Source organism: Bacteroidia bacterium (assembly GCA_016218155.1).
Classification (GTDB): domain Bacteria; phylum Bacteroidota; class Bacteroidia; order Bacteroidales; family GWA2-32-17; genus GWA2-32-17.
Window position 1 is genome coordinate 1 of the sequence record JACREQ010000002.1, and the last position, 57,671, is coordinate 57,671.

57 protein-coding genes and 1 other RNA gene (1 of these 58 running past the window's edge) are annotated in these 57,671 nt (G+C 31.0%); 28 read left to right on the top strand and 30 right to left on the bottom strand.

Going from position 1 to position 57,671, the window contains the following annotated elements:
- Positions 1–1,703, bottom strand: a 1,703-nt coding sequence (locus tag HY951_00030) for a hypothetical protein (GenBank protein ID MBI5538419.1), incomplete at its 3' end; no start/stop codon positions are given.
- 532 nt (positions 1,704–2,235) lie between these two features.
- Here HY951_00030 and HY951_00035 point away from each other — a divergent pair.
- On the top strand, positions 2,236–3,393 hold the full coding sequence (locus HY951_00035) for a methionine aminotransferase (protein MBI5538420.1): 1,158 nt from the start codon (positions 2,236–2,238) through the stop codon (positions 3,391–3,393).
- Here HY951_00035 and HY951_00040 read toward each other — a convergent pair.
- From HY951_00040 to cysC, 4 genes are all read right to left on the bottom strand, one after another.
- Positions 3,390–4,631, bottom strand: a complete 1,242-nt coding sequence (locus tag HY951_00040) for a 50S ribosome-binding GTPase (protein ID MBI5538421.1) — start codon at positions 4,629–4,631, stop codon at positions 3,390–3,392. The genes HY951_00035 and HY951_00040 overlap by 4 nt on opposite strands.
- 87 nt (positions 4,632–4,718) lie before the next feature.
- A complete protein-coding gene (locus HY951_00045; GenBank protein ID MBI5538422.1) occupies positions 4,719–5,078 on the bottom strand; it encodes a four helix bundle protein in 360 nt (119 codons plus the stop codon).
- Between the two features lie 122 nt (positions 5,079–5,200).
- The gene (gene cysD / locus HY951_00050; GenBank protein ID MBI5538423.1) at positions 5,201–6,106 is read right to left on the bottom strand and encodes a sulfate adenylyltransferase subunit CysD; all 906 of its coding nucleotides are present in this window, start codon (positions 6,104–6,106) and stop codon (positions 5,201–5,203) included.
- A gap of 4 nt (positions 6,107–6,110) precedes the next feature.
- Complete coding sequence (gene cysC, locus HY951_00055; GenBank protein MBI5538424.1) at positions 6,111–6,677, bottom strand: adenylyl-sulfate kinase; 567 nt, start codon at positions 6,675–6,677, stop codon at positions 6,111–6,113.
- Between the two features lie 252 nt (positions 6,678–6,929).
- Here cysC and ruvX point away from each other — a divergent pair, with 252 nt between their 5' ends.
- The 5 genes from ruvX to HY951_00080 are packed head-to-tail and all read left to right on the top strand — an operon-like array spanning position 6,930 to position 10,881.
- A complete protein-coding gene (gene ruvX, locus HY951_00060) occupies positions 6,930–7,355 on the top strand; it encodes a Holliday junction resolvase RuvX (GenBank protein ID MBI5538425.1) in 426 nt (141 codons plus the stop codon).
- Positions 7,352–7,912: a peptide deformylase gene (locus HY951_00065; protein MBI5538426.1), complete on the top strand. Its 561-nt coding sequence runs from the start codon at positions 7,352–7,354 to the stop codon at positions 7,910–7,912. The genes ruvX and HY951_00065 overlap by 4 nt, the downstream gene beginning before the upstream one ends.
- A 2-nt stretch (positions 7,913–7,914) precedes the next feature.
- Entirely contained in the window at positions 7,915–8,466 is a 552-nt protein-coding gene (locus HY951_00070) for a hypothetical protein (GenBank protein MBI5538427.1), read from the top strand.
- A 6-nt stretch (positions 8,467–8,472) separates the two neighbouring features.
- On the top strand, positions 8,473–8,721 hold the full coding sequence (locus HY951_00075) for a hypothetical protein (GenBank protein ID MBI5538428.1): 249 nt from the start codon (positions 8,473–8,475) through the stop codon (positions 8,719–8,721).
- Positions 8,722–8,745: 24 nt separating this feature from the next.
- A complete protein-coding gene (locus tag HY951_00080; protein MBI5538429.1) occupies positions 8,746–10,881 on the top strand; it encodes a ComEC family competence protein in 2,136 nt (711 codons plus the stop codon).
- Positions 10,882–10,884: 3 nt separating this feature from the next.
- Here the strand turns inward: HY951_00080 and HY951_00085 are convergent, their stop codons facing one another.
- The 3 genes from HY951_00085 to hemW are packed head-to-tail and all read right to left on the bottom strand — an operon-like array spanning position 10,885 to position 13,471.
- Positions 10,885–11,835: a DUF1566 domain-containing protein gene (locus HY951_00085; GenBank protein MBI5538430.1), complete on the bottom strand. Its 951-nt coding sequence runs from the start codon at positions 11,833–11,835 to the stop codon at positions 10,885–10,887.
- Between the two features lie 58 nt (positions 11,836–11,893).
- Complete coding sequence (locus HY951_00090; GenBank protein ID MBI5538431.1) at positions 11,894–12,331, bottom strand: GNAT family N-acetyltransferase; 438 nt, start codon at positions 12,329–12,331, stop codon at positions 11,894–11,896.
- Between the two features lie 9 nt (positions 12,332–12,340).
- The gene (gene hemW / locus HY951_00095) at positions 12,341–13,471 is read right to left on the bottom strand and encodes a radical SAM family heme chaperone HemW (protein ID MBI5538432.1); all 1,131 of its coding nucleotides are present in this window, start codon (positions 13,469–13,471) and stop codon (positions 12,341–12,343) included.
- 52 nt (positions 13,472–13,523) lie between these two features.
- Between hemW and vanZ the strand changes: the two genes are divergently transcribed.
- From vanZ to HY951_00155, 12 genes are all read left to right on the top strand, one after another.
- Positions 13,524–13,910, top strand: coding sequence for a VanZ family protein (gene vanZ, locus HY951_00100; protein ID MBI5538433.1), 387 nt, complete (start codon positions 13,524–13,526; stop codon positions 13,908–13,910).
- Between the two features lie 59 nt (positions 13,911–13,969).
- Positions 13,970–15,367: a C1 family peptidase gene (locus HY951_00105; GenBank protein ID MBI5538434.1), complete on the top strand. Its 1,398-nt coding sequence runs from the start codon at positions 13,970–13,972 to the stop codon at positions 15,365–15,367.
- 145 nt (positions 15,368–15,512) lie between these two features.
- Complete coding sequence (gene asnB, locus HY951_00110; GenBank protein MBI5538435.1) at positions 15,513–17,375, top strand: asparagine synthase (glutamine-hydrolyzing); 1,863 nt, start codon at positions 15,513–15,515, stop codon at positions 17,373–17,375.
- An 87-nt stretch (positions 17,376–17,462) separates the two neighbouring features.
- Positions 17,463–18,662, top strand: coding sequence for a glycosyltransferase (locus HY951_00115; GenBank protein ID MBI5538436.1), 1,200 nt, complete (start codon positions 17,463–17,465; stop codon positions 18,660–18,662).
- Positions 18,663–18,739: 77 nt separating this feature from the next.
- Positions 18,740–19,498, top strand: a complete 759-nt coding sequence (locus tag HY951_00120) for a polysaccharide biosynthesis/export family protein (GenBank protein MBI5538437.1) — start codon at positions 18,740–18,742, stop codon at positions 19,496–19,498.
- 4 nt (positions 19,499–19,502) lie between these two features.
- Positions 19,503–21,929, top strand: coding sequence for a polysaccharide biosynthesis tyrosine autokinase (locus HY951_00125; protein ID MBI5538438.1), 2,427 nt, complete (start codon positions 19,503–19,505; stop codon positions 21,927–21,929).
- A 2-nt stretch (positions 21,930–21,931) separates the two neighbouring features.
- Positions 21,932–23,011 (top strand): undecaprenyl/decaprenyl-phosphate alpha-N-acetylglucosaminyl 1-phosphate transferase, encoded by a 1,080-nt coding sequence (locus HY951_00130; protein ID MBI5538439.1) that lies wholly within the window; start codon positions 21,932–21,934, stop codon positions 23,009–23,011.
- A gap of 70 nt (positions 23,012–23,081) precedes the next feature.
- Positions 23,082–24,038, top strand: coding sequence for a lytic transglycosylase domain-containing protein (locus HY951_00135; GenBank protein ID MBI5538440.1), 957 nt, complete (start codon positions 23,082–23,084; stop codon positions 24,036–24,038).
- 14 nt (positions 24,039–24,052) lie between these two features.
- The gene (gene uvrA, locus HY951_00140; GenBank protein ID MBI5538441.1) at positions 24,053–26,938 is read left to right on the top strand and encodes an excinuclease ABC subunit UvrA; all 2,886 of its coding nucleotides are present in this window, start codon (positions 24,053–24,055) and stop codon (positions 26,936–26,938) included.
- Entirely contained in the window at positions 26,935–27,645 is a 711-nt protein-coding gene (locus HY951_00145; protein ID MBI5538442.1) for a TIGR00730 family Rossman fold protein, read from the top strand. The genes uvrA and HY951_00145 overlap by 4 nt, the downstream gene beginning before the upstream one ends.
- 162 nt (positions 27,646–27,807) lie before the next feature.
- Positions 27,808–29,181, top strand: a complete 1,374-nt coding sequence (locus HY951_00150; protein ID MBI5538443.1) for a hypothetical protein — start codon at positions 27,808–27,810, stop codon at positions 29,179–29,181.
- 101 nt (positions 29,182–29,282) lie between these two features.
- Positions 29,283–30,626, top strand: a complete 1,344-nt coding sequence (locus tag HY951_00155) for a hypothetical protein (GenBank protein MBI5538444.1) — start codon at positions 29,283–29,285, stop codon at positions 30,624–30,626.
- A 6-nt stretch (positions 30,627–30,632) separates the two neighbouring features.
- On the opposite strand, the gene smpB is transcribed toward HY951_00155, so the two are convergent.
- The gene (gene smpB, locus HY951_00160; GenBank protein MBI5538445.1) at positions 30,633–31,082 is read right to left on the bottom strand and encodes an SsrA-binding protein SmpB; all 450 of its coding nucleotides are present in this window, start codon (positions 31,080–31,082) and stop codon (positions 30,633–30,635) included.
- 5 nt (positions 31,083–31,087) lie between these two features.
- The gene (locus HY951_00165; protein MBI5538446.1) at positions 31,088–31,687 is read right to left on the bottom strand and encodes a YIP1 family protein; all 600 of its coding nucleotides are present in this window, start codon (positions 31,685–31,687) and stop codon (positions 31,088–31,090) included.
- Positions 31,688–31,784: 97 nt separating this feature from the next.
- On the opposite strand from HY951_00165, the gene miaA reads away from it, so the two are divergent.
- Complete coding sequence (gene miaA, locus HY951_00170; protein MBI5538447.1) at positions 31,785–32,714, top strand: tRNA (adenosine(37)-N6)-dimethylallyltransferase MiaA; 930 nt, start codon at positions 31,785–31,787, stop codon at positions 32,712–32,714.
- On the opposite strand, the gene HY951_00175 is transcribed toward miaA, so the two are convergent.
- Complete coding sequence (locus tag HY951_00175) at positions 32,704–34,089, bottom strand: HD domain-containing protein (GenBank protein ID MBI5538448.1); 1,386 nt, start codon at positions 34,087–34,089, stop codon at positions 32,704–32,706. The genes miaA and HY951_00175 overlap by 11 nt on opposite strands.
- Before the next feature lie 151 nt (positions 34,090–34,240).
- Between HY951_00175 and HY951_00180 the strand changes: the two genes are divergently transcribed.
- The 3 genes from HY951_00180 (at position 34,241) to HY951_00190 (ending at position 35,706) form a co-directional block, all read left to right on the top strand.
- Positions 34,241–34,516, top strand: a complete 276-nt coding sequence (locus HY951_00180; GenBank protein MBI5538449.1) for a hypothetical protein — start codon at positions 34,241–34,243, stop codon at positions 34,514–34,516.
- A 135-nt stretch (positions 34,517–34,651) separates the two neighbouring features.
- Positions 34,652–34,984 carry a hypothetical protein gene (locus HY951_00185; protein ID MBI5538450.1) on the top strand — a complete coding sequence of 111 codons (333 nt, stop codon included), beginning with the start codon at positions 34,652–34,654 and terminating at the stop codon, positions 34,982–34,984.
- 77 nt (positions 34,985–35,061) lie between these two features.
- The gene (locus tag HY951_00190; protein MBI5538451.1) at positions 35,062–35,706 is read left to right on the top strand and encodes a superoxide dismutase; all 645 of its coding nucleotides are present in this window, start codon (positions 35,062–35,064) and stop codon (positions 35,704–35,706) included.
- A gap of 212 nt (positions 35,707–35,918) precedes the next feature.
- Here HY951_00190 and queG read toward each other — a convergent pair whose 3' ends face one another.
- Complete coding sequence (gene queG / locus HY951_00195; GenBank protein ID MBI5538452.1) at positions 35,919–36,842, bottom strand: tRNA epoxyqueuosine(34) reductase QueG; 924 nt, start codon at positions 36,840–36,842, stop codon at positions 35,919–35,921.
- A 121-nt stretch (positions 36,843–36,963) separates the two neighbouring features.
- Positions 36,964–37,063: signal recognition particle sRNA small type (gene ffs, locus HY951_00200), an RNA gene on the bottom strand.
- A 94-nt stretch (positions 37,064–37,157) separates the two neighbouring features.
- Here ffs and HY951_00205 point away from each other — a divergent pair.
- The 3 genes from HY951_00205 (at position 37,158) to HY951_00215 (ending at position 41,600) form a co-directional block, all read left to right on the top strand.
- Positions 37,158–37,721, top strand: coding sequence for a DUF4199 domain-containing protein (locus HY951_00205; GenBank protein MBI5538453.1), 564 nt, complete (start codon positions 37,158–37,160; stop codon positions 37,719–37,721).
- 1 nt (position 37,722) lies between these two features.
- On the top strand, positions 37,723–38,673 hold the full coding sequence (locus tag HY951_00210) for a glycosyltransferase family 2 protein (protein ID MBI5538454.1): 951 nt from the start codon (positions 37,723–37,725) through the stop codon (positions 38,671–38,673).
- Between the two features lie 110 nt (positions 38,674–38,783).
- Positions 38,784–41,600 (top strand): insulinase family protein, encoded by a 2,817-nt coding sequence (locus tag HY951_00215; protein MBI5538455.1) that lies wholly within the window; start codon positions 38,784–38,786, stop codon positions 41,598–41,600.
- A gap of 85 nt (positions 41,601–41,685) precedes the next feature.
- On the opposite strand, the gene HY951_00220 is transcribed toward HY951_00215, so the two are convergent.
- Both HY951_00220 and HY951_00225 read right to left on the bottom strand, forming a co-directional pair.
- Positions 41,686–43,332 carry an NAD+ synthase gene (locus tag HY951_00220; protein ID MBI5538456.1) on the bottom strand — a complete coding sequence of 549 codons (1,647 nt, stop codon included), beginning with the start codon at positions 43,330–43,332 and terminating at the stop codon, positions 41,686–41,688.
- Between the two features lie 57 nt (positions 43,333–43,389).
- The gene (locus HY951_00225) at positions 43,390–44,073 is read right to left on the bottom strand and encodes a PorT family protein (protein ID MBI5538457.1); all 684 of its coding nucleotides are present in this window, start codon (positions 44,071–44,073) and stop codon (positions 43,390–43,392) included.
- Positions 44,074–44,130: 57 nt separating this feature from the next.
- Here HY951_00225 and HY951_00230 point away from each other — a divergent pair, with 57 nt between their 5' ends.
- From HY951_00230 to HY951_00240, 3 genes are all read left to right on the top strand, one after another.
- Complete coding sequence (locus tag HY951_00230) at positions 44,131–45,156, top strand: hypothetical protein (GenBank protein MBI5538458.1); 1,026 nt, start codon at positions 44,131–44,133, stop codon at positions 45,154–45,156.
- A gap of 159 nt (positions 45,157–45,315) precedes the next feature.
- Entirely contained in the window at positions 45,316–46,296 is a 981-nt protein-coding gene (locus tag HY951_00235; GenBank protein MBI5538459.1) for a 3-hydroxyacyl-CoA dehydrogenase family protein, read from the top strand.
- 35 nt (positions 46,297–46,331) lie between these two features.
- Complete coding sequence (locus HY951_00240; GenBank protein ID MBI5538460.1) at positions 46,332–47,528, top strand: acetate kinase; 1,197 nt, start codon at positions 46,332–46,334, stop codon at positions 47,526–47,528.
- Positions 47,529–47,622: 94 nt separating this feature from the next.
- On the opposite strand, the gene mdh is transcribed toward HY951_00240, so the two are convergent.
- From mdh to HY951_00315, 15 genes are all read right to left on the bottom strand, one after another.
- Positions 47,623–48,561, bottom strand: coding sequence for a malate dehydrogenase (gene mdh, locus HY951_00245; protein ID MBI5538461.1), 939 nt, complete (start codon positions 48,559–48,561; stop codon positions 47,623–47,625).
- A gap of 32 nt (positions 48,562–48,593) precedes the next feature.
- Positions 48,594–49,883: a citrate (Si)-synthase gene (locus tag HY951_00250; GenBank protein MBI5538462.1), complete on the bottom strand. Its 1,290-nt coding sequence runs from the start codon at positions 49,881–49,883 to the stop codon at positions 48,594–48,596.
- 404 nt (positions 49,884–50,287) lie between these two features.
- Positions 50,288–50,755, bottom strand: coding sequence for a hypothetical protein (locus HY951_00255; protein MBI5538463.1), 468 nt, complete (start codon positions 50,753–50,755; stop codon positions 50,288–50,290).
- Positions 50,756–50,765: 10 nt separating this feature from the next.
- On the bottom strand, positions 50,766–51,404 hold the full coding sequence (locus HY951_00260; protein ID MBI5538464.1) for an O-methyltransferase: 639 nt from the start codon (positions 51,402–51,404) through the stop codon (positions 50,766–50,768).
- Positions 51,401–52,621 (bottom strand): insulinase family protein, encoded by a 1,221-nt coding sequence (locus tag HY951_00265; GenBank protein ID MBI5538465.1) that lies wholly within the window; start codon positions 52,619–52,621, stop codon positions 51,401–51,403. Before HY951_00265 ends, HY951_00260 begins: the two co-directional genes overlap by 4 nt.
- A gap of 153 nt (positions 52,622–52,774) precedes the next feature.
- The gene (locus HY951_00270; GenBank protein MBI5538466.1) at positions 52,775–53,491 is read right to left on the bottom strand and encodes a thioredoxin fold domain-containing protein; all 717 of its coding nucleotides are present in this window, start codon (positions 53,489–53,491) and stop codon (positions 52,775–52,777) included.
- A gap of 6 nt (positions 53,492–53,497) precedes the next feature.
- A complete protein-coding gene (gene trxA / locus HY951_00275; protein ID MBI5538467.1) occupies positions 53,498–53,791 on the bottom strand; it encodes a thioredoxin in 294 nt (97 codons plus the stop codon).
- Positions 53,792–53,796: 5 nt separating this feature from the next.
- Positions 53,797–54,039, bottom strand: a complete 243-nt coding sequence (locus HY951_00280) for a hypothetical protein (protein MBI5538468.1) — start codon at positions 54,037–54,039, stop codon at positions 53,797–53,799.
- The gene (locus HY951_00285; protein ID MBI5538469.1) at positions 54,039–54,356 is read right to left on the bottom strand and encodes a rhodanese-like domain-containing protein; all 318 of its coding nucleotides are present in this window, start codon (positions 54,354–54,356) and stop codon (positions 54,039–54,041) included. The genes HY951_00280 and HY951_00285 overlap by 1 nt, the downstream gene beginning before the upstream one ends.
- Positions 54,357–54,359: 3 nt before the next feature.
- Positions 54,360–54,644, bottom strand: coding sequence for a rhodanese-like domain-containing protein (locus HY951_00290; GenBank protein MBI5538470.1), 285 nt, complete (start codon positions 54,642–54,644; stop codon positions 54,360–54,362).
- Positions 54,641–54,856 (bottom strand): hypothetical protein, encoded by a 216-nt coding sequence (locus HY951_00295; GenBank protein ID MBI5538471.1) that lies wholly within the window; start codon positions 54,854–54,856, stop codon positions 54,641–54,643. The genes HY951_00290 and HY951_00295 overlap by 4 nt, the downstream gene beginning before the upstream one ends.
- The gene (locus HY951_00300; protein MBI5538472.1) at positions 54,843–56,546 is read right to left on the bottom strand and encodes an FAD-dependent oxidoreductase; all 1,704 of its coding nucleotides are present in this window, start codon (positions 56,544–56,546) and stop codon (positions 54,843–54,845) included. The genes HY951_00295 and HY951_00300 overlap by 14 nt, the downstream gene beginning before the upstream one ends.
- Positions 56,543–56,767: a DUF2892 domain-containing protein gene (locus tag HY951_00305; GenBank protein MBI5538473.1), complete on the bottom strand. Its 225-nt coding sequence runs from the start codon at positions 56,765–56,767 to the stop codon at positions 56,543–56,545. The genes HY951_00300 and HY951_00305 overlap by 4 nt, the downstream gene beginning before the upstream one ends.
- A gap of 76 nt (positions 56,768–56,843) precedes the next feature.
- Positions 56,844–57,455: a Crp/Fnr family transcriptional regulator gene (locus tag HY951_00310; protein ID MBI5538474.1), complete on the bottom strand. Its 612-nt coding sequence runs from the start codon at positions 57,453–57,455 to the stop codon at positions 56,844–56,846.
- Between the two features lie 35 nt (positions 57,456–57,490).
- Positions 57,491–57,671, bottom strand: the end of a protein-coding gene (locus tag HY951_00315; protein ID MBI5538475.1) for a phosphodiester glycosidase family protein. 692 nt of this gene lie beyond the right edge of the window; 181 of the gene's 873 nt are visible here — the last part of the coding sequence; its start codon lies beyond the right edge, outside the window — the gene reads right to left on this strand; its stop codon occupies positions 57,491–57,493.

Genomic DNA, 57,671 nt, shown 5'->3' on the forward strand with positions numbered 1-57,671 from the left:
ATTCCGTTAGGTCCACCAGTAAGTGTTAAAGGTTTGCCAACGCAAACAGGACTATTACTAGTTGCAGTAGCTACTGGGTTTGCATTTATAGTTACATTTGTAGTAGCAGTCGATGTACACCCATTAGCATTTGTTACCGTTATAGTATATATACCAGCCATTCCTGCTGTCGCTGAAGCGGAAACTGTAGGACTTTGCGTATTGTTAGAATAAGCTAATGGTCCGCTCCAGGAATAAGTAGTCATTCCATTGGGACCACCTGTTAATGTTAAAGGTTGACCGATACAAACAGGACTATTACTTGCTGCTGTGGCAACTGGATTTGCATTTACAACAACAGTTGTAGTTGCTGTTGATGTACATCCGCCGGCATTTGTTACTGTAATAGTATAAGTACCTGCCATCCCAGCAGTAGCTGAAGCCGAAACCGTAGGACTTTGCGTGTTGTTAGAATATGCTAATGGACCGCTCCATGAATAAGAAGTCATTCCATTGGGACCACCTGTTAATGTTAAAGGTTGACCGATACAGACAGGACTATTGCTTGTTGCTGTAGCTAAAGGACCAGCATTTACGATTACATTAGTAGTTGCTGTTGATGTACATCCATTTACATTTGTTACAGTAATTGTATAAATGCCTGACATTCCAACTGTAGCAGAAGCTGAAACTGTGGGGCTTTGTGTATTACTAGAAAATCCTAATGGTCCACTCCATGAGTAGGAAACCATACCATTAATTCCACCAGTTAATGTTAATAGTTTTCCTTCACAAACAGGTCCGTTATTAGTTGCAGTGGCATTTGGTAAAGCGTTTACTACTACTGTTGTGGTTGCAACTCCAGTACAACCAGTAGCATCAGTAACGGTTACAGAATACAATCCTCCCATCGCAAGAGTAGCACCTGCTCTGGTAGGATTTTGTAAAATGCTGTTAAATCCTCCAGGTCCTGACCATACATAAGAAGAATAAGCATCAACATTTAATTGAATTAAATCTCCTACACAGTAAGGACCTGTATTAGATGCGACTGGAGCAAGTGGAGGTGGTGCAGTAATTGTAAATGTTGAGTCAATTGAACAACTGTTTGCATCTGTAATTGTAACAATATATGTTCCTGCACATAAGTTGCCAATACTGTCAAGAATGGAAGTTGTAGACCATAAATAATCAACAGGAAATGCTGCATTAATTACAGAATTAATTTTAACACTACCATCACATCTACCTGGACAGGTTTCATTTATTTGAGTAGAAAGGTCAATTGTTATAGGACCAGGAGCAACTACCCATACCTGAGGAGACCATTGTATTGCATTTGAAGCATCTCTTACCCTAACCTGATATGGTAAAACTGAACCACACAGATTAGTTATTGTGAATGGGAAATCTATTGCATTAAGATTATTGTAATTTTGTGTGCCGCCAATATCTGCAGGCAATGTCAATCTTAAATCAACAGGAAATGTAGGAGCGCCATTTAAAGTTACAGTAATTGTGCCATCACATAAACCATAACAAGTAACATTAGTTGATGTAACAGAAACTGTATAAATTCCTTTTGGATTTGTTTGAAAATCAATTGTTGTATCGGAATGTTCAATTGCATAATCTGTACTCTTTACTGTCTTTTGTGCCAAAAGTGAAAGATTTAAAAATAGCGCAAAAAACAGGAATATTATATGAATTAATCTAGGCTTCATTATTATTTTTAATAAGATATTTGGTTTATACGTGATCTTATTGGCTTTGTTTCATTAATTGTTTAAAAGTAAATCTTTACTAAAACCTTATATTTTTAAGACATACAAACATCTAAAATGGTTGCCAAAAATAATTAAAATTTTTGTTTGACCAATAATTATTAAATTCAAATAAAGCTATAATTTTATTAAAGTTAGAAGATTAAGATTGAAAACATTATCTACTAGCTTTATAACAGTAATATAATCAGTTATATAACGTTTGAAGGAGTACTTGCAATTAAGTAAAAATAAGGAAAGTAATTCATTAATATTTTTAAGATTAACTTTGTTTTTTTTATTTTTAATGTGATGAAAGTTATTTTTAAAATATTTATTTGGATTTTGATAATATTATTTTTTCCTCTTTCATTAATTTTTGTAGCTTATTATAAACAACAGAAGGCTAAAAAAGCATATTATAGAACAAAGAAAACTTAGCTGACTATTCTACAGATATTATTATTTTTGATGCTTAAAAAAAAGATTAGTTATGATATTAAATAGACCAACAATAAAAACAAAACTACCTAAAGTAGGAACAACAATATTTACGGTAATGTCTTCATTGGCAACAGAATGCAATGCAATTAATTTATCACAGGGGTTTCCGAATTTTCCGGTTTCAGAAGAATTGATTTCACTTGTAAATAAATATATGAAACTTGGTTTTAATCAATATGCTCCTATGATGGGTGTAAAAGAGCTAAGAGAGGCAATTTCAGAAAAAACATTTAAGCTTTATAATGTAAATTACGATCCAGATTCTGAGATAACTGTAACATCAGGTGGTACAGAAGCCCTTTTTTCAGCAATTTCAGCAGTAGTAAAAACCGGCGATGAAGTGATTGTTTTTGAACCAGCATATGACAGTTATATTCCGGCAATTGAATTAAATGGTGGTATTCCGGTTTGTATTTCTTTAAAATATCCAGATTATAATATTGATTGGGCTGAAGTAAGGAATAAAATATCTTCAAAAACAAAGTTGATAATTATTAATACTCCTCATAATCCCACAGGAGCGGTATTATGTGAAACAGATTTAAATGAATTATGTAACATTGTTCAGAATACAAATATCTTTTTAATTGGAGATGAGGTATACGAGCATATAATTTTTGATGGATTAAAACATAATTCATTAATGTCTCTACCTGAATTGCAACAACGTAGTTTTATTATAAGTTCTTTTGGTAAAACATTTCATGTTACAGGTTGGAAAACAGGATATTGTGTTGCACCTAAGGATTTAACAACAGAATTCAGAAAAATTCATCAGTTTTTAACATTTAGCACATTTACACCTTTACAATATGCACTTGCCGAATTTTTAAAAAATCCGGGAAATTATAATGGAGTTCCATTATTTTATGAAAAAAAGAGAAATACTTTTCTTGAGGCGATAAAAGATTCAAGATTTACATTTATTCCATCTAAAGGATCATACTTTCAAAATCTTTGTTATTCAGAAATAACTGATGAGCCGGATACAGAATTAGCTATAAGATTAACAAAAGAAATAGGCGTTGCATCAGTTCCTATTTCAGTTTTTTATCAAAACTTAAAAGATGAAAAAATTCTTCGCTTTTGTTTTGCAAAAGACGATGAAACTTTATTTAGGGCAGGGGAAAAACTTTCTAAACTTTAAACAATCATACCTGCACAAACAGTTTCATTTGTTGCTTCATCAACAAGAATAACGCTACCTGTAATTCTGTTTTTACGGTAAGAATCGAAGAAAATTGGTTTTTGAGTACGAATAGAAATGCGTCCGATTTCATTCATAGTAACTGTTTTATCTTCGGTATTTCTTTCCATTGTGTTAATGTCAACCTTATATTTAACTTCGTTGATAACACATTTAACTTCGTTTGAGGTATGACGTAATACATAGCGACCTTTTAATTGTAATGGTTTTGGATTAAACCAGCAGAACATCATGTCCACATCCTGCGAAATTGTTGGCACGTTGTTTTCTTTAACTATCATATCGCCACGGCTAACATCAACGTCATCTTCAAGAGTAATTGTTACAGATTGTGACGAAGTAGCAACTTCCAAAGATTTTTCAAATGTGTCGATAGATTTAATTGTTGAGACAAATCCACTTGGTAAAACTTTTACCTTATCGCCTTTTCTGAAAATGCCACCGGCAATTCTTCCGGCATATCCACGATAATCGTGGAATTCATCATTTTGTGGTCTGATAATGTATTGTACTGGTAATCTTGAATCGATGTGATTCTGGTCGCTACTTATATAAATAGTATCAAGTAACCATAGTAAAGTTGGACCATCATACCAATCCATTTTTGTACTACGTTTAACTACGTTATCACCATTTAATGCAGAAATTGGAACAAAGCGAATATCTTTTATGTCAAATTTTGCAGCAAATTCTAAAAATTTACTTGTAATTTCAGCAAATCTCTCTTCACTGTAATCAACTAAATCCATTTTGTTAATACAAATAATAACATGAGGAATTTGTAACAAACTTGCAAGAAAAGAATGTCTTATAGTTTGTTCCACAACACCATGACGGGCATCTACCAAAATAACTGCAAGATTAGCAGTAGAGGCACCTGTTACCATATTTCTGGTGTACTGAATATGACCGGGAGTATCGGCAATAATAAATTTTCTGCGAGGTGTTGCGAAATAACGATATGCAACGTCAATTGTAATTCCTTGTTCACGTTCAGCACGAAGTCCGTCTGTTAACAAAGCTAAGTTTACTCTTTCTTCACCTCTTCCAAGACTAGCTCTTTCGATAGCTTCCATCTGATCTTCGAAAATTGCTTTACTGTCATATAACAATCTTCCTATTAAAGTGCTTTTTCCATCGTCAACACTTCCTGCAGTTGTGAAACGAAGAAGTTCCATGTTTAAATATGCGTCAAAATTGTTATCGTCCATATATATTATTTAGAATTTAGGATTTACGAATAAGGATTTATATTGAAATTAAGATTAAATATTTTTTGATTTAATTGTTTTAATTGAAGCTGAGAAAATTGAAACTAATTCATTTGCTTCTTTAATTAATTTAATTAGTTCTTCATTATCGCATTTTAATTTTAATTCATCAATTAATTCAAGCCAGAATAAGCTTTCGTCTGCTTCTTCATCTACAACTTTTAATTTATGTAAAAAATCTGCAGTAGATTTTCCTCTACATGTTGCACGATAATTTGCAGCGACAGAGGATGCTGATTTTAGTAGTTGATAAGAAATCACGTCAATTTCTTTACCTTTTTCTACAGTTAAAATAAATTTAAATACTCTAACAGCAAACTTTTTTGTTCTATTTTTTAACTCTTCTTTTTCCATTATTTTACTAAGGAGTTATGATTAAGGAATTAGGATTTATTTGGTACTAGTTCTAAAATATTTCAAATTGTTAATAATGATAATTATTTTCAAATCCTAAATCGTAATTCCCAAATCCTAAATTAGAAATAACCTTCTTTTTTGCGATCTTCCATTGCTGTTTCGCTACGTTTATCGTCATAACGACCACCTCTTTCAGTAACGCGTGTTGCAGCAATTTCGCGAATAATTTCTTCAAGAGTTGTTGCTTTTGATAAAGTTAATCCGGTACATGAAATATCACCAATTGTTCTGCAACGAACATCCATCATTTCTGGTTTCTCATCAGGTTTCAACTCCATGAAGGGTGCGGTTGCAAGTATCATCCCATCACGTTTAAATACTTCTCTTTTGTGATTAAAATACAAGCTGGGAATAGGAATATTTTCGAGTAAAATATATTGCCATACGTCCATTTCAGTCCAGTTACTAATTGGAAAAACTCTGAAATGTTCACCCATACGTTTTTTCCCATTAAATATATTCCATAATTCAGGGCGTTGATTTTTTGGGTCCCATTGTCCAAATTCATCACGGTGTGAGAAAAAACGTTCTTTAGCACGGGCTTTTTCTTCATCGCGGCGACCACCTCCCATTGCACAATCAAATTTAAATTCTTCTATAGCATCAAGAAGTGTAACTGTTTGTAATTTGTTACGACTGGCGTTAATTCCTTTTTCTTCAACTACACGACCTTTATCAATTGAATCCTGAACCAAACGAGCTATGCATGTTGATCCGGTTTCTTTCATTAAATTATCACGGTAGTCGAGCGTTTCCTGAAAGTTATGACCTGTATCAACGTGTAACAATGGAAAAGGAACTTTTGCAGGCCAGAATGCTTTTCGTGCAAGGTAAAACATAACAATAGAATCTTTTCCGCCTGAAAAAAGCATGGTAGGTTTTTCAAATTGCGCAACAACTTCACGAATAACATAAATAGATTCGTTTTCGAGTTCGCGAAGATGAGTGATTTTATAATTTTTCATTTTTTTATTTGTATTCTATTATTGGTAAGAATTTGCTTAGTAGTTTATTCACGCATGTTTTTACGTCCGATTCTGATGTATTTATTTCAAGAAATGCATTCATTGGTTCATCAAAAGGTGCACTTATTCCTGTGAAATCCGGAATTTCTCCTTTTCTTGCCTTTGCATAAAGACCTTTTACATCGCGTTTTTCGCAAACAGTTAATGAAGCATTTACATAAACTAAATAGTAATTTGAAGAACCTACAATTTCTTTAACTAAATCGCGTAAATTATTTGTAGGGCTAACAAATGAGTTAATTGTTATAATGCCATTTTCGATAAATAATTTATTTATTTCAGCAATTCGGCGAATATTTTCGTTACGATCTTCTTCTGAAAATCCCAAATTTTTATTTATTCCGGTTCTAACATTGTCGCCATCAATAAGTTTAACGAGAAATCCTCTGTTGTGAAGTTCTTTTTCGAATTCAATAGCTAATGTACTTTTACCGCTTCCTGATAATCCTGTAAACCATATGCAGATGCTTTGCTGAGAAAGAAGTGCTTCTTTATCCTTGCGTGTCAGCATTTTATCGAAAACTGGAGTTATGTTTTTAGCTGTGTGCGTCACTTAGTCTATAAAATTAATGGGGTAAAAATACTACTATAAAATGAATATGACAAATAATACATATGTAGTAAACATTTTTTAAGAAAAGGCGATGTAAAAAAAATCATATTAAAAGAGCACAATATCAGATAAGTAAACAATTTATTGAATTAATATTATTGCCTTTTACACATTTTTAATGTAGGTTTGCACTACTAAATAATTTTTATTGTGGGTAGAATATTAGCAATTGATTATGGTCAGAAACGTGTTGGTCTTGCAGTAACAGACACTTTAAAAATTATTGCAACTAATTTAACAACTGTTCACTCGAGTGAAATATTTGATTTTCTTAAAAATTATTTTCAGAAAGAGGAGGTAGAATTAATTGTTGTAGGTTTAGCTAAAAAGCTTGACAATACCGAATCTTCATCAATGCAATTTATTAAACCATTTGCAGAAAAACTTAAAACCACTTTTCCTCTTATTCCGGTTGATATGTACGATGAGAGATTTACATCTAAAATGGCGTTTCAGGCTATGATTGATGGTGGGCTTGGAAAAAAAGACAGAAAAAACAAGGCATTAATTGATTCGGTTAGTGCGACAATCTTATTACAGAATTATTTAGAATATTTAAATTTTAAAAAGAGATGATATTGCCTATCTATGGATATGGAAATGCAGTGCTTCGTGATGTAGCAAAAGATATTTCAAAGGATTATCCCGGCTTGAAAGAGTTTGTAGCAAATATGTTTGAAACGATGTATGAAGCTGAAGGAGTTGGCCTTGCGGCACCCCAGGTTGGAAAATCAATCAGGTTATTTGTGATTGATGCTGAGCCAATGGAAGAAGACCATAAAGAATTGGTTGGCTTCAAAAAAGTTTTTATTAATGCACATATAATAAATGAAGAAGGTGAATCATGGATATATAATGAAGGTTGTTTAAGTTTACCCGGAATCCGTGAAGATGTTCGTCGCAAGCCTGTAATTACTGTAAAATATTTGGATGAAAATTTTGAACAACATGAGGAAGTTTATGATGGTATTAAAGCGAGAATTTTTCAGCATGAATATGATCACCTTGATGGGATATTAATTCCTGACAGAATTTCGCAAATCAGAAGAGCACTAATTAAGAAAAAGCTTAATAATATTATTACAGGAATAGTAAAAGTAAGTTATAAAATGAAATTTGCAACTAAGAAATAAAAATGAAAAACTACACGTTGTTATTGTTTATGTTATTGGGGTTGTTTTCATGCACTGAAACAACAAATAAAAATACTGATGAAAAAAATAAATTGCTTTTAGAAATTCAGCAAACAGAAAAGCAATTGTATTCAGATACAGTTATGACTCTCGACGTTAGTGTTGCAAATAATGCTATAATTTTATATTCAAAATATGCTACTCAAAATCCTGATGATACTGCAACAGCCGAATATCTACTAAGAGCAGCAGAAATTTGCAAAGCGTTAAATAAAGGAAAACTTGCATTGTCATATTACGAGAGAATCGAGAATGATTATTCTTCATTTCCCAAAATGCCAATTTGCATTTTTATGCAAGGGTATATAAATGAAAATTTACTTTTAGATTTGGACAAAGCAAAATATCATTATGAGAGGTTTATTGATAAATATCCAAACCATCCTTTGGCAAAAGACACAAAAGTAATAATACAAAATTTGGGTAAAAGCCCCGAAGAACTTATAAAATCATTTCAAGAAAAGGAAAAAAACAATATCTCACCTAACACCTGATAAAAAATGAAAAACCTTATTTTAATTATTACAATTATTAGTGCAGTTGTCTTTATGTCATGTGAGAAACTTGCAGAAGAAGAAACGCCAATATGTAAAGATTGTTATAAAATAAAGTATCGTAACTCTAACAATTTACCAAAAGACACTTTAGATTTTAAGCGACTTTGTGGTGGAGATGTATTATTATGGGATAGTTTTGCAGATAGTATTGTTGCTGCAGATACTTCAACAATTAAATATTTTTGTAAATAGCATTGTTAAATTATTATCTTACAAATGCAGGCAAAAGTTTCGACTTTTTCTAACATCCCATTTGTAAGATTAGTTTTACCATTTATCTTAGGCATTGTTTTTTGTCGGTATTTTCCTAATCTTCCTATATTTTGGATTATTTTAGGGGTTACTTTGTTGTTTTTATTGTTATTTGTTTTTCAAGTTATTCCTGCAATTAGAGCTAAATATTCAATTGCATCATTTTGGGGAATAACACTAAATGTTGCTTTATTTCTTTCTGCTTATACCTTAACTTCACAACGTGCAGTAAAAAAAGATTTTTTTGTAGGACAGAAATCCGGATACCTTTTAGGTGAGATAATAGAGCAGCCTGCAGAGAAGGAAAAATCAATAAAAACAGTTCTCGAAATTCAGGCAATTCGTTCAAATAATGAATGGTTAAGTACTGATGGAAAAGTAATATTATATTTTCAAAAAGACAAAAAATCGTCTGCCTTAAAAAATGGTGACAGAATAATATTTGAACCCTCTTTACAGGAAATAGAAAATGCGGGGAATCCTAAGGAGTTTGATTATAAACAATATCTGGCATTTCATTTAATAACACATCAGGCATATTTGAAATCAGCAAGCTGGCATTTAATAAGCTCAAAGGCTGATGGTGGAATATTATTATTTGCAGATAACTTAAGAAATGAAATTCTTTCTGTATTGACAAAATATGGGTTCAAAGGTGATGCTTATAGTGTTACATCTGCAATAACTTTAGGCTATACAAATGATCTTGATGCTGAGGTAAAACAATCGTATATTTCTTCTGGAGCAATGCATGTGTTATCTGTTAGCGGATTGCATGTGGGAGTTGTTTTTATTGTGCTTGATTTTTTATTATTTTTTCTTTCAAAGAAGAAACGATTAAGAATTATAAAGGCTGTGTTAATTGTTCTTTTTCTATGGGGTTATGCTTTAATTACAGGATTATCACCTTCTGTTCTCAGAGCTGCAACAATGTTCAGCTTTGTTGTTATAGGTAGAGCTTTTGATAGGCAAACGAATATTTATAACTCGCTTTTTTCGTCTGCAATGCTTCTTTTAATTATTAATCCTTTAATGTTATTTGATGTTGGCTTTCAACTAAGCTATCTTGCAGTTTTTGGAATCGTATACTATCAGCCAATGGTGTATAGAGTATTTTACATTCGATATAAAATAATAGATAAGTTGTGGGCATTAACTTCTGTTGGAATTGCAGCACAGTTGGTTACTTTTCCTTTAAGTTTATATTATTTTCATCAGTTTCCTAATTATTTTTTAATTACAGGGCTTATTGTTATACCATTATCCTCGTTAATAATATACCTGACGATGTTTTTATTTGCTATTTCTGCATGGGAATGGGGATCTGGATGGGTAGCAAAAGGACTTATAAAACTTGTCGATCTAATGAATTGGTCATGTCAGTATATTGAAAATTTGCCTGGTGCAGTTGCAAAGGATATTCCATTTAATATGCCATTGATGTTTTTGTTTTATTTAGCTTTAGTCTTCGTAACATTATTCATTGTTTATAAGCATATAAGTTATTTAAGATTTTTTCTGGTTTCAATAATCTTTATTATTTGTTTGAGTATTTACGAGAAAATTACTTCGCTTAATCAAAGAAAATTATATGTATATAATATAAAAGGGGTATCGTCTTTAAATTTTATTGATGGGTATAATAATGTATTATTTAGTGATATAATACCTGAAAAGACAAATATTTTAAATTCACTAAAAGGTAATTGGTTAACGCTGGGAGTTGGCGCAGAAAAAATAATCCCCTTTTCGAAATTAAATGATCAGTTTTTATTTACAAATATTTTAACAACAGATAATGAAAATTTATTTTTCAAAAAAAACTTTTTTGATTTTTATAATTGCAGAATATTTGTATTAAGAGAAAAATTTAAATTGCCACAACAAATTACAAAAAAAATTAATGTAAATTATATAATACTTTCAAATAACGTATATATGAGTATTTCTGATATATTACAAGTTATAAATCCTTGTCAGATAATTATTGATTCTTCTAATTCAAAATGGCGAATAAATAAGTGGAAAGAAGAGGCTAAAATTCTAAATGTAAAATGCTTTGCCGTTACTGAAAGTGGAGCATTTATGGCAGATATTTAATTTTTAAAAATCTCTAATTGCACGAACATAAATGGGTGTGCAAAGCTTATCATTTCCAATAACTGCTCCTGTAACAAAGTCAAATGCCCAGGCACTTAAACTGCTGCATTCAGTTGAAGACCAGTATGAGTGCTTAGATAATGGAATTGTAGCGGGATTACCATCAGTGTCAATAGCTTTATCAAGTTGGTATTTAGCATGAAAAATTAAACTTAATTGGTCTATTGCAGGCAAGTACCAATCTGAGTAAATGCCACTACCATAATTGGGATTAGTATAATTATCACAGGCATCAGCTGTACTTGCAGCTGAGCTTTGTAGTATAATAGCATTTGAATTTGCTTGGCCATTCCAGTCGCTTTGTGCTGTTGCTCCAATTAATGTTGTTGGAAAATCGCTCCAGGTCATAGCAGAGTTTATATCGGTCAGACTGCATATTAAACCGTGATTTCCTGTGTAGTCAACATAAAAAATTATTCCTCCTTCAAAAAATTCTCCTACATAATGTTTTGGTGGGGTAGAGCCACTGTATTCGGCATAAAAAGCATAAGGGACACTTACTAACTGATTTGTACTTACAAGTGTGTAATTTGTAAAGCCGGTAGGGTCAGTTTCAATTTTTATAAAATATGGACCATTACCCCAGTTAATAGCGGCAAAGGTTCCAATCTGTGGAGTTCCGGCACCAATATTTATATTCACTACTCCATATGAATTTGATAATGGATTTGGCGAATATGTTTCTCGGTAAATAATAATACCGGATGAAGAGCCTTGTAAAATGCTTACACGCATTCCTAAACTGGTATTTGGTAAAACATCACCAGTTACATTTCTAATAACTGCCTGATAATTGATTTTTTGTGGTGATTGAGAAAAGGCAGTAAAACCAATTGCTTGTAGCACTATGGTTGTTAATAATAAAACCCAAAGTGTATATTTCTTTATTTCCATACAATATTATTTTCGTATGTAAATGTACGAAGTTTTCAAATGAAAACCTTTTTTAAAATTAAAAAAGATCATCAAACCATTGCATTGACAAATGTTCTATTCCTGCCTCAAAAAAAGGCAGACCTACAGGACTAAAGCCATTTCTTAAATAAAAGTTTACTGCTGATTTTTGTGCGTGTAAATAAATTGTTTTATTCAATGTTCTTGCATCAAATAATGCTGCATCTAATAGCGCTTGTCCAATTTTTTTATTTCTATATCCATGTAATACTGCAAATCTTTCGAATTTAATACCTTCTTCTGTAATTCTCCATCGAGCAGTTCCTACTGCTAAATCATGATAATATGCAAGATAATGCTGTGCTGTATCTTCCAGATTATCTTGTTCGAGTGCCTTATCAACACCTTGCTCTTTAACAAATACTTCTCTGCGAATTGTAAGTGCATAATGTAATTTCTCAGTGTCCTGTATGTCGAATTTTATTACTTTAATCATAATACTAATTTAAATTATACATAATTCTGAAATTATATTGTCAGAAACAAACCACTTTTCCTCAGAAATATTGTATATGTTGTTATTTGCTGATTTAACAATATTATTTTTTGTTAAAGATAATATAGATTTTTTAAAACTTTCGGCATAATTATTTCCAAATAATGCTGAAATATCTTCCAAGTTAATTCCCTTATTCGTTCTTAAACGAGTTAATAAAAACTCATTATATTTCTGATTTAAACTTAGGTTTTCTTTAGTGAAATATTTTTTCTCTGTTGTAATTCTGGTAATATATTTACCAATTTCCGATACATTCCATTGTCGTGAATCGCCATTAAATGAATGTGCTGACGGACCAATACCAACATATTTCTTCCCTTGCCAGTAGCTACTATTATGTTTTGAATTAAATTCAGGTAACGAAAAGTTCGAAATTTCATAGTGTTCGAAACATTTACTTCTTAATTTTTCGCATAAAAGAGAATATTGATCAGCACTTTCTTCATCTTGAAGGGCAAATATTTTTTTAGTCTCTAGTTGTTTGTGAATTTTAGTTCCTCTTTCAAAACTCAGATGATATGCCGAAATATGTTGAATGTTTAAATCTAAGGCAATGTCAATTGTTTTTCCCCATTCTTCAATATTCAGATTAGGAATACCGTAAATTAAATCGATACTAATATTGTTAAAACCGGTTTGTTTTAAAACGTCTATTGATTCTATTGCTTGTTCAGAATTATGTCTTCGATTCAAAAAGTTTAAGATACTATCATTAAAAGATTGGGTTCCCATGCTAATTCTGTTGATACCAAAAGAAGCAAATGATTTTGCCTTTTCAGTTTTTATATCATCGGGATTAACTTCAATTGTGATTTCAGGGGAATCACAAACCTTATAATTCTTGTAAACAGCATTTAATAATTGTTCAATATTTTTCTCTGCTATAAATGAAGGTGTTCCACCTCCAAAGTAAATGGTTTCTACAGTTTCGTCGCCGATATAATTTTTCTTAATATCTAGTTCTTTAATTTCTGCTGCAATAATTTTGGTAATATCTGCTTCAGAGACAGAAGAAAAAAAATCACAATAGCTGCAACGGGTTTTACAAAACGGGATATGAAAATATATGCCTGCCATCGACAACAAACCTACGTTGAATTTTATACTTTTACAAGTTGAAATTAATAAAATGAATAGTTCATTTATAAAAGCAATAATATGGGCTGTGCTAATCTTTATTGGTAGTGCAATTTCAGGTGATAACTTAAATAGTGTTAACCTGATTGAGATTCCGGGGGCAGATAAATTAATTCATTTTATATGGTACTTTGTTTTATGCCTTTTTATTATGGCAGGTACTATTAAACAAAGAAAAAAATTATCTGTTGAAAGTATTATTGTTATCTTGGTTTCTTGTTTTTTATACGGTGGATTGCTGGAAGTTTTACAAGGAACAGTATTTAATAAACGCTCACAGGATATTTTTGATTTTATAGCAAATTGTTCAGGTGCTTTAATTGCCTCAATTTCTTTTTTGTGGTTGTATAAAAGAAGATTTTGGAGAAATGTGTTATAGTATTTAGTTGAAAATTAAATATAACTTCAATTTATATATATTTGTAAAAATTATCTCTTATGAAAAGAATTGTAGTTTTTATTTTTCTAATAATTATGGCTAAAGCAGGATTTTCACAAAATAATTCTACTTCAATTTCAACTGAAGTATTACAACAAATTGAAAAATCTTTTGTTGCCTCACCAAATGATAAAGCGATACAAAATGCGGTTTCTGCAAATGATGTAAAAAAGCTTACTGTAAATAGAGATAATTTCGGAAAAACAGATTTCTTTTTCAAATATAAAGTTGATGTTACCGGAATTACCGACCAAAAGAGTTCAGGTCGCTGCTGGATGTTTACAGGATTAAATATTTTAAGACCAAAAGTGATTAAACATTATAATTTAAGTTCATTTGAGTTTAGTACTAACTATTTATATTTTTATGATTTGCTCGAGAAAGCTAATCTGTTTTTAGAAGGAATTATTCTTTCATCCGACAAGCCAATGGACGATAAAACTGTTGAGTGGTTTTTTAAAAATCCGATTGGTGATGGTGGTGTGTGGAATTCATTAACAAACTTAGTTGAAAAATATGGTTTAGTTCCAAAAGAAGTGATGCCCGAAACAAACTCGAGTGAAAATACTTCAGCACTTCAACGTGTTTTAACCACAAAATTAAGAGAATGTGGTCTGGAGATAAGAAAAATGAAAGAAAACAAATCTACAGAGGATAAAATAAGAACTAGAAAAATAGAAATGTTAAGTGATGTTTATAGAATACTTATTATTAATTTAGGCAAACCACCAAAAGAATTTACATGGAGGTACCAGTCAAAAGATGCGACAATAAGTCCAATAAAAACTTATACTCCAAAATCTTTTTTTGCAGAATCTCTGCCTGATGTTAATTTTAACGATTATGTTCTTTTAATGAATGATCCATCACGACCATATTTTAAACTTTATGAAATTGAATATGACAGAAATGTTATAGAAGGTCGTAATTGGCTTTATATAAATTTGCCTGTTGATGAAATTAAGAAATTTGCAATTACATCTATAAAAAGTAACGAAGCAATGTACTTCTCGTGTGATGTAGGCAAACAATTAAATACTGATGCTGGATTGCTTTCGCTTGATAATTATGATTATCAATCTCTGTATGGTGTTAAGTTTGGTATGGATAAAAAAGACAGAATAATAACATTTGAAAGTGGTTCTTCGCATGGAATGGCACTTGTAGCTGCAGACGTTGATGCAAACGAAAAACCCACGAAATGGCTAGTCGAGAATAGTTGGGGCGCTTCATCTGGCCATAGCGGATACCTTGCAATAACAGATGGATGGTTTAACGAATATATGTTTAGAGTTGTAGTTTTAAAGAAATTTATTGATGAGAAAACATTGGAAATATTGAAACAGACTCCAACAAAATTACCACCTTGGGATCCAATGTTTCTTGGAGATAACTAGAAAATAACAAATGGTTTAAACAAAAGACATTTAACGTAAATCAATTGACATATAACAATAAATATGTAACGATGATCATAGAACTTTTTTAACTATTTACTTAATAACTTTTAAAACCCCAAACAAATAACAATAAACATTCTACATGTGCGGAATTTGCGGAATATTTGATTTTAACGAAAATGCTGAAAGGTGGACAGGTTCTTTAAGGCAGAGCATTTCTTTGCTTAAAAACAGAGGTCCAAATAGCGATGGAATATTCTTTCACAAGAATGTAGGTTTAGGTCATACCCGACTTTCAGTTATTGATACTTCAGATGCTGCAAATCAGCCATTAACTGATAGTACTGGAAGATATACAATCATTTTTAATGGCGAATTTTATAATTATCCCTATCATCGAAAAAGATTGTTAGAAAAAGGTTTTGTTTTTAAAACCCTCTCTGATACTGAAGTGTTATTAAATCTTTATATTGAGAAGGGCGAAAGTTTTTTAAATGAAATAAATGGGTGCTTTGCAATTGCAATTTATGATAACAAAGAGCAAACTGTATTTATCGCTCGTGACAGATATGGTATTAAGCCATTAGTATTTTATAAAGATAATAAGAAAATCATTTTTGCTTCAGAAATAAAAGCTTTATTGTGCTTTGATATAACAAAGACACTAAACAATGAGGCTATGGGATTATATTTTCAACTAAACTATATTCCTGCACCTTTAACAATATTTGAGAATGTTTACAAGCTTTTACCCGGACACTTTATTAAAATTAAAGAGAAAAATGTTGAGGTAAAACAGTATTATTCAATAAATCAATCTTTAAATTCGAAAATTTCATTTAATGAAGCAGTCGAAGAATTTAGGCAACTTCAGGAGGAATCTGTAAAAAGAAGATTAATGTCTGACGTTCCGCTTGGAACGTTTTTAAGTGGCGGTCTCGATTCAAGTATTGTAACAGCTATTGCTGCACAAAATGTTTCAAAATTAAATACGTTTTCAGTTGGTTTTAAAGAAGATGCATTTTATGATGAAACTTCATCTGCACAAATAATTGCAAATAAATTTGATACAAATCATACTGTTTTTTCGTTATCAAGAAATGATCTTTTAGATGAAATCACTCATGTTTTAGATTATTTAGATGAACCCTTTGCAGATAGTTCTGCTATAGCAGTTTCAGCTTTAAGTAGGTTAACAAAGCAGAATGTTACAGTTGCGCTGTCTGGAGATGGTGCTGATGAATTGCATGCAGGGTATAATAAACATTATGCACATTATAAGGCATTAAATGGAGGTCTGTTTAATGTTGCGGTAAAAATATCTTTACCATTTGTTAAGATTTTGCCAAAATCGCGAAACTCCTCTTTCTCAAATAAAGTTAGGCAGGTGCAGCGATATGGAAAAGGATTAATTAAAAACGATAAGGATCGTTATTGGTATTGGAGCAGTTTTGCTGGAGAAAAATATATAGAAAAATTATTAGTAAATAATTTAAGTATAGCAAATCAACAAACAGTGATTCTTAAAAACGTAAATTCAGATTTTAACTCATTGCTTTATACTGACATGAATCTGGTTTTGCCAAATGATATGCTTTTTAAAGTTGATATGATGTCTATGTCTCATGGCTTAGAAGTTCGTGTTCCTATGCTCGACCATACTATTGTTGATTTTATGTTTACACTTCCATCTGAATTTAAAATTGATAGTAATTCAAGAAAAAAACTTTTACGATCTGCATTTGCTGATATTTTGCCAACAGAAATTTTATCAAAACCTAAACATGGTTTCGAGGTTCCACTTTTACCTTGGTTGCAAAATGAATTAAATCCAATGTTGAATGAATTACTAAGCGAATCAGCAATTAACAAACAAGGAATATTTAATTTCTCGAAAATTCAAAATCAAAAAAATAAATTACATTCTGTTAATCCTTCAGAAAGTCCAGTTCATCTATGGAGTCTTTTAGTTTTTCAGTATTGGTGGAACAAATTCTTTAATTAATCCTTTATTTTTTATAACCTATAATAATTAATCAACGTAAAAACACCTGTTTTACGTATTAAGTACATATCATACTGAACCATTAAAATGAAAAGAATTTTACGTATTGTAAATAGATTTAATTTAGGAGGACCAACATACAACGCAGCTTACTTAACAAAATATTTAAGTCCTGAATATGAAACAATGTTAATTGGAGGGATTAAGAATGATGATGAGGATAGTTCAGAGTATATTCTTGATCAGTTAGGCATTAACTCAGTTATAATTCCCGAGATGCGTAGATCAATTAACGCATTTCAGGATGTAGCTGCTTACAATAAAATTAAGAAAATAATTAAAGAATTTAAACCAGATATTGTTCATACACATGCTTCAAAATCAGGAATGTTAGGCAGAAGAGCAGCATTTAGTATGAAAGTTCCTGTTGTAGTTCATACATTTCATGGACATGTCTTTCATTCATATTTCAACTTGCTGAAAACTAAAACTTTTATAACTATTGAGAGAAGGTTGGCTAAAAAATCTTCTGGAATTATCGCGATTAGCGATATTCAAAAAGAAGAGCTTTCAAAAATTTATAATATAGCCGAACAATCAAAAATTACAGTTATACCTTTAGGATTCGATCTATTAAGGTTTCATGAGAACCAAGAAGAAAAACGAAAAATATTCAGAGCTGAAAATCATTTAGATAATGATGAAATTGCAGTAGGAATTGTAGGCAGACTTGTTCCAATAAAGAATCATTCCCTTTTTGTCGAAGCTATTGCAAATGTAAAAAAGAGTACAGGGAAAAAAATACGAGGTTTTATTATTGGTGATGGCGAATGTCGTACCGAAATTGAAGATTTAGCACATAATTTAAATTTGGTTATAAGTCCAAATGGAACAACTACTTTAAAACCTGATATTCGTTTCTCAAGTTGGATGCGAAAAGTTGATTATGCATATGCAGGACTTGATATTGTCGCACTTACGTCTAATAATGAGGGAACTCCTGTTAGTTTAATTGAAGCTCAGGCATCAGGACGACCAATTGTATCAACTAATGTGGGTGGAATTTCAAATATTGTAATTCCTGGAAAAACCGCATTGTTATCTGAAACAGGTGATAATCAAACATTTTATAAAAATTTAGAGACTTTGATTCAAAATCCGGAACTAAGAAATTCTATGTCTGAAAAAGGATGGGATTTTGTTAAAAGTAAGTTTCATTATTCAAGATTAGTTGAAGATACTGCCAAATACTATGAAAAACTTTTATTCGAAAAATCAAGATATTAGCATTCTTAAATCGTTAATATTTTTAAAATTTGTATTTTTGGCAGCAAATAAGCGAAAGAATTAATTAAAACTACCTTGTGAAAATACTGCAAAGAAATAAAATATTACAAATTATTGTTCTGTTTGTTGTTTGTATTTCAGCATTTTCGTGTCGTACTATTAACTCAAACGAAATGTTTAAAACAGATCCTGAATTTAAATATTCAGAATTTAAACCTTCAGAAAAAGAATACAAAATTCAGCCTTTTGATAAATTAGATGTTAAAGTTTTTGCAAATGATGGCTTTAAACTGGTTGATGTTTCGCAAACAACAGCTCAATTACAAACCAGTATGTCGTATTCGGTTGAATACGATGGGCTTGTAAAATTGCCAACTATTGGAAGAGTTCAGATTGCCGGACAAACTATTCGCGAGGCTGAAAAATTGTTGGAAAACAAGTATAAAGAATTTTTTGTTGACCCATTTATTTTAATTTCAGTTACAAATAAAAGAATCATAGTTTTTTCAGGAGGTTCGGCAGCAGGAAAAGTATTACCTTTAAATAACGAGAATTATACTCTTATTGAAGCTATTGCAGAGTCAGGTGGTATTACAGATTTTTCAAAATCACATAAAATTAAATTATTACGAGGCGATTTAAATAATCCTGAAGTATTTCTATTTAGTGTCAGAGATTTAAAAGATATGAAAAGTGCAAATTTTCTTCTTCAGGCAAACGATATAATTTATGTTGAATCGAGACCAAAATATGCATCAAGAGTTATTTCAGAAATTTCTCCATATATTGGCTTGTTAACAAGTGCTTTATTTATTTACGGATTATTCTTAAAATAGAAAAATGGAGCACAAAAACATACCGATACTTAACGAGAAGTTCGACTTTAATATTTTTGTACAGGTTTTTAAAAGAAGTATTTTACTTTCTATTTTAGTTTTTATTGCTGCGGGTTTTGGAGCATTTGCTTATCTAAGGTACACTCAACCAATCTATAAATCTTCTTCTATTATTCAGTTGAAAAATGAGAATACAACTGCAAATAAAGTTTTAAACCTTACAAGTGCTGTTGAAGAAATTAACAGTATGCAAACTATTGAACTTGTAAGGTCGAAAGAATTTTTAAAAAGAACATTTAACAAGCTACCTTTAGGTATTAGTTATTATTCTCAGGGTACATTTTTAGAAAACGAGCTTTATAGGGCAACCCCATTTACCGTTGATTTTCGTGTTGCTAAAGGTAATTTATATAATGTGCCGATTTATATCTCTTTTAACTCAAAAGGGATTGCTTTGCTAAAATACACAATTAATGATAAATCAGTAGAAAAAGAGGTTAATCCTAATACATGGAGCGATATTGGAGGCTTTGAAATAAACCTGCATATAAGTGACTTAGCTGCAATTAATGCTCAAACTGAAAAAGTAAAATCCGAATCATTTTATTTTACAATAAATGATACGGAATCAGTATTTAAAAAATATAGCAGTCAGCTTGAAGTTACTTTACTTAATGCAGAAGCAAATACTATTCAGATTTCTTTTACTGATAACAATGCTCAAAAAACAAGTGAGATGGTTAATACCATTGCCGAGGAATTTATTAAATACGATGTAGAGAAAAAGAAAGAAAGTTCACAGAAAATATTAGATTTTATTGAAGTTCAGAATGATATTATTTATCACCAACTTGATAGTATTGAAGGATTATTAATGCAATTTGGTGTTAAGAATCAAGTAAGAAGTGATAAAGATGGTGCTGTGTCGGGTGTTGATAGGTATGCAACACTTTTGTCAAGAATTGAGGAAGAAATTGATAATGTAGAGGTAGAAATATCTTCATTAAAACAAGTTTTAGATGAAATTGCAAAAGCTCCAAATATTAAAGTTTATGATTTAATTTCATTATTACCTTCAAACAGCGATGGTATATTAATTAGTTTATTAAATCAGATGCAAACTCTTATTTCGCAAAGAGATATTTATTTAAACAATCAGACTCAAAATAGTTTTCAAATTAAAGTAATTGAGAAGCAGATTGAAACCCAAAAACAAACTTTAATTGATCTAATAAAATCAAACTATAACAGAGCAATCGACAAAAGATTAACACTTACAAAAAAGCTTACAGAGTATGAAATAAAAGTATATGGAAATACTTCTGCAATGGATCTTGATTTTTTAAAAATAAAAAGACTTTACACCATAAATGAAGAATTTTATAATAAGCTTTTAGAAAAAAAGGCTGAATATTTAATATCTCAGGCCGGTTCAATAAGTCAGAATACTATTTTAGAAAATTCTGTTGTTCCTTCAACACCAATTGCACCGTTAAGAAACTCAATAATTATTCTTTTTATGGTAGTTGCATTGGTTTTAAATGCAAGTATTATTATTTTAAGATATTTACTTTATAACGAGATAACATCACCTGAAGATATTAGATCTTACTCTGAAGTACCTGTTGTTGGCGTTGTGCCGTTATATAAAACTAAACTCCCTGTTTCACAGCTTCTGGTTGACGTTAAGCCAAATTCAGTTTTTTCAGAATCATTCAGGTCAATTCGATCAAGCCTGGATTTTCTAAAAAACATTGAAGGATCTAAAACAATTGCAGTTTCGTCAACAATTAGTGGCGAAGGAAAAACATTTATAGCACTAAATCTTGCAGGAATTTTTGCAATTCAGGGCAAAAAAGTAATATTACTAGACTTAGACTTAAGAAAGCCTCGTTTTCATTTATGCTTTAATACTGATAATAGTAAAGGATTAAGCACAATTCTTATTAAGAAAAATACAATTGAAGATTGTGTAAAAAGATCTAAAATAGCTAATCTGGATTATATAACTGCAGGACCAATACCTCCAAACCCTTCCGAGTTAACAGCAAGTAACGATATTGCTGTTCTGATAGAGACATTAAAGCAAAAATATGATGTGATTATAATAGATACTCCACCTCTTGGACTTGTTACCGATGCTCTTGATATTTTTAAAACATGTGATTTCCCGATATATGTTATTAAAGCAAATTATTCTAAGCGGGCATTCTTATATAATCTAAACCATCTTTTAGAAGAAAAACATATTTTAAATCTCTCTGTTGTAGTAAATGGTATTGATTTGGAAAAATCAAGATACGGAGGATATAACTATGGTTATGGATATGGTTACGGTTATGGCAACACAGATTACCATACAGATTATTATGACGATTCTGAAAAGAAAAAGAAAAAGGGATTTGTTGCTAAAATTATTTCCAAGTTATAATCATGATTTTACAATTTAATCACATATTGCTTGCTATTTATTTTTTTGTATTACTTGTTGTTACATTTTTGATACATCAGTTTTTATTTAAAAAATCAACAAAGTACAATATAAGAAAAGCAAACCTTAATGGTATTAGATGGAGTAGCCAAACAAAACCAGTCTCTGGAGGAATTACATTTTTTGTCTCCCTTTTAATTTCTGCAATAGCTTATTTGCTTTATCAGGATAATATTTTATCTATCGAACCCAAATATATTTATATTGGAATTGTACTAGCTATTTCATTTTTAATGGGACTGGCTGATGATATGATTAGTACTTCACCCTTACTAAAACTTGCTATTCAGGTTGCATGTGCTGTAATACTAATAAGAGGTGGAGTATTTATAGAAATATCTTCCAATTTTTATTTTAATATATTTTTTACAATTTTTTGGATTACAAGCATTATGAATTCAATAAATATGCTTGATAATATGGATGCAATAACTTCTACAATTTCTATTACTGTAATAATTGGTCTTATTTGTCAGAATATTTTGATTGGAGGAAGAGAACTTGACCTGATAATTTTCTTAGCATTATTCGCTTCATTATTAACATTTATGAAATTTAACTGGCACCCTGCAAAGATGTATATGGGAGATAGTGGCAGTCAAATGCTCGGGGCTTTTTTAGGAACTTTTAGTATAATTTATTTTTGGAATAGTCCTGTTAATATTAATATTCATCCTTCTGTTTTTCATGTATTTGTTATTTTTCTGATTTTCTTAATTCCTATTATTGATACATCTACTGTAACTATAAATAGACTTTTAAAAAAGAAATCTCCATTTGTTGGAGGCAGAGATCATACTACGCATTTTCTAAGTTATAGAGGAATTTCGGAACCAAAGATTGCAAGGTTGTATTTTTTAATAAATATTATTTCTGTTGGCTTATCAATACTTATATTAAATACAAACGAACAAATTTCATTTTGGTTATGTGTATTTTCGTTAATCTATGGTATCTTTGCGCTCTTTATTTTATATGTAAATACTCGTATCACAAAACCTGTTGAAATTGAAAAAGATTGATAATAATCGCTTAAAGCAATTCTGGATTAAATTAGCCTCAACATTTACTGCACTTTGTTTATTATGGTTAATGATAAGTCTGTTTAGTTTTTCTGGACAAAAAACTGAATCTCCTGAAGACAAAAAATATGTGGAGGAATTTAATAGTAAGTATGCTGTTTTTGCTATAGAATTTCCTGATAATTTAACATTTGCTGGCGAGAAGGTACCTCTAGAATATTTTGATGTTTATGAAAATCTAGATCGTGAGTTTTTAATTAATACATATTGGCATTCTCAAGCATTTCTTTTTATTAAACGTGCATATAGATATTTTCCTATTATAGAACCTATTCTTAAAAAGAATGGAGTACCTGACGATTTTAAGTATTTGTGTGTTGCAGAAAGTGGATTGTCTAATGTTGTAAGTCCTGCCGGAGCAACCGGATTTTGGCAATTTATAAAATCAACCGGACAAAAATATGGGCTAGAAATTACAGATGAAATTGATGAGCGCTATAATTTAGAAAAATCTACTCAGGCTGCATGTAAATATCTTAATGATTGTTATGTCTATTATAAAGATTGGGCATTGGTTGCAGCCTCTTATAATGCCGGAATGGGAGGGGTAGATAACCAAATAAAAAAACAAAAAGTTACTTCATATTATGATTTAATGCTTAATGAAGAAACGTCGCGTTATGTTTTTCGAATTATTGCAATTAAAACAATAATGGCAAATCCTAAAAATTATGGATTCCATTATAGAAAAAAAGATCTTTATCCTCCCATACCTACTGATAAATTAATAATTGATACTTCTATTACCGATTTAGCAAATTTTGCATTGCTAAAAGAAGTTAATTATAAAATGTTGAAATATTTTAACCCTTGGCTACGTCAAAATACACTAACTGTAACACAAGGCAAAAAGTATATTCTACAGTTACCAAAATCTGGCTATCGCGATTTAAATAAAATTTGGGAAGACTCCGGATTGCTTAACGAAGAAGTTGTCGATACTTCAACAATTAAAAAACCTGAATAAATTCTGATAAAGTGATGATTGATAAGCTTGCTGTTAGAAGGCAGGAAAATATTGAAGTTTCAGGAGCAAGAGTTCATAATCTGAAAAATATAAGCCTTGTAATTCCTCGTAACAAATTAACTGTTATTACAGGTTTAAGTGGAAGTGGAAAATCTTCTTTGGCTTTTGATACAATATATGCCGAAGGTCAGAGAAGGTATATTGAAACATTTTCTGCCTATGCAAGAAATTTTCTAGGAAACCTTGAACGACCTGATGTTGATAAAATATCAGGACTTAGTCCGGTTATAGCAATTGAACAAAAAACAATAAGCAAAAATCCAAGATCAACGGTTGGTACTACAACAGAAATTTATGATTTTCTTAGATTACTATATGCTCGTGCATCTGAAGCATATTCATATGTAACCGAAGAAAAAATGGTAAAATATTCCGAAGTTCAGATTAATGCTCTAATTAACGAACAATTTACAGGAGAAAATATTACTATTTTAGCCCCGTTGGTAAAAGGGCGTAAAGGTCATTATCAGGAGTTGTTTGATCGTTTAAGACGTAAAGGTTTTTTGTATGCAAGAATTGATGATGAAATAAAAGAACTTAAGTTTGGTTTAAAAGTAGATCGCTATAAAGTTCATAACATTGAACTTGTAATTGATAGAATTAAAGTTTCCGAAGAATCAGAAAAACGTTTACGCGAGTCGGTGCAAATGGCAATGAAGCAGGGTAATGGCGTATGTATGATTCTAACAAAGGAAACTGAAAAAGTCAGATATTTTAGTCGCTCATTTATGTGTCCAACTAGTGGAATTTCATATAATGAACCTGCACCTCACACTTTCTCATTTAACTCACCTCAAGGTGCTTGCCCTCATTGTGGTGGATTGGGTCGTTTTTCAAGAGTTGATTTAAATAAGATAATTCCTGATAAAACTCTTTCTATTGCCAGAGGTGCTTTTGCTCCTTTGGGTAAATACAGAAGTTCGTTAATTTTCTGGCAACTTGAAGCTATTGCTGCAAAATATGATTTTTCTTTAAAAACTCCAATTAGTGATATTCCCGAAAATGCTTTAAATGTTGTATTGTATGGTTCAGGTGAGACTTTCAGGTTGCAAGGTAATTATCCGGGAATATCTTCAAATTATATTATAAATTGGGAAGGTCTGGTAAATTATATATTGAATCAGCATCATGAATCTACTTCGCAAAAAGCAAAACAATGGTCAGATGATTTTGTAGTAAATGAAGTTTGTCCCGATTGCAATGGCGCTAGGCTAAAAAAAGAATCTCTTTATTTCAGAATTGATGGGAAAAATATTTCTGAATTATCCCAGATGAATTTATCCGATTTATATGAATGGCTTAACAATATAGAAGATAGAATTTCTCAGAAACAGTCAATAATTGCCCGCGATATTTTAAAAGAAATTCGCAACAGATTAAAATTTATTCTTGATGTTGGGATTGATTATTTAAACCTTAACCGCCCTGCTGCTTCCTTGTCTGGTGGCGAAAGTCAGAGAATCAGACTTGCAACACAAATTGGTAGCAGGCTTGTAAATGTACTGTACATTCTGGACGAACCAAGTATTGGTTTGCATCAAAGAGATAATGAAAGATTGATAGAGTCTTTAAAACAATTAAGGGATGCCGGTAATACCATTATAGTTGTTGAGCACGACAAGCAAATGATAATGTCTGCTGATCATGTTATTGATATGGGACCTAACGCAGGAATAAATGGTGGAGAGATTGTTGCTGAAGGAACGCCTGAAGAAATATTAACTCAGGGTGGTTTGACTGCTGACTATTTAAGTATGAGAAAATTTATTTGCGTTCCAAATCCAAGACGCAAAGGAAATGGACATTCAATTATTTTATCTGGTGCAACAGGTAACAATTTAAAAAATGTTGAAATTAAAATTCCTTTAGGAAAATTAATTTGTGTGACAGGGGTTTCTGGTAGCGGAAAATCAAGTTTGATAAAAGAAACTTTACAACCTATATTATCCAAACATTTTTTCAGAGCTTTAAAGAACCCATTACCATATAACAATATAAAAGGATTAGAAAATATTGATAAGGTAATTGAAGTAGATCAGTCACCAATAGGAAGAACTCCACGTTCTAACCCGGTAACATACACTCAGATTTTTTCTGATATAAGAAAGTTGTTTGAACAGATGCCTGCCTCAAAAATTCGTGGATATAATGCCGGAAGATTCTCATTTAATGTTAAAGGAGGTCGTTGTGAAGGTTGTGGAGGTGCCGGTGTTAAAACAATAGAAATGAATTTTTTGCCTGATGTGTATGTTTTATGTACTGATTGTAATGGAAAAAGATATAATCGTGAAACATTAGAAGTTAGATACAGAGGTAAATCAATTAGTGATATACTTGAGCTTAGTGTTAAACAAGCAGTTGAATTTTTTGAAAATATTCCTGCAATTCATAATAAATTAAAAGCACTTAATGATGTAGGCTTAGGTTATATAACATTAGGACAACCATCCACAACACTTAGTGGGGGTGAGGCTCAAAGAATTAAACTTGCTTCAGAATTTACAAAAAAGGATACTGGTAAAACTTTATATATTCTTGATGAACCAACAACAGGACTTCATTTTGAAGATGTAAGAATATTAATGAATGTATTAAATAAACTAGCAGATAAAGGAAATACAGTAATTGTAATAGAACATAATTTAGATGTAATAAAACAGGCAGATTATATAATAGACATGGGACCGGAAGGTGGAACAAGGGGAGGACAAATTGTTGCAGTAGGAACACCTGAGGAGATTGCAAAAAATGAAATTGGATTTACTGCACGATTTATAAAAGAAGAACTTAACCTTCATAAAAAATTAACGTATCAAAAAAATAAATGTTTTGAACTATGAGTACAAGTGAAGAAAAAATTATCAGAGCTTTTGAAAATAAAGACTGGAACGAAATTAAAACACATGATTCCTGGCAAATATTTAAAATATTGTCGGAATTTGTACAGGGATTTGAAAAGCTTTCTAAAATTGGACCCTGTGTTTCAATTTTTGGATCTGCACGAACAAAACCTGATAATAAATATTACAAATTAGCTGAAGAAATAGCATACAAATTAACCCAAATGGGTTATGGTGTTATAACTGGTGGCGGACCTGGTATTATGGAAGCCGGAAATAAAGGTGCAAAATTAGGAGGAGGCAATTCTGTTGGTGTTAATATTGTATTAGAATTCGAACAACATCCAAATCCTTACATTGACTTAGATAAATTAATTCACTTTGATTATTTCTTTGTCAGAAAAGTAATGTTTATGAAATATGCTCAGGGGTTTGTTGCGCTACCAGGTGGTTTTGGTACTTTTGACGAGCTTTTTGAAGCTATTACTCTTATTCAGACAGATAAAATAGCCCGTTTCCCAATTGTTCTTGTTGGAAAAGATTATTGGCAAGGCTTAATAGATTGGGTTAAAAAATCTGTTTTAAACGAAGAACATAATATTGGGATTGCCGATTTAGATTTATTTCATCTGGTAGATACTGCTGATGAGGCAGTTGAGCATATTCATAATTTTTACAAGAAATACGTACATAAGCCCAATTTTTAAATTATTAACATCTGTTGATAACATTTTAGCTTTTGCTGCGTAAAAAATTCAGAAGTTTTGAACAAATTTTATTAACAATTGTTGATAATTATTTACAAATCTTGTAAAATTTCAACTTTAATGCTTACATTTGAGCAGTTTAGTTGAACAAAGAACTAATTTATGATTAAGTATCTTATTCTGCTTCTGAATTTTATTGGTTTTCTGCTCGTTAATTTATTTTTAGGTGACGTAGTAGTTTCAGTAAATGCGCCTAATGAAGTGTCTCCCGGAGATAGTTTTACAGTTGAATTAACGATTACCAAAACTGATTTGGCAAGTTTTGCAAGATATCAGCAAGATCTTCCAATTGGATATACAGCAACGGCATTAAATTCATTTAATGGCGATTTTACTTTTAAGGATCAGAAAGTAAAGATTATATGGCTAAAACTTCCAACAGATAGCGTTTTTACATTAACATATAAAATTAAAGTTGATTCAACTGCTGAAGGTCCTTTAGTATTAGGCGGTGATTTTAGCTATATATATGATAATGAGCGCAAAACAATGGCGATTTCTTCAAAAACAATAATAGTTAAATCACAGGGTGCTCTTGCAAATAATAACCAAAATAATAACACGAATAATTCTAATCAGGTTCTTAATAACACTCTAACACAGAATTTTCCAGCGAATGAAATATATTGTTACCGTCAGATTGTAAGAGATATTGATGGAATAACAGTTAATTTACTAATAAACACAGCCAATCTCTCGAAAGATAAATTTGCAAAAATTCAGGAAAAAATTCCAACTGGGTTTTCTGCTACGAACATTGAAAGTAAAGATGGTATTTTTTCTTTTAAGGATAATACTGTGAAATTTTTGTGGATGTCTCTTCCTGCCGATAATCAGTTTCAGGTAAGTTATAGACTTATTTCAGGAACGCCTACTTCTGACATGCCAGACATTACAGGTACTCTTTCATATATAGAAAATGAGGGTACAAAAATTAAATCGATAGAGAATAAAGAATTTCTTGGTACTGGTTTGATGGCAAATAATACCAATCAACAGAATAATCAAAATAACCAAACTAATAATCAGACTAACGTAAATAACGTCGATACAAATAATCAAAACCAGAATAATTTAACAAATAACCAAACTAATAATAATTTAAATAATCAGACAAAGAATAACAACCAAAATCAAAACAACCTGAATAATAATCAGATTGTAAATAATCAAACGGTTGTTAGTCCCGAGAATGGTGTTAATTATAAAGTACAGATTGGTGCATATCGAAAAAATTTAAATGTATCATACTTTAAGAGAATGCAGGTAAACGAACAGGTGTCAATTGAGATTAATAATGGTCTGAATAAATATATTATTGGTTCGCATTCAGAATATAAAGAAGCTCGTGATCACAGAGTAAAGATTTGGGAAACCACCCCAATACGCGATGCTTTTGTTTCTGCATATAATAATGGTAGCAGAATTACAGTTCAGGAAGCAATTATGATTGCTAATCAGAAATGGTATCAATAACAAACATTTTTTTATTATTTTCGTAAAAAAAGCACAAAGTTTACCGAATGTCGGCAAAGTGTCTATTAATCTGCGTTATAATTTTTTTACCCCGATTCGTTTTGAGTCAGGTTCAGCTTGTTGATACAACAAAAAGTACAACCCCTGCTGAACATGGACCATATGAATATTTATTATTAGATACAACTTTAAAGGCAGAAAACCCCGTTTATAAACCTGTAGTTGGATTTGGCCGAGGAGTTTTTACTTTCTTTGGAGATGTTAGAGATAATTATAGTTCAAATCCTTTGGTTGGAAGACATGCATGGATTGGGACAGTATCCAGAAACTTAAATTCGTTTTTAAAATTAAATTTTCAGGTTACATTTGGCAAACTTACTGGAAATGCTCATCTTCCTTCTAAAAATATAAACTTTCAATCAGAAGTTCTTGCTGGTGGTATTAATTTGAGCTATAACTTTAAACATTTGATTAAAAAGCCAAGTGTTGTTATGCCTTTCTTGTCCCTAGGAATAGAATCTTTTGAGTTTAATTCAAAGGCTGATATGTACGATGCCAATGGAGTTCTTTATAATTACTGGTCAGATGGAACAATAAGAAATATTCCGGAATCTCAGGGAACCGAATTAAATAGTGTGGTATTGCAGCGTGATTATAAATATGAAACAGATCTCCGTGAACTTAATCTTGATGGTTTAGGAAAATATCCACAGGTAGCTTTTGCTGTTCCAATTGACTTCGGTTTTGAATATACTTATTCAAATAGATTGTCGGTAAGATTAGGTGCAACCTATCATTTTAATTTTAATAATAATGTAGATAATGTTAGCGATGCAGGAACAGGAAGCAGGCAAGGAAAAAAACATGGAGATAAATTTATTGTAACTTATGTTACTTTACATTATGATTTATTTTCACCACCAAAACTTACTGCACTTGAAGCACATTATGGTGATGTGTTATTTTCTTCATTAGATGCAGAGGATGAAGATGGTGATGGTGTTGTTGACTTGTGGGACGAATGCCTCGAAACTCCGGCCGGAATAGAGGTTACCGCAAAAGGCTGTCCTATTGATAAAGATAATGATGGTTTTGCTAATTACTTGGATAAAGAATTAGAATCTGCAAAAAATGCAAATGTGAATTTATCTGGTGTTACTTTTACAGAAGATGAAATTCTTGCCGAATCAACTCCACCGAATGCTGTTTTATCAAATAAATTATGTGATTACTATCCTAGTTTATGCAGACAATCTGGTGGAATAAAGAAATTTAAAACAATGTATTTAGATATTCCCGAAAAATTTAAACCTGTAGATGTTAATAATGACGCTTATATTTCTGTTGAAGAGTTGAATATTGCTATCGATAAATTTTTCGACTTCGGAACAAATTTCACCATCGAAGATATATATGAATTAAATGATTTCTTCTTTGATCAGTAAGATATTTTAATCTTTATCAGCTCTGTCTGTTTCTCTTTTACTGTCTTTCTTCTTAAGTGATTCTCTTTTATCGTAAAGCTTTTTACCTCGTGATATTGCAATTTCAAATTTTGCTTTTCCTTTTTCTGTAAGAAAACAAGAAGTTGGTATAATAGTAAAGCCCTTTTCTTTAACTTTTTTAAGTATTCTGTTTAGTTCAGTTCGGTTTAATAACAATTTGCGATCATGAACCGGAACATGGTTAGCATAACCTCCATGTGTATACTCAGCAATGTGCAAACCACGAATATATAGCTCGTTGTTAATGAAAATACAATAGGAGTCAACAAAGTTGATTTTTCCTTGCCTGATAGATTTTATCTCGCTTCCAGTTAATACAATTCCGGCAACGAACTTTTCAAAAATTTCGAATTGAAATCCTGCCTTTTTGTTTTTGCTTATTATTTTATCGCCCATTAATATTAAAATCTAAATGTTGCATTAGTTAATGTAAATGCAACTGAAATTAAATTTAAAGTTAAGAATGTTATTCCATAGGTTCCCATAATAATTACAAAACTAACAATAGTAAAACTGATTTTTTTATGATCAGGTGTTTTCATCATTGGACATATACCTGTCCATAATGTATAACAGGAATATATCCCAGCAATTCCAATTAAACTTGAGAATAATGCAATTGGAATTAATCCGGCAGCAATACTTGTTAAGAAGGCTGCAGTATATGAATATATTACAAGCTTAAATGCATTGTTGATGTTTTTTACAGATTCAAATTTTGTTGAAATTGCATTAATTATTATTGATGAAAAAATTATTACTGAGAATGGTGTTATAATATTACTTATAGTATTAATTATAACAAAACTTAAAGAATACCATCTTATTCCAGTAAATAATAAAATAGTTAATGAAGAAATTGATATTGCTAATATGTAAGGTAAGGCATAACCAAAAATTGCATTAGTTGTACCAGATTTTTCCTGATCAATTTTAATCCATTCTTCAACCGGATTAAAAAGTATATTTTTAGATCTTATAAAAATTGCTTTGAAGTTCATTTATATTTGAGTCTAATTTAAATTTTTGATTAAATTGATTAAATAAGTTAGTTATAAGATAAATTTAGATGCAAATTTATAATATTTTTACAGCTTAATGACTTCATTATATAATATAGTAACAATACTTGGACCTACAGCTTCAGGCAAGACCCGCTTTGCTGCCGAATTATGTTGTAAAATTAATGGTGAAATAATAAGTGCTGATTCAAGACAGGTATATAAGGGAATGGATATTGGAACAGGCAAAGATATTAAGGATTATGAAGTTGCAAGTATTAAAGTCCCTTATCATATTATTGATATTGTAGAAACTGGTTATCAGTACAATGTTTTTGAGTTTCAGCGAGACTTTTTAAAAGCATTTAATAAAATAAAATTAAATTCTAATTTTCCTGTGTTATGTGGAGGAACAGGTTTATATATTGATGCAGCTTTAAAAGGGTATAAGTTAATAGATGTTCCAATAAATACTGCTTTAAGGGAAAAATTAGAAAATAAAACTTTGGATGAACTTAACCAAATCCTCAAAAAATATAAAAAACTTCATAATGTAAGCGATTCGGATACTGTAAAACGTGCAGTAAGAGCAATTGAAATTGAAGAATATTATTTGAGTAATACAAATATAAATAAAGAGTATCCAGAATTAAAAAGTTTGGTTATTGGAATTGACTGTGAAAGAGAGTTGAGAAGAACAAGAATAACCGAACGCCTTAACAAAAGGCTAAATGATGGATTAATTGAGGAAGTACAACAATTATTAAATAGAGGAATAACTGCAGATCAGCTTATTTATTATGGTTTGGAGTATAAATATATTACCGAATATTTAACCGGAAAATACAATTTTAAAGAATTCTTCTCAAAATTAGAGATTGCAATTCACCAGTTTGCTAAAAGACAAATGACCTACTTCAGAAGCATGGAAAAAAAGGGGACTAAAATAAACTGGATAAATTGTGAAATACCAAATGAAGAAAAAATTGAAATGGTATTGAATAAACTTAAAATTACTAATCAGTAATCTCTTTTTTAAGTCTCTCAATCTGAGTTTGTTTATTTACTTCGCGCAATTTGTTAGCAGTTTCTGTAAAATATTGATGTGGAGTCAGAAATTTAATTTGTAATTTATTCCAATCGTTAATTGAGCCTATTAAATTTTGTTCGTGAAGTTCTTTATATAGAGTGTTAGAAACAGGAATAAAGTCACTTCTACCAAGATAATCAAGATCGGCATCACAAATAATTTTTTGCAATAATGTTTTAGGCTGTGGTGGGAGCTTTGTTGCCATTATTATTTGCTGAATTTCTACAATTTGTTCGTTCGTATAACCAAATTTTGGAAGTATAGATGCTGCGATTCTGGTTCCTATAAGTTCGTGATCGCGGGTTTGAATAGTTTGTCCGGAGTCGTGAAATAATGCAGCAGTTTTTAATAACAACATTTCTTCATCCGAAATGCCTTCGCCCTGACCAAGTATTTCGGCTTGAATTCCTACGTCAATAGTGTGTTTTAAATTATGGTAATGCAAATATTTTGGTAATTCGCGTTCGAGCTTATCTAACATGAATTCTTCCAGATCATCATATTTAATAAGCTGAAATTTAACCTGGAATTTTTTATTTGGAACCAAACCTTTCTTGTCAACAGAATATTTGGGTGTAAATCCTTTAACCTGATAAAGGTTAATGTCGCCAACATATTTAACAGGAATTTTACCAATGTAGCTGCAACGAAAATATTCTGAAATTAATTCACGAGTCATTTCAGAAATAATTATTTTTCCAGGCTCACTAGCAGATTCAATTCTACTAGCAATATTTACAGTTTCACCTTTTAATTCATATGTTATTTTCTTTTTTCCCTGTTCCGCAGCAATAACCGGTCCTGTATGAATTCCCATAGAAATTTCCCAGATTATTTGATTCTCACCAAAAAGCTCTTTTTGAAATTCTTTAAGTTTATCGTTAATTTTAATTGCTGCAAGAACCATTTCTATTGGATTTGTCCTGTTCTTTTTTGGTATGCCGCCTGCGCACATTAAAGTATCGCCAATAGAGCTTATTTTTTCAATGTTATGGGATGCAATAATTTCATCAAGCATTAAATAAAAACTATCCAGTTCATCAATTAGTAGTTCTGCATTTTGTTTTTCGGCTAATTTTGAAAATCCTTTTATATCAGCAAAAAATACAGTTACCATTTTATAACGGATACTTTTTTTATCGGCTGATTCAAGGTTAATTTTTGAATTAATTTTTTCTAAACCTTCTCCTAAATTACGATTTTGCTCAATCAGTTCAAGATTACGTTTTAATAATTCCCGATTTTCTTTGTTTAAATCAGAAATTATTTTTTCAAGCTCTTGTATTTTAATTGAGTAATCAGATTCCTGCATTATAAAATCATTAGAATTTTAATAAACTAAATTACACCTTTTTGATCTAATGAACAATCAGAATAATTAAAAAATAGTTAAATAATATTAACGCTATTTGTAATTAGTCTAAATAAGCATTATCTTTGTTCAAGATTAAAAATTAAAAACAATGAAAAATATAAATATACTATTTACCATTGCTATAGTAGCAGTGTTATTATCATTGAATTCTTGTAAGGAAAAGGTCTACTCAGAAAATTCCGGATTATTAATTTCTTCTGCTGGAAACTCTCAAAAAGGCATTAACTCGTTTGCAAATGTTAATGAATATAGTATGATGAAATTAGTTTTAAATTATGGAACGGTTACACCATATAAAAAAATACTAAGCAATTGGTATGTTACAGAATCCAATAATAGTATTCTAAATAATGAAGGTTGTTAAGTCATAAAATCTGCAAAAACAAAAAGAATGAAAAATAAAAAAATAATTTTTACCCTTGCAATAGTAGCAGTGTTATTAGTATTAAATTCCTGTAAGAAAGAAGATAATTCTGCTAATACTTCTAATTCCAATAATATTAGCAATATTATTCAGCAGGGCAACTGGAAAGTAACATTATATCATGATAGTGGAACTGATGAAACTTATTATTTTAACGGTTACCAATTTGTATTTAATTCTTCCGGAATCATTATAGCTTCGGTTAATAGTAATAATACAAATGGCTCCTGGTCATCTGGAAACGATGATAGTACTCCAAAATTGATTTTAAATTTTGGAGTCAGTTCACCATTAGATAAGCTCAATGATGATTGGCATATTATTGAACAAACCTCAGTTACCATAAGGCTTCAGGATGTAAGTGGTGGTAATGGAACTACAGATTATCTTACTTTCGAGAAAATATGAAAACAATAATAATTTCAATATATGGAATAATAATTCTTTCGTCATTTCAATTTTACAATTTAAAATCAATAAATAAAATGGAAACAGTAGTAACAAATGAAACAAAATTAGTTTACCCGTATTCTTTGTCCGAATTAGGTTATAGTTATGATGCACTTGAGCCTTATATTGATAAAGCTACAATGGAAATTCATTATTCCAAACATCATGCAGCATATATTGCAAATTTAAATAATGCAATAAAAGGAACTGATGCTGAGAAGCTGCCATTATCAGAAATTATTTCAAACATTAGTAAATATCCTGTTGCAGTAAGAAATAATGGTGGCGGGCATTATAATCATTCACTCTTTTGGAAAATGTTAAGTCCAAAAAGCAGTGGAGCTCCGAAAGGTAAATTAGCCGATGCTTTAAACAGTACCTTTGGCTCTATAGAAAAGTTTAAAGAAGAATTTGAATCAGCTGCAAAAACCAGATTTGGTAGTGGTTGGGCATGGCTTTCGGTTGACAGTAATGGAAAATTATTTGTTTCATCAACACCTAATCAGGATAATCCATTAATGGATGTTGTTGATAAAAAAGGAACTCCTGTACTTTGTTTGGATGTGTGGGAGCATGCTTATTATTTAAAATATCAAAATCGCAGACCCGATTATGTTTCTGCTTTTTGGTCGGTTGTAAACTGGGCTGAAGTTGAAAGAAGATACGAAGATTTGTTATAGTTTGATTCTTTTTTTAATTAGTGTTTATTCTAACACCTGTCGTGAAAACGGCAGGTGTTTTTTTTTATAGTGTAATATTAAACTTCTAATTTCATAAAATATTTTTCATAGATTATTTTTAAAATAATAACTAAAATATAGTTATTCATTTTGATTTCTCTCACTTATATTTATTCGTTTTTTTATAAATGTTTATCCGCGTTAATCAGCGTCTACTTTTTATTCTTAACAAAGTCTATATTCCTTTTTAGCCTTTTGAAACCTATATTGTTTATTGAAGTATTTTTAAATTTAATTTCGAATTTTTCTTCAGTTAAATTTTCCCAGTCAGTGTTACTCCAATTTATATATTCATTAGGTTTAAAGAATTTGTTATTAGCTTTGTCAACTCCTTTATTATATGGACATACAGTTTGACAAATTTCGCATCCATAAATTTCGTTTTTTATTTTTTCTATAAAAAAATCAGGAATATTTTCGCTTTTACTGCTATTTGTTGCATATGATATACACTTTGTTGCATTTAAAGAATATGGAGTTAGCGCATTAGTGGGACATGCATTTATACATAATGTACAAGTTCCGCATTGTTCTTCAATAGGCAAATCGTATTCGAGTTCCTTGTCAATAATTATTTCACCAATTATAACAAATGACCCAATGGTTGGATTTATTAATAAATTATTTTTTCCAATCCATCCTAGTCCTGATCGTTCTGCCCATGCGCGCTCGAACACTGGGCCCGAATCGCAGAAAGCTCTTCCATTTACCTGAGGAATTTCTTCTTTTATTTTTTCAAAAAGTTTTGTTAAAAGATTATGCATAATTTCGTGGTAGTCGTTTCCATATGCATATTTAGAAATTTTATAATCAGAATTATTTTCAATTTGTTGCGGAAAATAACTTAATAAAACAGAAATAATTGTTTTAGCATTTTCTATTAGTAATTCAGGGTTTGCTCTTTTGTCTAAATTGTTTTGCAAATAAGCCATTTCTGCAGTATAACCACTATTAATTGAATTAATTAAACTTTCTTTATTCTTTGTTAATTCAACAGATTTTGAGAATCCACAATCGGTAAAACCTAATTTTAAAGCAAAATCTCTGATATTTTCTGTTATTTCTTTTTTTGTCATTTTACCGTGCTTTAAAAAAGATAAAATAAAGCGATATGAATTTTCGGAGAGAGATTTTACTCAGGAACAGAGATATGTTTTTAAGCATTTTGCTTAACCTTCTTTTCGTTTATCAAAAAAAGAAGGGTAAGCTACTTATATCGCACCGCTACAACCTTCTACCCTTGCTTCCTTCCGGACCTGGGGGGGTTAAAAGGGAGCTGGTCGTATAAGACTTACCCCGCGCAAAATTATATATAATTAACGGATATAAAAAAATTTTGAAAAAAAACTAATATCTTTGTAGTAGTTAAATCATTATAATTATCTGAAAACATGAACAATCGAAGAGGTTTATTCTGGAAAAATAATATGAATTTCGGTGCAATAGGAGGGTTTGCACTTATAGTTATTTCAATAATTCTTTATTTTTTTAATGTTCAAGAGAGCTCATTATCCTCGTTATTATATTATGCTGTAATTATTTCTACAATTATAATTGGAACAAAATATCTGAAAAAGATTGAGAATGGTCGAATTTCATATGCTAGAGCACTTGGCTCAGGAACACTTATTAGTCTTTTTGCATCTATAATTATTGCAGTATATATGTTTGTTTTTCTAAAATTTATAGATACTGGTGCAATGGAGAAGATGTATGATTTAATGGAAATGAAAATGGCCGAACAGGGTTTGCCGGAAGAGCAGTTAGAAATGTCTCTTGAAATGGCTAAAAAATTTACGACTCCTCTTTCAATTGCAATAATGACAATATTTTCTTATACGCTATGGGGTTTCATTTTTTCGCTAATAACATCTGCATTTATTAAGAAAAAAACAAATGGTTACGATGCTGCTATGGCTGAGATAGAAAAAGAAATAAACGAAGAAAATAAATAGTATGGACATTTCTATAGTTGTTCCATTATTTAATGAAGCTGAATCTTTACCTGAATTATTTGATTGGATAAAGAAGGTAATGCTAGAAAATAAATATTCCTATGAAGTAATAATGGTTGATGATGGCAGTAATGATAATTCATGGGAGGTAATAGAAAATCTTTCTTCTAAAAATCCGGAAGTAAAAGGGATTAAATTCAGAAGGAATTATGGTAAATCTGCAGGGTTATATTGTGGATTTGAAGCTGCTAAAGGAAATGTTGTTATTACAATGGATGCCGATTTGCAGGATAGTCCTGATGAAATTCCAGGGTTATATAAAATGATTACCGAAGAAAATTACGATTTGGTTTCGGGTTGGAAGAAAAATAGACACGATCCTGTATTGACAAAGAATTTACCAAGTAAATTATATAACTGGACTGTTCGAAGAATTAGCGGAATTAAGCTTCACGATATGAATTGCGGACTTAAGGCTTACAAAAGTCGGGTAATTAAAAGCGTTGAGGTTTATGGTGAAATGCATCGTTATATTCCGGTTTTGGCAAAATGGGCAGGTTACAAAAAAATTGGAGAAAAGGTAGTTCAGCATCAGGAAAGAAAATATGGAACTACAAAATTTGGCCTGGAAAGATTTATTAGAGGACCATTAGATTTGCTTTCTGTTACATTTATTACCCGTTTTGGAAAACGCCCGATGCACTTTTTTGGAATATGGGGAATGATAATGTTTATTTTAGGCGGTGGAGTTTCTGTGTATTTACTGGTCGAAAAAGTTTATCGTGCAATAAATAATTTGTCATATAGAAACGTTACCGACCAACCATTATTTTATCTTTCTCTGGTAGCGGTAATTCTTGGTGTTCAGCTTTTCCTTTCTGGTTTTCTTGCTGAATTAGTAAGCAGAAACTCAGCAGACAGGAATCATTATCTAATAGAAAAAACTATATAATATTTTTAGTAATTCATAAAAATCATTCTTTTTACCAAAAATATTTTGCAGGTTTGTAACTTATCGTAATGTAAAATCGTCACAGCAATTCAATATAAATTTCAAACGACATGAGAACAACAAAAAAGTTATTTTTATCTTTATTTATCGGAATTATTTCGTTGGCAGCATGGGCTCAACCGAATACCGATTTAGGTAAGCCAATGCCAGTTGATCCAAATGTAAAAATTGGAAAACTAGACAACGGACTTGTATATTATATCCGTAAAAATGCAAAACCCGAAAAACGTGTTGAACTTCGTTTAGCCGTTAATGCTGGTTCTATTTTAGAAACAGATGACCAACAAGGTCTAGCTCATTTTTGCGAGCATATGTGTTTTAACGGAACAAAGAATTTTCCAAAAGATGAATTGGTAAATACTATCGAAAAGATGGGTATTCGTTTTGGTGCTGACTTAAATGCTTATACAAGTTTCGACGAAACTGTATATATGTTAAAAGTACCAACAGATCAGCCTGAGTTAGTTGATAAAGGGTTTCAGATTATTGAAGATTGGGCACATAATGTTTCACTTGATGACGTAGAAATTGACAAAGAAAGAGGAGTAATTTTAGAAGAACGTCGCCTTGGATTAGGTGCTGATGACAGAATGAGAAAAAAATCTTTTCCTGTAATCTTTAAAGGATCACAATATGCAAACAGAATCCCGATAGGAACAAAAGAAGTTTTGGAAGGATTCAAATATGAGACATTGAAGAGTTTTTATAAAACATGGTATCGTCCAAATATTATGGCTGTTGTTGTTGTTGGAGATATTGACGTAGCTCAGATGGAACAAAAAATTAAAGATCACTTTGGTAAAATTCAGAATCCTGCAAATCCTGTAAAACGTGAAAATTTTGATCTTCCAGATAATACTGAGCCTTTAATTAGTATTGAAACAGATGTTGAAGCTACATCAAGTTCATTAATGTTTTTCTATAAACACCCAAGACAATTAACTAAAACCGTTGGTGATTATAAAAATTATTTGATGACTGAGATTTTTACAGGAATGCTAAATGATCGTCTTGACGAAATAGTTCAGAAACCTGATGCTCCATTTATTTATGCCGGTACCGGTTATGGTGAATTTTTAGCTCGTTCAAAAGATGCATATCAGGTATATGCTCAGATGAAAGAAAATATGATTGACAAAGGTTTTGAAATTTTGCTTTCAGAAAATGAAAGAGTAAAACGTTTTGGATTTACAACTGCAGAGTTTGAACGCCAGAAAGCCAAAATTTTAACCGAATATGATAAACAGGCTAAAGAATTTGATAAAATTGAGTCAGGCAATTTAGCAATGGACTATGTATATAATTTTCTTGCAGAAAACCCAATGCCGGGTGCACAAAAAGATTTTGAATTAGCAAAACAGTTTTTACCAGAAATTAAAATCGAAGACATTAACAATTTAGCAAAAACATGGATTTCTGACAAGAACCTTGTTATGATGGTTACTGCACCTAAAAAAGATAATATTAAAGTTCCTACTGCTGAAAATCTTTTACAAATTATTAAAGATGTTAAGGCAAAAGAACTTAAACCTTATGTTGAAACACTATCTGCTGATCCTTTGTTAGCAAATATACCAGCTGGTTCAGAAATTAAATCCACAGTTAAAAATGAAGAACTTGGTTATACCGAAGTAACTTTTGCTAATGGTGTTCAGGCAATTTTAAAAACAACTGATTTTAAAAACAACGAAATAAAAATTTCTGCTTATGGTTTAGGTGGAACATCACTTGCAAATACTGAAGACTATTTATCTGCAATGTTTGCTTCAAATATTGTTGACGAAGGTGGAATTGCAAAATTTAATAAAACCGATTTGGAAAAGAAACTTGCAGGTAAGGATTTAGAAATTAGTCCTGTTATTTCTGATGTTCAACAAGGATTTAGTGGTAAATGTGCTCCAGCTGACTTAGAAACAACATTACAATTAATTTACTTGTATTTTACCGAACCTCGAAAAGACAAAGAATCGTATGATGCATTTATTTCAAAAATGAAGAGTCAGTTAATGTTTCTTGCTAACAACCCACAATATGCATTTTACAGAAAGCTTATTGAAGTTGTTACATCAAACGATCCACGTTCTATTGTTATACCTACAGTAGAGCAGTTAGAGAAAGTAAACCTTGATAAATCTTTTGAGTTTTTCCGTAGTAGATTTTCTGATGCTTCCGGATTTAAATTTTTCTTTGTAGGAAATTTTGATAACGCTACAATTATTCCTTTGTTACAGAAATACCTTGGAGGATTACCAGCTAAGGGACAACAAGAGATGTGGAAAGATGTAAGTCCTAAATTTCCAGAGGGAATTAAAGAGGATGTTGTTAACAAAGGTTTAGAAGAAAAAGGATTTGTTGGATTAGTATGGAATAGTAGCTTTGACTGGTCATCAGAAAATATTTTAAGAGAAAAAATATTAACCCGTATTCTTGACATTAAATTACGTGAAACAGTTCGTGAAGACGAAGGCGGAACATACGGTTTACAAGTACGTGATCAGGTTGAAAAATATCCAAGATCTGAATATAGTTTGAATATTATTTTTGGTTGTGATCCTAAAAAACAAGATAAACTTGTTGATGTGATTTTTAAAGAAATGGATAGAATTGTTAAGAATGGTCCAACTGATGAAGATATGGCAAAAATTAAAGAAACTCTTATCCGCGAACGTGAAACAGATATTAAGAAAAACGATTGGTGGATTAGAAAATTAGAAAACCTTTATTATTTTGATGATCCTAAAAAATCTTTTGCTGATTTTAACGATAAAGTTAAAGCTGTAACAAATGACGAAATTAAAGCTGCAGCAGCAAAATATTTTAATATGAAAAATTATGTTAAGGTTTATTTGAAACCAGAAAAGAAATAACAATTTGTAATAAAAATTTGAAGGGAGCCGAAAGGCTCCCTTTTTTTATAGATCTAACAGGTTTTTAAACATGTTAGGTCTTATGTTAATACTTCGCTACCAATGGCATTCTTCTACCAAAACCAAATGCTTTGGAAGAAATTCTTAAAACAGGAGGGGTCTGAAAACGCTTATATTCATTAGTGTTTACTAATCTAATTACTTTCTCTACAATTTGTTTTTCAAAGCCCTGTTCAACAATTTCTTCGAGGGGTGTTTTTTGTTCAATGTATGCAAACAAGATTTTATCTAAGATATCATATTCGGGTAATGAATCTGAGTCTTTCTGATCGGGGCGTAATTCTGCAGAAGGGGGTTTTATAATTGTATTTCGTGGAATTATTTCACCATGGCAGTTTATGTAATTAGCCAATTGGTAAACCTGAGTTTTATATAAGTCGCCAATAACAGAAAGTCCACCTGCCATATCGCCATAAAGTGTTCCATAACCAACAGCTGCTTCACTTTTATTTGAAGTGTTTAGTAATATGTTACCAAATTTATTGGAGTAGGCCATAAGCAAAGTTCCTCTTACCCGAGCCTGAATATTTTCTTCGGTTATATCCGGCTTTTTTCCTGCAAATACTGGTAATAGTGAATTTTCAAAACTTGAAAAAGCTGATTCTATAGATACCAGGTCGTAAGTTATTCCAAGGTTTGATGCCAGCATCAATGCATCACTTACAGAATGTTGCGACGAATATCTTGATGGCATTAAGAGAGCATGTACATTTTCTTTGCCGAGTGCCTGTTCTGCTAAAACCAGTACTAAGGCTGAGTCGATCCCTCCTGACAATCCTAATACAGCTTTTTTAAATCCGGTTTTGTTAAAATAATCGCGAATACCAAGAATTAATGCTTTGTAGATTTTATCAATTGAAGAATTGTTTTGTATGTTGTTTGCTTTGGATTCTTTTGAATCTGTTTCAATTATTGTTATCGATTCTTCGAAATAAGGAAGTTCACAAATAACCTTTCCCGAATTATCTATTGCCATTGAGCCACCGTCAAAAATAAGTTCGGTATTAGCGCCAATCTGATTAATATAAATTAATGGAAGGTTATACTTCTTTGCATTTTCACTTAAAACAATTTTACGTGTTCCTTCGTGATTAGATGAAAAAGGAGAGGAAGCAATATTAATCATTAAGGTAGGTTCAAACTTCATAAGTTCATCCATAGGCGAACAGGTATAAAGCTTTTGTCGTGTGTACGAATTTTCAATAGGTTGATTTACCCATAAATCTTCGCATATTGTTATGGCAATGTTTTCGTTCTTAAAATTTACTGTATGCCATTCTTTGTTTGGTTCAAAATATCTGTATTCATCAAATACATCGTATGATGGCAATAAACTTTTTTTGTGTATGCTTTTAATTTTTCCTTCTTCAATAAATATTGCAGAATTATATAGTTTTTTTCCAAATTCATCAGTATTAATCACAGGCGTTCCAACTATTACTGCAATTCCGTAACAGTGTTCACAAATTTGTTGAATTGCTTTTTCGCATTTGTCAATAAAATCTTTATTCTCGAGCATATCTAAAGGAGGGTATCCACAAACTGCCAGCTCAGAAAAAACAGCAATTTCAGCACCTTTTAGTTTTGCTTCGTTTATTGAAGAAATAATTTTTTTTGTATTGCCATCAAAATCGGCAATTTTAAAATTAAGTTGACTAAGTGCAATCTTCATATAATTTAAAAAAAATCCCGACCTGTTAAGTCGGGATTAAATTATTTTAATATTTGTTTAAAATAGAATTCCAACTTTTAAAGCAATGCTATTCATAATAGTTTTTTCGTTTTTTAAAGTTCCTTTATTTAAAGTTTCAACTTTAGAAAAGTTGGTTAATCCATTTGTAAATACAGCTTCAACAAGTAATTTTGTACTGCCTCCTAATGAATATTCAATTCCACCACCAATATGATAACCCATATTAAATGCGCGAACTTCATCTTTAATATCTACATTATCGCCTTCATTTACAGTAATATCACCTTTTGCTTTAAACCTGAATTGTGGGCTGATTCCTACTTTTAAAAAATATGTGATATAACCAATCTCATTTGTTTTACCTTTAAAAGAAAGAGGAATTTCAATAAAAGAAGTTTTATATTTTACAACTGTATTAGGATTTAAGCGAGTAAAAGTTGTATCAACAGTTTTAAAATTAGAGATAGAATCAGCATATTTTAGACTTCCACCTAAATTTGTATAAGAAATACCAGTAGAAAATGCAAAATTCTTAGAAAAATTGAAATCAACTGGTACACCAAAGCCAAAACCAAAACGAGAACTTGATTTTGTGATATTTTTTGAATCTGGTTTTAACCAGCTAACAACTGGACTAAAAAACAATCCTCCCGTAACTCCCTGAGCCATAACTCCAAAAGAAAACATAACGAGGATAATACCTATTGCATATTTTTTCATAATTTTAAATTTTTGGTTTTATAGAAGAATACAAATATAAAAAATATTTTAATTCCAATGAAAAGTAAATCAATAGTCAGAATATTAATTATTGTATTTATCACTACTGCAATGTTGTATAGCTGTGGTCAGGATGATACAAGATTAAAGGCAGATGTGTCAGGGATTAACATTAAACTAAAAGTTAATCGATTTGATAAAGCTCTTTTTGCGATATTACCAGATAGTATACCCTCATCTATTCCAAAGTTAGAAAATAATTTTGGAGAATTTTTCAATTTGTTTTGTTCAAGAATAATAAACATTGGAACTCGCAATAGCCGAGATTTTGAGGTTTTGCTTCAAAAATATGTGTCGGATTACAACATGATAACTGTTTATAATGATTGTATCAAAAATTTCGATAATGAATCAGAAATTACAAACGGATTAACAAATGGTTTTAAATACTATAAAAATTATTTTCCTGATAAAAATATTCCAGAAATATATTTTTTTATGGGAGGATTTAATCAGTCAATAGTAACTAGTGATAGTATTTTAGGAATTGGTCTTGACCGATATCTTGGAAAAAATTATTTATATTATTCACGATTAGGGTTAGCTGCTTATCAAACATATAAAATGCAAAAAGAGTTTATAGTAACTGATTGTTTCAGAGCAATTGCATGGTCGGAATATCCGTATAATGATTCGATAGATGATCTGATTCATAAAATGATTTATCAGGGAAAAACGCAGTATTTTATAGATGCAATGCTTCCTGATGTTTCTGATACAATTAAGTTTGCTTATACAAAAAGTCAATGGGACTGGTGTGTTGCAAATGAAAAAACAATGTGGTCATATTTAATTGACAATAAACAATTTTTTATTACAGGTGAAATGGATATTAAAAGATACATTGATGATGCTCCTTTTACTACTATGTTTCCTCGCGAATCACCAGGTAGAACAGGTGTTTGGATAGGATGGAGAATCGTTTCAAATTATATGAAAAACCACCCTGAAATTACACTTAAGCAATTAATGTCTGAAACTAATTATGAGGTTATACTTGATGGCTCAAAATATAATCCTTAATCTAATTTTAGTGTTTTACGTTAGTTTTTTTATTGACAATTATCATGTAAATAAACCTAATTAATCGTTTCTTTTGTTTTCTACAGAAATTAGGTCTGTATAAAACATATTTAATAACAATTGGCATAATATAAAATAAAACTTAAAAACAAATAACACATGTCTGATTATGTGAAAGAATCCATTGAGAAATATGGGTTAAGCCAAAATGATCGTCCAAAAAATATTTTTTCAAAAATTGGAATTGTTGGATGCGGAATGGTTGGAAGAGCTGTTTCTCTTATTGTAAGCCAAAGCGGTATGGATGTAGTCTTCATCGAACTCAATGAAGAAAGGATTAAACATTCATTTACTCAGTTGGAAGAATTACTGGATAACCAGATAAATCATTGGGGTATGACCACAGGTGAGAAGAAAGTAATACTTTCAAGGATAAAGGGTACCTCAAAATATGAAGATTTAGAAGGATGTGATCTCGTACTAGAATGCCTCAAGTCAAAATCTGTTGTGCAATTATATGAACTGCGCAGACAGGTTTTTAAGAGCATAGAAGCTGTTGTTAATGAGCGTTGTATTATTGCTACAAATTCAACTGCAGCAGTTATTACAGAATTATCGAGTACATTAAAAATAAAGAATCGTTGTTTAGGTCTGCATTTTCTAACAACAAACCCTAATGCACGTGTTGTAGAAATTGTACGTGGTTTGCATACGGCTCAGGATGTTTACGATGATGCTTTTAAGTTTATTAAAATGATTGGTAAAACACCGATTCACGTTGAAGAATCTCCTGGTCTAATCAGTATAAGAATTCTCGCTTCTTTTATTAACGAAGCTTGTGAAGTGTTAATGGAAGGAGTTAGCTCAAAGGAGAATATTGATCTTACAATGAAGAATTATTTTGGTCTTATTTCAGGTCCGTTTGAATTAGCCGATAAAGTAGGATTAGACAAGCTTACAACATGGATGGAAATATTGTATGCTGAATTTGGTGAAATGAAATACAAGGCAAATCCAATACTAAAAAAACTGGTACGTGCTAATCATCTTGGTAAGAAAACCGGACAAGGATTTTATCAGTATGATGAGAATGGGAACAGATCCAGCAAAAAAGCTCAACTTCACATTATAGATTTGTAACATTTGTTAGTGATTAATTAAAAATTAAAGAAATCATGAAAGTATTGGTTTTAAATTGTGGAAGTTCATCAATAAAATATCAGCTCTTTGATTTGCCAAATGAAGAGCCCCAGGTAAAAGGTGTTGTTGAGAAAATAGGACTTAAAGGTTCGTTTCTTAAACAAGACAGAAATGATGGAGATAAAGTTATACTAGAAGGAGAAATTCTTGATCATAAACAAGGAATTGAATATGTATTGGGAACAATTACAAGTAAAGAACATGGCTGCATTTCGAGCTTAAATGAAATAAAAGCTGTTGGACACCGTGTGGTTCATGGTGGCGAAAAATTTAATTCAAGTGTTTTTATTACCGATGAGGTAATTGCTAAAATGGAAGAGTGTTCTAATCTTGCTCCATTGCATAACCCACCAAACCTCAAGGGTATTTATGCTATTAATCAATTGTTGCCTGGTATTCCTCAGTGTGGTGTTTTTGATACTGCATTTCATCAGACTATGCCCGATTTTGCATACATGTATGCAATACCATATTCGTTGTATAAAAAATATAGTATTCGTCGCTACGGTTTTCATGGAACCAGTCACAGATTTGTGTCTAAGAAAGCTTGCGAAATTTTAAAGCTTGACTATAACAATTTGCGCATAATAACTTGCCATTTAGGAAACGGTGCTTCTATTGCAGCTATTCAAAATGGTATTTCGGTAGATACAAGTATGGGATTTACTCCTGTTGAAGGATTAATTATGGGTACACGTTGTGGCGACATGGATCTTGGTATTCTTACTTATATTATGCAAGTTGAAGAAATAGGTATTTCGGCAGCGAATACATTGATAAATAAACATAGTGGAATGTTAGGTGTATCTGGTGTTTCTTCAGATATGCGCGAAATAACTGTTGCCATGGATAGCGGTAACGAACGTGCAAAAACAGCTATGCAAATGTATGCTTATCGTGTAAAAAAATATATTGGCAGTTATGCTGCAGCAATGGGTGGAGTAGATTTAATTGTATTTACTGGTGGTATAGGCGAGAACGATGCATATACCCGCCAGGAAACCTGTACCGGATTAGAATTTTTAGGAGTTGATTTCGATTTCGAAAAGAATAAAAAATGGCGTGGCACAGGAGTTCTTACTAAACCTAATTCAAAGGTAACTACTATGGTTGTTGAAACTAATGAGGAATTGGTAATTGCGCTTGATACTTATGAGATAATAAACAAATAGCAAGTAAAATTGTTTATTGTTTTTAGTGGTGTTTAATAAAAAAAGGGGAGCAAATTAATTTGCTCCCCTTTTTAATTTTTGTAATGTTATAAAACTATGCTTCCAGTTTCATTCCATCATAAACATCCATTACTTCTTTTACTGCTTTGGCAGAACTCATAAGTGAAGCTTTCTCTTCTTCATTTAATTGTAATTCGATAATTCTTTCGATACCGTTTTTACCAAGAACAACAGGTACTCCTAAATAAATGTCTTTTAAACCGTATTGTCCGGTTAACCAAGCACAAACCGGGAATACTCTTTTTTGATCTTTAATAATTGCTTCAGCCATCTGAGCAGCAGCAGCAGCAGGTGCATACCATGCTGATGTGCCTAAAAGATTAACAATTTCGCCACCACCTTTTTTAGTTCTTTCGATAATTGCATCTAATTTGTCTTTTTCGATAAGCTCAGTAACTGGAATACCGGCAACTGTTGTATAACGTGGAAGTGGTACCATTGTATCACCATGTCCACCCATTAAAATAGCCTGAATTTCTTTATGTGAAATTCCAAGAGCTTCTGTTAAAAACATTCTGTAACGAGCAGTATCAAGAATACCTGCCATACCAAATACTTTTGAAGAATCTTTCTTTGCAGTTAAATATGCGCAATATGTCATTACATCTAATGGGTTAGACACAACAATAATAATTGCATTTGGAGAATGTTTAACTACATTGTCTGTAACAGATTTTACGATTGATGCATTTGTAGCTATCAAATCATCGCGACTCATACCAGGTTTACGTGGTAAACCTGAAGTAATAATAACGATTTCTGAGTTAGCTGTTTTTGTATAGTCATTTGTTACACCGATAACTTTTGAGTCAAAACCATCAACTGGTGCGGTCTGCCACATGTCAAGTGCTTTACCGTTTGCATAGTTTTCTTTAATGTCGAGAAGAATTACTTCTGTAGCAATTTCTCTTTGAGCAATTTCCAGAGCACAACTTGCTCCAACGTTTCCTGCTCCTATAACTGATATTTTCATATTGTATTTATTGTTATTATTTAATTAATTTATTATGCATTTACTGTTGCTGAAACTATTTTTTTGTATCCAGCTGTTGGCAATGATTTAGGACGTGTAATAGGATAACCCATAGCTCTTGACACGATTGCCTGAGCACAAATACCTAATGCTCTTGAAACGCTGAATAATACAGTATAATAACTGAATTCTTTCAATCCAAAGTGATATAACAAAGCACCTGAACCTGCATCAACATTTGGCCAAGGATCTTTAATTTTCTGTACTTGTGATAATACTTTAGGCACAGTGTTAAACACTCTTTCTACTGTCTGGAAAACAGGATCATTAGCCATATGAGCTTTTCCAAAAGCTAAGAAAGCATCAAAACGTGGGTCGGTAATTCTTAATACAGCATGACCGTATCCTGGAACAACTTTACCTGATTCTAATGTGTCCTGAGCAAATTTGTACAATTGTTCTTCAGTTGGAGCACCGTTAAATTTCTCCATAGTTTCAAGTATCCAACCTAAACATTCTTGATTTGCTAAACCATGTAATGGACCAGCTAATCCGTTTAATCCGCCGGATAATGAATAATATAAATCTGATAATGCAGAGCTGATTGTTGCAGATGAATAGGCACTTACGTTTCCACCTTCATGGTCGCTATGTAAATTCAAATACAATCTCATTAATTTTGCAAATTCATCATTTTCGTTTGGTAAACCAAGCATGTGAACATAATTACCCGACCAGTCAGCATTTTTATCTTGTTCAATTCTTGGTCCTTTGTTAAATCTTTTTCTGTATACATAAGCTGCAATAGCAGGAAGTTTAGCAATAATATTCATTGCATCTTCGTATGTTGCATCCCAGTATTCATCTTTTTTCATTCCTTCGTCATATCTTTTTGCAAAAACAGATTCTTTTTGCATAATAAGAACTGCAGTGTTAAACATAACCATAGGATGTGAATCTGCAGGCATGGCATCGATAACACTCCACACGTATGCAGGAACTTCTGATTTTGCTTTTAATTCATTTTGCAAATCTTTTAATTCTTCTGCATTTGGTATTTGTCCTGTAAGTAATAAGAATAAAATTTCTTCAGGTAATTTATCTGTAATAGTTTTTAATTCATATCCTCTGATGATTAATCCTTTGTCTGGTGGAACTTCTGAAGTGTCACAAACCAATCCTTTTACTCCGCGTAAGCCACCGTATGCCTGAGCAAGAGTTACTTTGTCAACTATTTTATCGCCGTTTTCTTTAAGCATCTGGGCGATTTCTGCTTTCTGTTGAGGAAAAATCGTACGTAGTTTTTCTTTTAAAAGTGACATAAATTTAATTTTAAAATGTTATAGAAAAGTGATTATTATAAAAGATTTTTATTGTCATTTGTCAAATTTGATCAAATATGTTATAAAACCGACTTTGATCAATCAAATTTATAATCATTTTATTCCAAACGCAAATATTTTAACGATTATTTTGAATATCTAAAATTCGTAATATGTGATAAAAAATACAATTAATAGTCAAGTATTTAATAAAAACACCATTGATGCATATTGTGTATGTGTAATAAAAAGAGCGTGTTGCGAAAAGATGAGTTAAGTCACTCTTTTTATGTGCAATGATAAATGCTTTAATAAAATATGTTTAATAACATGTGTGCAAAATTGACAATTGTATATTTTTTCAACGCTAAAATAATTGTAAAAGAGATGTTGTAAAATATTATTTATATAAATTTTGATAACTCAATAACATTGTCAGAGATTCGTTTTGGAAATGCTTTTTTTTGCTCAAACAGTTTTATTAAAATAAGGTATGCTTTGTTAACATCTTCAAAAAAGATTACTGGGTTAAAAATAATACTAGTACCTTCATTTATTAAATGCTCTTTTTCTGTTGAAAGAATAATTTTATTGCTAATTGTTAATGAATGTATTAATTGATTACGGAGCATTTCATAAAATGAATCATCTCTGTTTATTGCAGCATACTTCCCTCCGAAAAGTTTTTCTATAGCAATTTTAAATCTAGCTTTTGATTGCTTGGGCGATTTTAAAGGTTTTTTATCAAAGAAGCCTCCCATTATTTCAATACCAATAGTTAGAATAATAATTGAAGCTATATAAGATTTTTCATCTAATAATTTTTTAGATTGCTTAATTATAAAGACGTTTATAAATTCCTGTGGTTCCATAACAAATAAACTAAAGTTTTTGCATTACCATCATGCCATCACGAATAGGGAAAATAACATTCGAAACTCTTTTATCATTATGAACCATTTTATTAAAATGCACAATTCCTAATGTGTATTCATCCATGTTTTTAATGTCTTCGATTACTTTGTCATTCCATAAAACATTGTCGGCAATAATGTAACCTCCTTTTGTAACTTTATCAAAAACTGCATTGTAATATTCAGTGTATTGACGTTTGTCTCCGTCTATAAAAACTAAATCAAATGTTTCATTAAGGGTTGGAATAATTTCCAAAGCATTTCCAAAATGTAAAATAATTTGTTTATTAAACCCTGCTTTATGAATGTATGATTTTATGAAATCTTCTAATTCGTCATTAATTTCAATAGTATGAATTTTTCCTTCAGGAGATAATCCTTCAGCAAAACAAATTGCAGAATAACCTGTGTAAGTTCCGATTTCAAGAATCAATTTAGGTTTAATCATACTACAAAGCATTTTTAAAACCCTGCCCTGTAAATGCCCTGATAACATTCGAGGATGATAAATCTGAATATTTGTTTCTCGGTTTAATTCATAAAGTGCCTCTGTTTCATTTTCTGTGTGTTCCAGAATATATTTTTCAATATCTTGATTCAGGTTCATTTGTAAATAAGTGTTGAAAAGTTATCATCTACAAAAACTTCATTAGCAACTTCAATAATATCTTTTGAAGTAATTTGCTCTATTCTTTCGGTTACAACTTCAAGGCTGTCTACTTTATTATATAACAAATAACTTTTGCCAAGGCTTAATAATAAATTTTCAGAATTTTCCAGTGAAATTGCCAATTGACCTGTCATTTGTTGTTTTGCCCTTTGAAGTTGGTTAATTCCCAGTAAATCATTTTTAATTTTTGAGATTTCTTTGTGTATTAAATTCTGTGCTTTGTTAAGTTTATCTTTGTCGCAACCAAAGTATATATTAAATATACCTGTATCATAATACGGTGTATATGATGATTCAACATAATAAACTAAACCGTTTTTTTCACGAAGGGATAGATTCAATCTGCTGTTAAGTCCTGTTCCTCCTAATAAATTAGTTAACAAAAGAAATGGAACTCTCTTTTTATCTCTAAAATTAAATGCGGTTGTTCCAATTATGCAATGTGCCTGATGAGTTTTCTTTTTAATAATCTTTTCAACGGGAATTATGTTCTTAAATGGTTTTCTTTTCCAGTTTCTATAATTAGCAGGAATTTCACCAAAATATTTTTCGAAATACTTAACTATTTTCTCAAATGTTATATTACCTACCGAGCAAAAAACCATTTGATCAGTATTGTATGTCCTGTTTGCAAAATCTTTAAGATTTAAACCCTTAAATTTTTTTAAAGATTTTTTTGTTCCCAGAATATTTCTTCCAAGAGAATGCCCATTAAAAACAAGTTCTTCAAAATCGTCGAAAATTAGTTCAGCCGGACTGTCATTATACGAATTAATTTCATCCAAAATAACTTCTCTTTCACGAATAATTTCTTTCTCGGGAAATGAAGAATTAAAAACCATGTCGCTCATTAACTCCATTGTGCGATCATAATACTTACTTAAGAACGAAGCATAAATGCAGGTTTCTTCTTTAGTTGTATAAGCATCAATATCGCCCCCAACATCTTCCATTCTGCTAATAATATGATATGCTTTACGCTTACCTGTTCCTTTAAAAACAATATGCTCAAGAAAATGTGCAATGCCGTGTTCGCTTTCGAGTTCGTCTCTTGTGCCTGTATTAATAATAATTGCACAATGTGCAACCTGTCTTTCAGTTTGCTGGTGAATTAAACGAAGTCCGTTTTTTAAAGTGTGAGTCTGGTAATTCATTATTTACTTTAAGAACACAAAAGTATAAATATCAAATTACAAATATCAACCTTAGCTATGGAAATTGCAATTTATTTGATGAAGGGTTAAATTTTAAAACCGAATTAGTTATAAAACCTAACAGGTTATAAAGATCTGTTAGGTTTTAATTGATTATTTTAGTTGTTTTACAACGTCTTCCTTACTTATATATCCTTTATTAGTCCAGATAAGATTTTTATTTTTATAAAGGTATAATACAGGAAGTGCATCAATTTTAAGTTCTTTTGTAAGAGATTGGTTATCGTCAGCATTTATTCTGATTACAACAACTTTATCTTTCATTTCTTTTGATATTTCATCTAAATAGGGTTTCATTTTTTTACATGGTGCACACCAATCTGCATAAAAATCAATTAGTACAAGCTTTTCTGATTTTAAAAGATCATCATATTGTTTTTTTGTCATTCCTGATGAATTAGCGACAGTATTTTCAGTGGTTTCAGGCAGATTTGCTGCCCTCCATGTCATTATACCACCCGAAAGATCATAAACTTCTTTGAATCCGGAGTTTCTCATATTATTTGCAGCAAATGAACTTCTTGATCCACTTAAACAGTAAACAAAAACAGGTTTTGATTTATCAAGTTTTGCAATTTGTTGTTGAAAGTCATTTCCATACATATTAATATTTACCGAGTTTTTTAAGTGTCCTTTTACAAACTCTTCAGGTGTTCTTACATCAATTATTGGTGCTTTAGGTAATTGCTTTATTTTATTTGAAAACTCGATTGCCGAAAGAGCTGGTTTCATTGGCTGTGTCTGACCATTAGAACAACCAAGAAATATTAATGCAATTAAAATATAGCTAAAAATATAAAAACGTTTCATGTTAAATTAGTATTTATTAATTATTTCTTCCAGTTTATTCGCAGTAACTACTCCTGCTTGCCGCCATTTTATTTCTCCGTTTTTAAAAAGTATTAAAGTAGGAACTCCTTTTATACTGTATTCGTTTGCTGCTTTCGGACTTTTATCAACATCTACTTTAATTATAGTTGCATTTTGACCAATCTTAGTTTTTAATTCTTCTAAAATTGGTTTCATCATTTTACATGGGCCACACCATTCTGCCGAAAAATCAACCAAAGTTGGCTTGTCTTGATTTATTATTTCTGAAAATGAACTCATATTCTTTATTTTATTTCTTCGTATTCTATTTCTTTTGAATTATCTGTATCCTTTTTAGCATTTGGTATAGTAGAGCATCCATTAACTCCGCAACATCCTGTGTTGGTTAAGGCTTGAAATAAAAGAAAAACTGATATTATTCCCGAAATTGAGTCGTGAGTTTTTATTGCATTAATAGCAAAAAAAATACCTGTACCCAACCTGAGTATTCGCATAAAATGCCAATTGCTTAAAAGAAGTTTTTTAATCATTTGATTTTATTTTGAAGGCTATACCAGCTGCCGCCATTGTGAACCTGAGAGAATCCATTTGATTTTAATACACTTTTAGCCATTGCGCTTCTTGACCCACTTGCACAACATGTTATAATTGCCTTGTTTTTATCTTTTAACTTTTTAATGTTATTACTTAAAGTATTAACGGGAATATTAACTGATCCTCTTATGTGTCCGCTTTCAAATTCACCTTTTGTTCTGACATCTAAAATTATTGCACCCTGTTTTACTAATTCAGCATAGTCAACTTTTGGACCAATACCTAATAAATTTTTAATTGCTTGTATCATTTGTTATACTGCTAAAGATTGATAATAATTTACGTTTAACCATGTTCCGGCATTGCAACAGTCTATTCCTTGCTGTGCAAGAAAATTATAAGCCGCATTACTTCTTGCTCCTGAAGCACAACAAAGTACTAAGGGAGTTTTTAGGCTTTTAATTTCATTTAATCTCATTTCAATATCCTGTAAAGGTATATTAATTGAACCAGTAACATTTCCTCCAAAGAATTCTTGTGGAGTTCGCACATCTACGATTGTGCCTTGATTTTCTTTAATAATTTTCTCGATATTCATTTTATTTCATTTTTTGATTTTTCTTTCTCATTTTTAAAAGTGCTGAATAATAATCCTCCAAATATTGCTCCGTATAATGTGCTGTTAAGAGGTCTTGATGTTATTGCACATGTTCCGTTAGAACATCCTACAAAATAATAGTAGAGGTAGCCTCCTATTGCTCCTGCAATTATTCCGATAATTGCTAACTTGTATTTTTTAATGAAGTTCATTGACCAATTCTTTTTCTTTAACTTTGTTAATTGTTAAATTTTGTTCGCGGGTACATGTGTCCCATATTTGATAGCCACCTGAAAGATTAAGTGTGTCTGTGAATCCATTCTGAATTAATATTCTTTGAGCAATATATCCTCTTAATCCCCCCAGACAATAAATATATACCTTTTTATTTTTTGGAATTTCTGATATCCTGTTTCTCAGTTCGTCAACAGGGATATTTATTGCATTTAATATTTTACCTGCACTGTATTCATTCTTTGTTCTAACATCTAGCAGAATATCATTATCGGTAATTTTATCAAACTCATTCCAATAAAAAACAATAGATTTATTTTGTAAAATATTTTCAGCGGTAAAGCCTGCCATGTTAACAGGATCTTTAGCCGATGAGAATGGTGGTGCGTATGAATGTTCAAACTCAGTTAACTCATAAATCGAACTGTTTCTTTTTATTGCAGAGGCAATAATATCCAAACGTTTATCAACGCCATCAAATCCGATAATTTGTGCACTAAATAATTTGCCTTCAATTGGGTCAAAAGCAATCTGAATTGTCATTTGTTTTGCTCCGGGGTAATATCCGGCATGTGATCCACTGTTAATTGTTGAAACAAAATGTGGAATATTTGCAACAGTTAAATGTTTTGAAGCTGTTCCTGCTGTTGCAACTGTCATGTCGAAAACTTTTACAATAGAAGTATTTATAGATCCATAGTATTTTTGATTGTTACCAAATGCAAGATTGTTTGCACAAATACGACCTTGCTTATTTGCTGGTCCGGCAAGATAAGTAATCATCGACTTATTTGTTATAGGATTATTAAATTCAATGGCATCTCCTACAGCATAGATATCAGGATTAGATGTTTGCATAAATTCATTAACCCAGATTCCCTTTGCATCACCTATTTTTAATCCGGCTGACAGGGCAAGTTTTGTATCTGGTTTTACACCAATTGAAAGTATAACAACGTCTGCATTTAAAATATCTCCATCTTTTAATATTACTTTTAATTGATTTTCTTCTTTCTCAAACCCACTTACTGCTGAATTTAATCTAAGTTTAACTCCTTTTGATCGTATATGTTGTTGCAAAATTGCTGCAATAGGGAAATCTACAGGAGCTAATACCTGATTACTCATTTCAACTATAGTAACATCAAGGCCAAGTTCGTGAAGGTTTTCAGCCATTTCCAATCCAATAAATCCTGCACCAATTACTACTGCTTTTTTAACTTCTTTTTGCTGAACAAAACTTTTTATGTAATCAGTATCTGCAACATTTCTTAATGTGAAAATTCCTTCATGTGAAATTCCAGGAAGTGGAGGGCGAATAGGTTCTGCACCCGGAGATAAAACTAATTTATCATAGCTTTCTTCATAAATCTCACCTGTAGTCTGGTTTTTTGCAGTTATGTTTTTTGTAGTAGTATTAATTGCAACAACTTCAGTTAAAGTTCTTACATCAATATTAAATCGTTTATTAAATGAAGCAGCAGTCTGAACAAACAATGCATTTCTGTTCTTTATTACATTCCCAATGTAATATGGTAAACCACAATTTGCATATGAAATATATTCTCCCTTTTCAAAGATAATAATTTCTGCATGTTCATCATTTCTTCTTAATCTGGCTGCTGTGCTTGCTCCACCGGCAACTGCACCTACTATAATATATTTCATATTAAATCATTTGTTTTTGTTTCTTTTTTTCTGGTTGATATACCTAAAGGTAGATACAAGGGGCAAAAGCTGATTAAACTTGTAATAATAAAAATAGATGCAAAAACTAAAAGTACAATTGCTGTAGCTCCTGAAATTATATTAGAAAAATAGGCAATTCCGATTGCGACAGCAACAAGTATTCTTGCAACTCTGTCTATAGTACCCATGTTTATTTTCATATGTTTGAATTTTTAAGTGTATAATTATTTACACTGCAAAGGTCAAACAATTAAAAGTTGAGTACAGCTACTTTTGTTACATAAGAGTAATTTTATTTCTGCCTAATTGTACAAGATTTTCATTTTCCATTTGCTTAAGTAGTCTGGAAACAACAACTCTGGCAGTACCCAGCTCATTTGAAAGCTGATCGTGAGTTACAGAAATTGTTTTACTTTTAGCAAGTTCACATTTTTTCTGAAGCAAGTTAAATAATCTTTCATCCATTTTTTTAAAAGCGACTGCATTTACTACTTCTAAAAGTTCCTCGAAACGTTTATGGTAAAGACGGAAAATATAATCAACCCATTCTGGATATTCTTTTATAAGCAAACTAACTTTATCAATAGGAATAAATAAAATTTCTGTTTCTTCCTCTGCAACCACTTTTACTTTGCTGGTATCATTATGAATTCCTCCAAATATAGACATTATACAGCTTTCGCCGGATTTTATATAGTAAAGTAAAATCTCACGTCCGTCTTCATCAGTTCGCAAAACCTTAATACTTCCTTTGATAACAATAGGAATAACATTAATATAAGCATTTTCATTTAATATAATATCAGCTTCATGAAAAACCTTAACTGTACCATATGCAGAAAGTTTATCCTGAATTTCAGGTGACGATTTAAATCCCATATTTTCCATAATGTAAATATAAGAATGAAAATTAAATCCTAAGGCTATTTTCTTTTAACTCCAATAATATTAGGTAATTCCCATTGATAATTATTATCATCGTTTGCGTAACCTGGTGAAACCCAACTGCCAACTTTTTCAATTAGAGTATCGCCGGCTTTTACATAAATACATGCCTCGGGACCGCCATCAAGGTACATTGCACTGTATATTTTTAAAGGAAGA

Bases quoted from the DNA above. Each gene is read 5' to 3' on its own strand.
- uvrA (MBI5538441.1), top strand. From the start codon at position 24,053: ATGATTGATAAGCTTGCTGTTAGAAGGCAGGAAAATATTGAAGTTTCA.
- HY951_00125 (MBI5538438.1), top strand. From the start codon at position 19,503: ATGGAGCACAAAAACATACCGATACTTAACGAGAAGTTCGACTTTAAT.
- HY951_00215 (MBI5538455.1), top strand. From the start codon at position 38,784: ATGAGAACAACAAAAAAGTTATTTTTATCTTTATTTATCGGAATTATT.
- mdh (MBI5538461.1), bottom strand. From the start codon at position 48,561: ATGAAAATATCAGTTATAGGAGCAGGAAACGTTGGAGCAAGTTGTGCT.
- HY951_00035 (MBI5538420.1), top strand. From the start codon at position 2,236: ATGATATTAAATAGACCAACAATAAAAACAAAACTACCTAAAGTAGGA.
- HY951_00085 (MBI5538430.1), bottom strand. From the start codon at position 11,835: ATGGAAATAAAGAAATATACACTTTGGGTTTTATTATTAACAACCATA.
- HY951_00090 (MBI5538431.1), bottom strand. From the start codon at position 12,331: ATGATTAAAGTAATAAAATTCGACATACAGGACACTGAGAAATTACAT.
- cysD (MBI5538423.1), bottom strand. From the start codon at position 6,106: ATGAAAAATTATAAAATCACTCATCTTCGCGAACTCGAAAACGAATCT.
- HY951_00205 (MBI5538453.1), top strand. From the start codon at position 37,158: ATGAACAATCGAAGAGGTTTATTCTGGAAAAATAATATGAATTTCGGT.
- HY951_00150 (MBI5538443.1), top strand. From the start codon at position 27,808: ATGATTAAGTATCTTATTCTGCTTCTGAATTTTATTGGTTTTCTGCTC.
- asnB (MBI5538435.1), top strand. From the start codon at position 15,513: ATGTGCGGAATTTGCGGAATATTTGATTTTAACGAAAATGCTGAAAGG.
- HY951_00145 (MBI5538442.1), top strand. From the start codon at position 26,935: ATGAGTACAAGTGAAGAAAAAATTATCAGAGCTTTTGAAAATAAAGAC.
- HY951_00220 (MBI5538456.1), bottom strand. From the start codon at position 43,332: ATGAAGATTGCACTTAGTCAACTTAATTTTAAAATTGCCGATTTTGAT.
- HY951_00065 (MBI5538426.1), top strand. From the start codon at position 7,352: ATGATATTGCCTATCTATGGATATGGAAATGCAGTGCTTCGTGATGTA.
- HY951_00070 (MBI5538427.1), top strand. From the start codon at position 7,915: ATGAAAAACTACACGTTGTTATTGTTTATGTTATTGGGGTTGTTTTCA.
- HY951_00250 (MBI5538462.1), bottom strand. From the start codon at position 49,883: ATGTCACTTTTAAAAGAAAAACTACGTACGATTTTTCCTCAACAGAAA.
- HY951_00175 (MBI5538448.1), bottom strand. From the start codon at position 34,089: ATGCAGGAATCTGATTACTCAATTAAAATACAAGAGCTTGAAAAAATA.
- HY951_00180 (MBI5538449.1), top strand. From the start codon at position 34,241: ATGAAAAATATAAATATACTATTTACCATTGCTATAGTAGCAGTGTTA.
- HY951_00190 (MBI5538451.1), top strand. From the start codon at position 35,062: ATGGAAACAGTAGTAACAAATGAAACAAAATTAGTTTACCCGTATTCT.
- hemW (MBI5538432.1), bottom strand. From the start codon at position 13,471: ATGGCAGGCATATATTTTCATATCCCGTTTTGTAAAACCCGTTGCAGC.
- HY951_00075 (MBI5538428.1), top strand. From the start codon at position 8,473: ATGAAAAACCTTATTTTAATTATTACAATTATTAGTGCAGTTGTCTTT.
- queG (MBI5538452.1), bottom strand. From the start codon at position 36,842: ATGACAAAAAAAGAAATAACAGAAAATATCAGAGATTTTGCTTTAAAA.
- vanZ (MBI5538433.1), top strand. From the start codon at position 13,524: ATGAATAGTTCATTTATAAAAGCAATAATATGGGCTGTGCTAATCTTT.
- HY951_00130 (MBI5538439.1), top strand. From the start codon at position 21,932: ATGATTTTACAATTTAATCACATATTGCTTGCTATTTATTTTTTTGTA.
- HY951_00255 (MBI5538463.1), bottom strand. From the start codon at position 50,755: ATGGAACCACAGGAATTTATAAACGTCTTTATAATTAAGCAATCTAAA.
- HY951_00045 (MBI5538422.1), bottom strand. From the start codon at position 5,078: ATGGAAAAAGAAGAGTTAAAAAATAGAACAAAAAAGTTTGCTGTTAGA.
- HY951_00040 (MBI5538421.1), bottom strand. From the start codon at position 4,631: ATGGAACTTCTTCGTTTCACAACTGCAGGAAGTGTTGACGATGGAAAA.
- HY951_00300 (MBI5538472.1), bottom strand. From the start codon at position 56,546: ATGAAATATATTATAGTAGGTGCAGTTGCCGGTGGAGCAAGCACAGCA.
- trxA (MBI5538467.1), bottom strand. From the start codon at position 53,791: ATGAGTTCATTTTCAGAAATAATAAATCAAGACAAGCCAACTTTGGTT.
- HY951_00290 (MBI5538470.1), bottom strand. From the start codon at position 54,644: ATGAATATCGAGAAAATTATTAAAGAAAATCAAGGCACAATCGTAGAT.
- smpB (MBI5538445.1), bottom strand. From the start codon at position 31,082: ATGGGCGATAAAATAATAAGCAAAAACAAAAAGGCAGGATTTCAATTC.
- HY951_00285 (MBI5538469.1), bottom strand. From the start codon at position 54,356: ATGATACAAGCAATTAAAAATTTATTAGGTATTGGTCCAAAAGTTGAC.
- HY951_00295 (MBI5538471.1), bottom strand. From the start codon at position 54,856: ATGAACTTCATTAAAAAATACAAGTTAGCAATTATCGGAATAATTGCA.
- HY951_00105 (MBI5538434.1), top strand. From the start codon at position 13,970: ATGAAAAGAATTGTAGTTTTTATTTTTCTAATAATTATGGCTAAAGCA.
- HY951_00115 (MBI5538436.1), top strand. From the start codon at position 17,463: ATGAAAAGAATTTTACGTATTGTAAATAGATTTAATTTAGGAGGACCA.
- HY951_00235 (MBI5538459.1), top strand. From the start codon at position 45,316: ATGTCTGATTATGTGAAAGAATCCATTGAGAAATATGGGTTAAGCCAA.
- HY951_00310 (MBI5538474.1), bottom strand. From the start codon at position 57,455: ATGGAAAATATGGGATTTAAATCGTCACCTGAAATTCAGGATAAACTT.
- HY951_00080 (MBI5538429.1), top strand. From the start codon at position 8,746: ATGCAGGCAAAAGTTTCGACTTTTTCTAACATCCCATTTGTAAGATTA.
- HY951_00225 (MBI5538457.1), bottom strand. From the start codon at position 44,073: ATGAAAAAATATGCAATAGGTATTATCCTCGTTATGTTTTCTTTTGGA.
- HY951_00135 (MBI5538440.1), top strand. From the start codon at position 23,082: ATGATAAGTCTGTTTAGTTTTTCTGGACAAAAAACTGAATCTCCTGAA.
- cysC (MBI5538424.1), bottom strand. From the start codon at position 6,677: ATGCTGACACGCAAGGATAAAGAAGCACTTCTTTCTCAGCAAAGCATC.
- HY951_00265 (MBI5538465.1), bottom strand. From the start codon at position 52,621: ATGAATTACCAGACTCACACTTTAAAAAACGGACTTCGTTTAATTCAC.
- HY951_00305 (MBI5538473.1), bottom strand. From the start codon at position 56,767: ATGAAAATAAACATGGGTACTATAGACAGAGTTGCAAGAATACTTGTT.
- HY951_00210 (MBI5538454.1), top strand. From the start codon at position 37,723: ATGGACATTTCTATAGTTGTTCCATTATTTAATGAAGCTGAATCTTTA.
- miaA (MBI5538447.1), top strand. From the start codon at position 31,785: ATGACTTCATTATATAATATAGTAACAATACTTGGACCTACAGCTTCA.
- HY951_00270 (MBI5538466.1), bottom strand. From the start codon at position 53,491: ATGAAACGTTTTTATATTTTTAGCTATATTTTAATTGCATTAATATTT.
- HY951_00240 (MBI5538460.1), top strand. From the start codon at position 46,332: ATGAAAGTATTGGTTTTAAATTGTGGAAGTTCATCAATAAAATATCAG.
- HY951_00230 (MBI5538458.1), top strand. From the start codon at position 44,131: ATGAAAAGTAAATCAATAGTCAGAATATTAATTATTGTATTTATCACT.
- HY951_00165 (MBI5538446.1), bottom strand. From the start codon at position 31,687: ATGAACTTCAAAGCAATTTTTATAAGATCTAAAAATATACTTTTTAAT.
- HY951_00260 (MBI5538464.1), bottom strand. From the start codon at position 51,404: ATGAACCTGAATCAAGATATTGAAAAATATATTCTGGAACACACAGAA.